Origin of the sequence: Sinimarinibacterium flocculans (assembly GCF_003201205.1) — a bacterium.
Classification (GTDB): domain Bacteria; phylum Pseudomonadota; class Gammaproteobacteria; order Nevskiales; family Nevskiaceae; genus Solimonas; species Solimonas flocculans.
In genome coordinates this window covers 170,129-227,799 of sequence record NZ_QICN01000006.1, presented here as the reverse complement: position 1 = coordinate 227,799, position 57,671 = coordinate 170,129, and the positions used below count along the sequence as shown (strand labels likewise).

46 protein-coding genes and 1 pseudogene (2 of these 47 running past the window's edge) are annotated in these 57,671 nt (G+C 69.5%); 26 read left to right on the top strand and 21 right to left on the bottom strand.

Translation table 11 applies throughout. From position 1 onward, the window contains the following. A protein-coding gene (locus C8D93_RS12505; RefSeq protein ID WP_110265535.1) for an acyl-CoA dehydrogenase C-terminal domain-containing protein crosses the window boundary here: on the bottom strand, window positions 1–438 show its 5' portion. It extends 1,380 nt beyond the left edge of the window; the window shows 438 of its 1,818 coding nt (coding positions 1–438); its start codon is at window positions 436–438; its stop codon lies beyond the left edge, outside the window. A 146-nt stretch (window positions 439–584) separates the two neighbouring features. On the opposite strand from C8D93_RS12505, the gene C8D93_RS12500 reads away from it, so the two are divergent. From C8D93_RS12500 to C8D93_RS12455, 10 genes are all read left to right on the top strand, one after another. After that, window positions 585–1,211, top strand: coding sequence for a 2-hydroxychromene-2-carboxylate isomerase (locus tag C8D93_RS12500; RefSeq protein ID WP_110265534.1), 627 nt, complete (start codon window positions 585–587; stop codon window positions 1,209–1,211). Further along, complete coding sequence (locus tag C8D93_RS12495) at window positions 1,211–1,678, top strand: gamma-glutamylcyclotransferase family protein (RefSeq protein WP_110265533.1); 468 nt, start codon at window positions 1,211–1,213, stop codon at window positions 1,676–1,678. Before C8D93_RS12500 ends, C8D93_RS12495 begins: the two co-directional genes overlap by 1 nt. Window positions 1,679–1,703: 25 nt before the next feature. Further along, window positions 1,704–2,708 carry an AraC family transcriptional regulator gene (locus C8D93_RS12490; protein WP_110265532.1) on the top strand — a complete coding sequence of 335 codons (1,005 nt, stop codon included), beginning with the start codon at window positions 1,704–1,706 and terminating at the stop codon, window positions 2,706–2,708. A 142-nt stretch (window positions 2,709–2,850) separates the two neighbouring features. Continuing rightward, on the top strand, window positions 2,851–3,069 hold the full coding sequence (locus tag C8D93_RS12485; protein WP_110265531.1) for a hypothetical protein: 219 nt from the start codon (window positions 2,851–2,853) through the stop codon (window positions 3,067–3,069). A 10-nt stretch (window positions 3,070–3,079) separates the two neighbouring features. Further along, window positions 3,080–4,132 carry a hypothetical protein gene (locus C8D93_RS12480; protein WP_110265530.1) on the top strand — a complete coding sequence of 351 codons (1,053 nt, stop codon included), beginning with the start codon at window positions 3,080–3,082 and terminating at the stop codon, window positions 4,130–4,132. Window positions 4,133–4,248: 116 nt separating this feature from the next. Next, window positions 4,249–6,453, top strand: a complete 2,205-nt coding sequence (locus C8D93_RS12475) for a DUF1302 domain-containing protein (RefSeq protein ID WP_170124017.1) — start codon at window positions 4,249–4,251, stop codon at window positions 6,451–6,453. An 88-nt stretch (window positions 6,454–6,541) separates the two neighbouring features. Next, window positions 6,542–8,068: a DUF1329 domain-containing protein gene (locus C8D93_RS12470; RefSeq protein ID WP_422635960.1), complete on the top strand. Its 1,527-nt coding sequence runs from the start codon at window positions 6,542–6,544 to the stop codon at window positions 8,066–8,068. Between the two features lie 20 nt (window positions 8,069–8,088). Then, window positions 8,089–9,159: a WD40/YVTN/BNR-like repeat-containing protein gene (locus tag C8D93_RS12465; protein ID WP_110265528.1), complete on the top strand. Its 1,071-nt coding sequence runs from the start codon at window positions 8,089–8,091 to the stop codon at window positions 9,157–9,159. A gap of 24 nt (window positions 9,160–9,183) precedes the next feature. Continuing rightward, a complete protein-coding gene (locus C8D93_RS12460; protein ID WP_110265527.1) occupies window positions 9,184–11,721 on the top strand; it encodes an efflux RND transporter permease subunit in 2,538 nt (845 codons plus the stop codon). Between the two features lie 14 nt (window positions 11,722–11,735). After that, complete coding sequence (locus C8D93_RS12455) at window positions 11,736–12,575, top strand: SDR family NAD(P)-dependent oxidoreductase (RefSeq protein WP_110265526.1); 840 nt, start codon at window positions 11,736–11,738, stop codon at window positions 12,573–12,575. Between the two features lie 181 nt (window positions 12,576–12,756). Here the strand turns inward: C8D93_RS12455 and C8D93_RS12450 are convergent, their stop codons facing one another. The 6 genes from C8D93_RS12450 to C8D93_RS12425 all read right to left on the bottom strand — a co-directional run bounded on the left by C8D93_RS12450 (window position 12,757) and on the right by C8D93_RS12425 (window position 19,130). Further along, window positions 12,757–13,587, bottom strand: coding sequence for a MerR family transcriptional regulator (locus C8D93_RS12450; protein ID WP_110265525.1), 831 nt, complete (start codon window positions 13,585–13,587; stop codon window positions 12,757–12,759). Window positions 13,588–13,641: 54 nt separating this feature from the next. Continuing rightward, a complete protein-coding gene (locus C8D93_RS12445) occupies window positions 13,642–14,868 on the bottom strand; it encodes an acyl-CoA dehydrogenase family protein (protein ID WP_110265524.1) in 1,227 nt (408 codons plus the stop codon). A 9-nt stretch (window positions 14,869–14,877) separates the two neighbouring features. Continuing rightward, window positions 14,878–16,173, bottom strand: a complete 1,296-nt coding sequence (locus C8D93_RS12440; protein WP_110265523.1) for an acyl-CoA dehydrogenase family protein — start codon at window positions 16,171–16,173, stop codon at window positions 14,878–14,880. A 55-nt stretch (window positions 16,174–16,228) separates the two neighbouring features. Beyond that, entirely contained in the window at window positions 16,229–16,693 is a 465-nt protein-coding gene (locus C8D93_RS12435; protein ID WP_110265522.1) for an SRPBCC family protein, read from the bottom strand. Between the two features lie 118 nt (window positions 16,694–16,811). Next, complete coding sequence (locus tag C8D93_RS12430) at window positions 16,812–18,632, bottom strand: long-chain-acyl-CoA synthetase (RefSeq protein ID WP_110265521.1); 1,821 nt, start codon at window positions 18,630–18,632, stop codon at window positions 16,812–16,814. Between the two features lie 87 nt (window positions 18,633–18,719). Beyond that, entirely contained in the window at window positions 18,720–19,130 is a 411-nt protein-coding gene (locus C8D93_RS12425; protein WP_110265520.1) for a hypothetical protein, read from the bottom strand. Between the two features lie 334 nt (window positions 19,131–19,464). Between C8D93_RS12425 and C8D93_RS12420 the strand changes: the two genes are divergently transcribed. From C8D93_RS12420 to modC, 4 genes and pseudogenes are all read left to right on the top strand, one after another. Beyond that, a complete protein-coding gene (locus C8D93_RS12420; RefSeq protein WP_110265519.1) occupies window positions 19,465–21,852 on the top strand; it encodes a neutral/alkaline non-lysosomal ceramidase N-terminal domain-containing protein in 2,388 nt (795 codons plus the stop codon). A gap of 89 nt (window positions 21,853–21,941) precedes the next feature. Continuing rightward, a pseudogene (modA, locus tag C8D93_RS21385) lies at window positions 21,942–22,676 on the top strand (molybdate ABC transporter substrate-binding protein); the annotation flags it as partial. Window positions 22,677–22,733: 57 nt separating this feature from the next. Next, window positions 22,734–23,408 carry a molybdate ABC transporter permease subunit gene (modB, locus tag C8D93_RS21380; RefSeq protein ID WP_170124018.1) on the top strand — a complete coding sequence of 225 codons (675 nt, stop codon included), beginning with the start codon at window positions 22,734–22,736 and terminating at the stop codon, window positions 23,406–23,408. Next, on the top strand, window positions 23,408–24,484 hold the full coding sequence (gene modC, locus C8D93_RS12410; protein ID WP_110265517.1) for a molybdenum ABC transporter ATP-binding protein: 1,077 nt from the start codon (window positions 23,408–23,410) through the stop codon (window positions 24,482–24,484). The genes modB and modC overlap by 1 nt, the downstream gene beginning before the upstream one ends. A gap of 26 nt (window positions 24,485–24,510) precedes the next feature. Here the strand turns inward: modC and msrA are convergent, their stop codons facing one another. Then, window positions 24,511–25,137 carry a peptide-methionine (S)-S-oxide reductase MsrA gene (gene msrA, locus C8D93_RS12405; protein ID WP_110265516.1) on the bottom strand — a complete coding sequence of 209 codons (627 nt, stop codon included), beginning with the start codon at window positions 25,135–25,137 and terminating at the stop codon, window positions 24,511–24,513. Between the two features lie 232 nt (window positions 25,138–25,369). Here msrA and C8D93_RS12400 point away from each other — a divergent pair, with 232 nt between their 5' ends. From C8D93_RS12400 to C8D93_RS12380, 5 genes are all read left to right on the top strand, one after another. Continuing rightward, window positions 25,370–27,850: a TonB-dependent receptor gene (locus C8D93_RS12400; RefSeq protein WP_110265515.1), complete on the top strand. Its 2,481-nt coding sequence runs from the start codon at window positions 25,370–25,372 to the stop codon at window positions 27,848–27,850. 182 nt (window positions 27,851–28,032) lie between these two features. Continuing rightward, the gene (locus tag C8D93_RS12395) at window positions 28,033–29,967 is read left to right on the top strand and encodes a TonB-dependent receptor plug domain-containing protein (protein WP_170124016.1); all 1,935 of its coding nucleotides are present in this window, start codon (window positions 28,033–28,035) and stop codon (window positions 29,965–29,967) included. Continuing rightward, window positions 29,952–31,313 (top strand): HmuY family protein, encoded by a 1,362-nt coding sequence (locus C8D93_RS12390; protein WP_110265513.1) that lies wholly within the window; start codon window positions 29,952–29,954, stop codon window positions 31,311–31,313. The genes C8D93_RS12395 and C8D93_RS12390 overlap by 16 nt, the downstream gene beginning before the upstream one ends. Window positions 31,314–31,320: 7 nt before the next feature. Next, window positions 31,321–32,043, top strand: coding sequence for a HugZ family pyridoxamine 5'-phosphate oxidase (locus C8D93_RS12385; RefSeq protein ID WP_110265512.1), 723 nt, complete (start codon window positions 31,321–31,323; stop codon window positions 32,041–32,043). Then, window positions 32,040–32,273, top strand: coding sequence for a hypothetical protein (locus tag C8D93_RS12380; protein ID WP_110265511.1), 234 nt, complete (start codon window positions 32,040–32,042; stop codon window positions 32,271–32,273). Before C8D93_RS12385 ends, C8D93_RS12380 begins: the two co-directional genes overlap by 4 nt. Here C8D93_RS12380 and C8D93_RS12375 read toward each other — a convergent pair. Both C8D93_RS12375 and C8D93_RS12370 read right to left on the bottom strand, forming a co-directional pair. Then, window positions 32,193–37,733 (bottom strand): alpha/beta fold hydrolase, encoded by a 5,541-nt coding sequence (locus tag C8D93_RS12375; protein WP_170124015.1) that lies wholly within the window; start codon window positions 37,731–37,733, stop codon window positions 32,193–32,195. The two genes, C8D93_RS12380 and C8D93_RS12375, sit on opposite strands and share 81 nt — an antisense overlap. A gap of 124 nt (window positions 37,734–37,857) precedes the next feature. After that, complete coding sequence (locus tag C8D93_RS12370) at window positions 37,858–39,642, bottom strand: ATP-binding response regulator (protein WP_110265509.1); 1,785 nt, start codon at window positions 39,640–39,642, stop codon at window positions 37,858–37,860. 169 nt (window positions 39,643–39,811) lie between these two features. Here C8D93_RS12370 and C8D93_RS12365 point away from each other — a divergent pair, with 169 nt between their 5' ends. Next, entirely contained in the window at window positions 39,812–40,456 is a 645-nt protein-coding gene (locus tag C8D93_RS12365; protein WP_110265508.1) for a cyclic nucleotide-binding domain-containing protein, read from the top strand. A 4-nt stretch (window positions 40,457–40,460) separates the two neighbouring features. Here the strand turns inward: C8D93_RS12365 and C8D93_RS12360 are convergent, their stop codons facing one another. Then, window positions 40,461–40,931, bottom strand: coding sequence for an SET domain-containing protein-lysine N-methyltransferase (locus C8D93_RS12360; protein ID WP_110265507.1), 471 nt, complete (start codon window positions 40,929–40,931; stop codon window positions 40,461–40,463). A 44-nt stretch (window positions 40,932–40,975) separates the two neighbouring features. Here C8D93_RS12360 and coq7 point away from each other — a divergent pair, with 44 nt between their 5' ends. Further along, window positions 40,976–41,602, top strand: coding sequence for a 2-polyprenyl-3-methyl-6-methoxy-1,4-benzoquinone monooxygenase (gene coq7, locus C8D93_RS12355; protein WP_110265506.1), 627 nt, complete (start codon window positions 40,976–40,978; stop codon window positions 41,600–41,602). 8 nt (window positions 41,603–41,610) lie between these two features. Here coq7 and C8D93_RS12350 read toward each other — a convergent pair whose 3' ends face one another. The 3 genes from C8D93_RS12350 to C8D93_RS12340 all read right to left on the bottom strand — a co-directional run bounded on the left by C8D93_RS12350 (window position 41,611) and on the right by C8D93_RS12340 (window position 44,215). Continuing rightward, complete coding sequence (locus C8D93_RS12350; RefSeq protein ID WP_211307316.1) at window positions 41,611–42,528, bottom strand: cation diffusion facilitator family transporter; 918 nt, start codon at window positions 42,526–42,528, stop codon at window positions 41,611–41,613. Between the two features lie 82 nt (window positions 42,529–42,610). Next, a complete protein-coding gene (gene speD, locus C8D93_RS12345; protein WP_110265505.1) occupies window positions 42,611–43,429 on the bottom strand; it encodes an adenosylmethionine decarboxylase in 819 nt (272 codons plus the stop codon). A gap of 366 nt (window positions 43,430–43,795) precedes the next feature. Then, window positions 43,796–44,215 carry an OsmC family protein gene (locus C8D93_RS12340; protein WP_110265504.1) on the bottom strand — a complete coding sequence of 140 codons (420 nt, stop codon included), beginning with the start codon at window positions 44,213–44,215 and terminating at the stop codon, window positions 43,796–43,798. 81 nt (window positions 44,216–44,296) lie between these two features. Here C8D93_RS12340 and C8D93_RS12335 point away from each other — a divergent pair, with 81 nt between their 5' ends. Then, complete coding sequence (locus tag C8D93_RS12335) at window positions 44,297–44,929, top strand: cyclic nucleotide-binding domain-containing protein (RefSeq protein WP_211307315.1); 633 nt, start codon at window positions 44,297–44,299, stop codon at window positions 44,927–44,929. Window positions 44,930–44,937: 8 nt separating this feature from the next. Here the strand turns inward: C8D93_RS12335 and trpC are convergent, their stop codons facing one another. From trpC to C8D93_RS12315, 4 genes are all read right to left on the bottom strand, one after another. Beyond that, on the bottom strand, window positions 44,938–45,735 hold the full coding sequence (gene trpC / locus C8D93_RS12330; RefSeq protein WP_110265502.1) for an indole-3-glycerol phosphate synthase TrpC: 798 nt from the start codon (window positions 45,733–45,735) through the stop codon (window positions 44,938–44,940). Then, a complete protein-coding gene (gene trpD / locus C8D93_RS12325; RefSeq protein WP_110265501.1) occupies window positions 45,735–46,772 on the bottom strand; it encodes an anthranilate phosphoribosyltransferase in 1,038 nt (345 codons plus the stop codon). The genes trpC and trpD overlap by 1 nt, the downstream gene beginning before the upstream one ends. A 2-nt stretch (window positions 46,773–46,774) precedes the next feature. Then, a complete protein-coding gene (locus C8D93_RS12320) occupies window positions 46,775–47,356 on the bottom strand; it encodes an anthranilate synthase component II (RefSeq protein WP_110265500.1) in 582 nt (193 codons plus the stop codon). A gap of 137 nt (window positions 47,357–47,493) precedes the next feature. Then, window positions 47,494–48,156, bottom strand: a complete 663-nt coding sequence (locus tag C8D93_RS12315; protein WP_110265499.1) for a TetR/AcrR family transcriptional regulator — start codon at window positions 48,154–48,156, stop codon at window positions 47,494–47,496. A gap of 175 nt (window positions 48,157–48,331) precedes the next feature. Here C8D93_RS12315 and C8D93_RS12310 point away from each other — a divergent pair, with 175 nt between their 5' ends. From C8D93_RS12310 to C8D93_RS12295, 4 genes are read left to right on the top strand one after another with little or no spacing between them, the layout of a single operon-like run. After that, entirely contained in the window at window positions 48,332–49,555 is a 1,224-nt protein-coding gene (locus C8D93_RS12310) for an efflux RND transporter periplasmic adaptor subunit (protein WP_110265498.1), read from the top strand. An 8-nt stretch (window positions 49,556–49,563) separates the two neighbouring features. Continuing rightward, window positions 49,564–52,752: an efflux RND transporter permease subunit gene (locus tag C8D93_RS12305; protein ID WP_110265497.1), complete on the top strand. Its 3,189-nt coding sequence runs from the start codon at window positions 49,564–49,566 to the stop codon at window positions 52,750–52,752. 13 nt (window positions 52,753–52,765) lie between these two features. Next, the gene (gene trxA / locus C8D93_RS12300; protein ID WP_110265496.1) at window positions 52,766–53,107 is read left to right on the top strand and encodes a thioredoxin; all 342 of its coding nucleotides are present in this window, start codon (window positions 52,766–52,768) and stop codon (window positions 53,105–53,107) included. Further along, window positions 53,104–54,543 carry an efflux transporter outer membrane subunit gene (locus C8D93_RS12295; RefSeq protein WP_110265495.1) on the top strand — a complete coding sequence of 480 codons (1,440 nt, stop codon included), beginning with the start codon at window positions 53,104–53,106 and terminating at the stop codon, window positions 54,541–54,543. Before trxA ends, C8D93_RS12295 begins: the two co-directional genes overlap by 4 nt. Before the next feature lie 172 nt (window positions 54,544–54,715). Here the strand turns inward: C8D93_RS12295 and trpE are convergent, their stop codons facing one another. From trpE to C8D93_RS12280, 3 genes are all read right to left on the bottom strand, one after another. Further along, on the bottom strand, window positions 54,716–56,149 hold the full coding sequence (gene trpE, locus C8D93_RS12290) for an anthranilate synthase component I (protein WP_110265494.1): 1,434 nt from the start codon (window positions 56,147–56,149) through the stop codon (window positions 54,716–54,718). Window positions 56,150–56,257: 108 nt separating this feature from the next. Beyond that, the gene (gene rpe, locus C8D93_RS12285) at window positions 56,258–56,950 is read right to left on the bottom strand and encodes a ribulose-phosphate 3-epimerase (RefSeq protein ID WP_110265493.1); all 693 of its coding nucleotides are present in this window, start codon (window positions 56,948–56,950) and stop codon (window positions 56,258–56,260) included. A 54-nt stretch (window positions 56,951–57,004) separates the two neighbouring features. Next, window positions 57,005–57,671, bottom strand: partial view of a sulfotransferase gene (locus C8D93_RS12280; protein ID WP_110265492.1) — the 3' portion only. The gene runs 536 nt beyond the window's last position; the window shows 667 of its 1,203 coding nt (coding positions 537–1,203); the start codon falls outside the window, past its right edge; the stop codon is at window positions 57,005–57,007.

Genomic DNA, 57,671 nt, shown 5'->3' with positions numbered 1-57,671 from the left:
CAGTTCCGGCGAGGCATGCTGCATGATCGTGTTCATCGCGCCGAGCGCGAGACCGGGATACATCGTGAACGACCAGTTCGCGGTGCCGGTCATCTCGGACTTGAGCAGCCCCAGTGACATCGGCATGCCCTGACCGCCGTACTCCTGCGGATGCGACAGCCCCTGCCAGCCACCGGAGGCGTATTGGTCGTAGGCGTCCTTGAAGCCCCTGGGCGTGGTGACGACGCCGTCGTCGATGCGGCAACCCTCGGCATCGCCGGACAGGTTCAGCGGCGCCAGCACCTCTTCGCAGAACTTCGCGCACTCCTCGAGGATGGCGTTGACCGTATCGGGGTCGGCGTCCTTGCCGTTGGACAGACCGGCGTAATGGGCCGGGAAATCGAGCACTTCGTTGAGCAGGAAGCGCATGTCGCGCAGCGGTGCCTTGTAGACGGGCATGGGATGACCTTGGGGATGGAGCGGAATCGGCCGGCAGTCTGCGTAGATGCCGCGGCGCCGGCATTGGCCGGACATCGCCGACGCCGCGTCCCCCGGGTGAATCGCGCCCTTGCCTACAATGGACGATCACGCCCCCGGAGCCCGCAATGCCCACCGCCGTCGAGTTCTGGTTCGAATTCGCCAGCAGCTACTCCTACCCCGCGGCCCTGCGCATCCAGGCCGCCGCCGACCGTGCGGGCGTCGCCATCGCGTACAGGCCGTTCCTGCTCGGCCCGATCTTCCGCGAGCAGGGATACGAAAGCTCGCCCTTCGTGCAGTATCCGGCGAAGGGTCGCTACATGTGGCGCGATCTCGAACGCATCTGCGCGATCCACGGCATCGCCTTTCGCAAGCCCTCGTCGTTTCCGCGCACCAGCGTGCTCGGCGCGCGCCTGGTCGCGGCGTACGCGGACGAGGAGTGGGTGCCGGGTTTCGTGCGCGCGCTGTACCGCGCGAACTTCGAGTCCGACCGCGACATCGACGATGCCGCCGTCGTCCGCGAATGTCTGGCCGCGTCGGTCGCGGACGCCGATGCGCGCATCGCCGCCGCACAGGCGGAGCCGCTGAAACAGCGCCTGCGCGACAACACGACGCGTGCCGCAGCCCTGGGCCTGTTCGGTGCCCCGAGCTTTCGCGTCGGCGACGCGCGGTCGGGCTACGAACTCTTCTGGGGCAACGACCGTCTCGACGAGGCACTGGCCTGGGCACTCGGCCGCCACGCCCTGCAGCGCTGATGTCCGGGGTGACGCTGTTCGTCTACGGCAGCCTGCTGGCGCCGTCGGTCCTGCACTCCCTGCTCGACCGCGCGCCGGCGCCGCTGCCGGCACAGTTGCCGGGCTATCGGTGCAGTGCGCTGCGCGGGCAGCGCTTTCCGGGCATCGTGCCGTCAGCCGGCGCGCAGACGCCCGGCGCGCTGATCGAGGTGAGCCGGCGCGAACTGCAGTGGCTCGACGCCTGGGAAGACGATTTCTTCGAACGCCGTCGCATGCGCGTGCTGGCGGATCGCGCAGGCGAACGTCCGGTCCAGGCCTACGTCCTCGCGCCATGCTACCGGCATCTGCTGGCCGCTCGCGGCTGGTGCGTCGACGACTTCGCGCGACGCCATGCCCCCGCCTGCGCGGAGGCGGTGCGGCGCTGGCGCCGTGACCGCGATCCGGGCTTGCGGCACACTACCGCCCAGTCGCCGCCTCCACCACGATAAGTCGTCTTAAGAAGACAACCAGGCCATGCGTGATTCGGGACAGTTCCTGCTGGTCGTCCACGAGGCCATGGTCAAGGCCGGCATCGACGTCGATGCGATCTATCGCAAGCTCGGATACGACGCCGCCAAGCTGCCGCTCAAGGAGCTGCGCACCCCGCACCAGCAGCAAGCGCTGTTCTGGCAGATCGTCGAGGGCGTGACGGGAGACGCCGACATCGGCCTGCACCTGTGCCCGCACCTGCCGCTGTTCCGCGGCGAGGTGATCGAGTACCTGATGTTCAGCAGCCCGACCTTCGGCGAAGGCATCGTGCGCGCGCTAAAGTACCTGCGCCTGATCAGCGACGCGCTGAGCGTGCGCCTGGTCCACAACGCCGACGGGGCACGCATCGGCGTGATCGGCAGCGCGCTCGAAGCGCCGCAGCTGCGCCATACCGAGATCTGCGTCGTCTACGAGCTGATCCAGTTCGCACGCTCGGTCACCGAGCGCCACTTCGATCCGCCGCTCAAGGTCAAGCTGCGTTGCAGTGCCCGCAGTCCTCAGGCCGACTACGAACAGGTGTTCGGCTGCCCGGTCGAGTTCGACGGCAGCGAAAGCGAGATCTGGTTCGACCCGGCGCTGCTCGAATACCGCTCGCCGCGCTGGGACCCGGACCTGCTGCGCCTTCACGAGGAACTGGCCCAGAAGCGGCTCTCCGACCTGCACCGGCGCGACCTCGTGGAGCAGATCCGCAAGGTGCTCTCGCAGCGTCTGGAGCTGGAGTCCTGCGATCTCGACGATGTGGCCCGCGAGGTCGGCCTCGCGCCAAGGCGCCTGCGCTTCGAACTGGCCCGTGCCGGCACGAGCTTCAGCCAGATCGTGACCGATTTCCGCTACGCACTGGCGCGGCGCCTGCTCGCACGCACGGAAGAGTCGATCGACAACATCGTCTATCTCACCGGGTTCTCCGAGCCGAGCACCTTCTACCGCGCGTTCAAGCGCTGGTCCGGCCTCACGCCGGTGCAATTCCGCGAGCGCCATCGCGCCGGTTGATCGGGCCGCGCCTGCCATCGTGACATTGTCGCTGGCGGACCGGTCAATGCCGCGGTGCGCCCACGGTTGCTAGCCTGCCGCATGATCGATGGCCGACGGGCGCAGACCCGGTCCCGGCCCGCGTGCACAGGAGACTGGCGGGATGGCTCAAGCAAGCGTGCGAACGCTGGGTGAAGAACTCGGCGGCGCGCCGATAGCGGGACTCGACGCGCTCGACGCCGCCGAACAGCAGGCGCTCGCCGCGGCCGTCCGCAAGGCCCGGCAGCGCCAGCAGGCCCTGCTGGCACAGGCGTTCGACGCGGCACTGGCGCATCTGCCGATGCTGCTGCGCGGGCCGGTGCGCAAGATCCTGCTGCCGTAGGTTCCGCACCATGTCCGGCCTCGCGCATCACGCGGAAATCCAGAAGCTGGCCCTCACGCTGGGCTGCGCCCCCGAAGCGCTGTCCTACCTGGACAAGGTCGACGTTCCGGCCATCCGCGCGCTGCGGGAGCGCGCGACGGCCGTCCTCTTCGACGCCGACGCCCACCTGTTCGGCCGCGTCGCCGCCGCGACCAAGCTGCTGCCGACGCCGCTCGCCGCCGTGATCGCCGAGAAGGCGCTCGGAGCATTGCTGTGCGCCCGCATCGCCGGACAGCTGCCGGTCGAGCGCGCGGTCGACATCGCCAAACGCCTCAAGAGCGGCTTTCTCGCCGACGTGTGCATCGAAATCGATCCGCGCCAGGTGCGCGAGCTGCTCGAACGCATACCGGTGGATCGGGTCGTCGATGTCGCGCGCGAACTGGCGCGACGCAAGGCCTACATCGTCATGGGCCGCTTCGTCGACTGCCTGCCCGAACCGGCGATGCGCGCCGTGCTGGATGCCCTGCGGGACGACGAGGCACTGCTGCGCATCGGCCTGTTCGTGGAGGACCCTGCGCAGCTCGATGCGGTGATCGCGATGCTGCCTGCGGACCGCTTGCGCAACATGATCGCCGTTGCCGTGCATCACGGCGCCGAGCTGTGGGGCGAGGCGCTCGCCCTGATCAACGCGATCGGTCCGCTTCCGCGCCGGCGCATGGCGGCGATCGCCGCCGCGCTGGACGACGCGTCGATCGCGCGCATGCTGGATCTGACGCAGACGCAGGAGCTCTGGCCGCAGCTGCTGCCGCTGATCGCCGAAATGCCCGACGCCGAACGCGTGCGGCTCGCGCGCGCGCCGGGCCTGCACGACGACACGGTGCTCGCGGCACTGATACGGGCGACGGACAGCAGCGACCGGTGGCCGCAGCTGCTGCCGCTCGTCGCGCAGATGGACGCGTCGCTGCAGCAGCGCGCCGCAGCCGTCGCCGCAGATCTGGGCGACGAGATCGTCGCGCGGCTCAACGACGCGCTGCGCGGGCTGGTCGCGAAGCGACGCGATGCCCGAGCCGGCGCCAACGGATGACATTATCATCGATTGCTGTCACAGTAACGTCCGCCTCGCGACACGGTCGCGGGGATGGCGGTGCCCATAAGTCGAAGCGAAAAAAGATGCGAGAGCGAGAGAACGGGGGAGCGACCATGCGCAACACGCGGACTGTCCGTGCCGATATCCGTCACTGGGCGCTGGCGGCGCTGGCCGGCTTGGGTATGGCGACGCCGGCGCAGGCGTTCAGATTCGAGTACGGCGAGATCTTCGGCGACCTGAAGACCCGCGCCTCGTTCGGCGCCTCCTGGCGCGTCGATGAGCGCAACCCCGCCCTGATCGACAAGAACAACCTCGATCCGACGCTGTGCGGCAGCGCGGTGAACGACGCCTGCCTGACATTCAACGAGAACGCCTCGCTGAACCAGAAGCTGGTCGATGCGCCGGGCGCGCACTTCGGCCTCAACAAGGACGACGGCAATCTCAACTACGACCAGGGCGACGTCGTGGCGGCGGTCTCCAAGGTCCGCAGCGAGCTGTCGCTGACCTGGGGCGAGTGGGTGTTCAAGGCCGGCGGCACACTGTTCTTCGATCCGGTCAACGACGACTTCGACGAGTTCCATCCGGATACGACCTTCCAGCCCGCGCGCACACCGCGGAACGACAGCGTGCGCGGCAGCGTCGGTCACGACTTCACGATCGGCAATCTGCTGGTCAGCACGGTGTTCGAGGCGCTTGATCGCGAGTTCGTCGCGACGCTCGGCTACCAGACCATCCGCTGGGGCGAGTCGACGCTGATCGCACTGAACAGCCTCAGCGAGATCAATGCACCGGACGCCCGCTATCTGTACCAGCCGGGCACCCAGATCGCCGCGGTGTTCCAGACCACCCCGGCCGCGGTGCTGTCGACGACGATCGGCGACAGCCTGGCGCTGGATCTGATCTACCTGCTCGCCTGGGATGGCGTCGAGGTGCCCAAGGGCGGCGCGTTCTTTGCGCCCTTTGATGTGATCGGCCGTGACTACGCGATGCTGTCGCTGGGCCAGTTCCACGAGGACCCGGACGGCCTGCAGCGCCTGCCCGGCATCGGCGCGTTGATCTCCGACACCTCGGTGACCGTGCCGGTCGGCCAGAGCGAAGGCGAACCCAGCGACGCCGGCCAGTTCGGCGTCAAGCTGACCTGGTACGCCGCCGACATCAGCACCGAGTTCGGCTTTTACGCGCTGAACTACCACAGCCGCCTTCCCTACCTGAGCATGTACGCCGCCGACGCCACGTGCGTGCAGGACACGACAACCGATGTGCTGCAGGCCATCGCAGACTGTGACGGCATGCGCCTGACCCCGAACGGACTCGAACCGGCGCCGATCGACAGCTCACGGATCTTCCTCGACTACCCCGAGGACATCCAGCTCTATGGCGTGAGCTTCAACACCACGGTCGGCAAGTGGTCGCTCGCCGGCGAGGTCGCCTATCGCCCCAACCTGCCCGTGCAGGTGCAGATCACTGACGTGGTGTTCACCGCACTGCAGCCGGCCCTGCCCGAGAACGAGATCGTGCTGGGCGCGGGCACCGTCAGCGACCTGACCCTCGGTGGCCTGCTGGCACTGGGCCTTGAACCGACGACGGCGCTTGCCCTACTGACCTCCCCGCGCACGATCAATCTGCTCACTCAGGTCGGCGCAAACTTGACGACCAACTTCGCGCTGCCGCCACGCGCCGTCGCCGTGCCGAGCTATCTGATGGCCTACCGCGGCTGGGATCGGGTCACCCCGAACCAGCTGATCCGCGGCTACGAGCGGCTCAATGTCGTGCAGATGGACTTCACCGGCATCCGCATCTTCGGCAGCAGCGAGAACCCGATCGGCGCCGAGCAGGTGCAGCTGATCGCCGAGGCCGGCTTCACCTGGGTCACCGACATGCCGGACCGCAACGTCCTGCAGTTCGAGGGCGGCGACTACGACAACACCCACTACAGTCCCGGCGCCGACGGCACCGGTGATGTCGGCGACCCCGGCGTCAAGCCGACCCAGCGCCTGAACCCGACCCAGCAGCGCGACGGCTTTGCCGACGACTTCGCCACGGGTTATCGCTTCATCGTGCGCATGGAATACAACAACGTGATCTTCGGCTGGACGTTCAAGCCGCAGCTGGTCTGGTCGCACGATGTCTACGGCGTTGCCATCAGTCCGAACCAGAACTTCATCGAAGGCACGATGCTGTGGCAGGTCGGCACCGACATCGAGATCACCCAGCGACTCGGTGCGCAGCTGTTCTACCAGGGCTGGGCCGACGGCGGCACCGTCAACGGCTACCGCGACAAGGATTTCGCCGGGTTCGCCGTTTCATACACATTCTGAGATCCGGATGGCGCGGGTGCCGGGATGGCATCGCGCGGCTTGAAGGCCTGCAACAAAGGAGTGCGACATGCGTAACGCAAGATGGTGGATGACGCTGCTGACGGCAGCCGGTCTGGGCATGACGTCGGGCGCGTTTGCCAAGGCGACGGCCGAGGAAGCGGCCAAGCTCGGCAAGGACCTGACCGCTGTCGGCGCCCAGCGCGCCGGCAACAGCGACGGCAGCATTCCCGAGTGGGTCGGTGGCAAGTACTTCGACGACACCATCCGCAAGCAGACGCCGGCAACCCTCGAAGCGCTGCGTCAGCAGTTCGAGGACGTGCGCAAGAAGAGCCCGGCCGACTTCGACGCCCTGCTCAAGTATCTCGACAGCTTCGAGATCAAGGACTACCCGGCGGTCGACAAGCAGGTCGACGCGATCATCGCCAAGCTGCCGGCAAGCGAGCAGGCGCTGGCGCACAAGCAGCGCGAGCAGATCGGCGGCGGCGGGCAGTACGAGGCACCGCAGTTCATCATCACCAAGGACAACCTCGCCGAGCATGCCGACAAGCTCACCGAGGGTCACAAGGCGATGTTTGCCAAGTACCCCTCGTACCGGATGATCGTTTACCCGACCCTGCGTACCGCCTATTTCCCGGCCGAGGTCGAGCAGGCCACGATCAAGAATGCCAGCAGCGCAGAGCTGATCGGCACCGACGAGATCAAGGACGCGGTGCTCGGCTTTCCGTTCCCGATTCCGAAGAGCGGCGCCGAGGTCCTGTGGAACCACAAGATGCGCTTCCGCGGCAGTGCGGTGCGCCGCTTCAACAACCAGGCGATCGTCAAGCTCGACGGCAGCTTCAAGATCTCCAAGCTGGTCGAGGACGTGAAGTTCAAGTACGCCAACCTCGAAGAGCCGGCGCCGGGCACCAAGATCCTGCTGTACTACCTCTCGGAAGTGCTGTCGCCGCCGCGCGTCGCCGGCCAGCTGACGCTGGTGCACGAAACCTCCGGCGCCGGTGGCAGCGGCCGTGATGCGTGGATCTACAACCCGGGCCTGGGTCGCGTGAACCGTGCGCCGGACGTGGGCTACGACAATCCGTATATCGGCACCGACGGCGAACAGTTCAACGACCAGGTCGACATGTTCAACGGCGCGCTCGACCGCTACGACTGGAAGCTGATCGGCAAGCAGGAGAAGTACATCGCCTACAACTCCTTCCTGATCAACGCGCCGCTGATCAAGTACGCCGACATCATCCGGCCCGGGCACATCAACCAGAACCTGTCGCGCTACGAACTGCACCGCGTCTGGATCGTCGAGGCGACGCTGCGCGACGGCCTGCGCCACCAGTTCAAGAAGCGCCGCTTCTACATCGACGAGGATTCGTGGGCCGTCGCCGTGGTCGACTGCTACGACAACCGCGACCAGCTGTGGAAGGTGCAGGAGGCGCAGTTGCTGACGGTGCCGTTCGTGCCGACGGTCACCGGCATCCCGGAAATCATCTACGACCTGCAGAGCGGCCGCTACTTCGTCACTGCGCTGCAGAACGAGGACCGCATCAGCGACTTCAAGATCGACTACGCGGACAAGGACTTCGCGCCCAACGGCCTGTCGCGCCGGGCGCAAAGCCGCTGAACCGCTGCGGAGAACTGCCGATGCGTCGATCCGCCCATTCCGTCGGCGCCGTCGCCGTCGCCTTCCTGCTGCTGCAACCGCCCGCGGTTGCCGCGCAGGGCGCGGCGGACGAGGACGCCCGCCAGCCACGCCCGGCGCTGATGGCGCCGCGCGCCGCGTCGGCCCTGCTGCTGGACGCGGTGAAGGCCGGCGAGCGCTGGGTCGTCGCCGGCCAGCGCGGCAACATCCTGCTCTCCGACGATGCGAGCGCGTGGCAGCAGGTGCCCGTGCCGGTCGACGCCACGCTCACGCGCCTGCACTTTCTCGACGGACAGCGCGGCTGGGCCGTCGGCTACGACGGCACCCTGCTGGGCACGGTCGACGGTGGCCGCGAGTGGACGCTGCTGCAGTTCGATCCGCAGTGGGCGCGGCCGTACTACGACCTGCACTTCTTCGATGCCGACAACGGCCTGCTGGCCGGCGCCAACGGCGCGCTGCTGGCGACGACCGACGGCGGCCGGACCTGGACCGCGAACGAATCGGAGACCTTCGAGGACCAGCAGAACCTGTACCGGCTCGTCGCGCTCGGCGACGGGTCGCTGCTGATCGCCGGCGAGCGCGGCTTTCTCGCGCGATCGAAGGATCGCGGCGCGAGCTGGCAGCGTCTGCGCTCGCCGTACACCGGCTCGTTCTTCGGCGCACTGCCGACCGGCGACAAGGGCGTGCTGATCTTCGGCCTGCGCGGCAATGCGTTTCACAGCGCCGACATCGATCTCGCCGAAGCGCTCGATGCCGAGGCCCTGCAGGCCCTGCGTGACGCGGAGCTGGACCCCGATGCCGCCAGCGGCGGCGCCAGCCCGGTCAGCGAGGTGGCCGGCTGGCGCGCACTGGACAGCGCACAGGTGGAGAGCCTGTTCGACGCCACGGTGACCGCGGACGGCCGCGTCGTGCTGGTGGGCATGAACGGTCACGTCATGCAGGCCGACCTCGACTCAGGACGCCTGACGCGCCTGCCCGTGGCGCCGGACAACAACATGAACGCGGTGGTCGCCGCCGGCGACGAACTGATCGTGGTCGGCACTGCCGGCGCCCAGCGCATCGCGCTGCCGTAACCGCACTCGAGGGGGTAAAGAGCCATGGCTGGAGCCGCCATCAGCGGTCCGATTACGGACCGCATCCTGCGGGTGGTCGAACCGATCGTCTACGGACGCCGCCACCTGACGCACACGATCCTGCTGATCCTCACGGCGCTGTTCCTCGTGCAGACCGCGCGCCTGCAGCCGGATGCCGGCTACCTCAAGGCAGTGCCGCTGAACCATCCGTACATGCAGAAGTTCCGCGAGTACTACCGCGACTTCGGCGGCGCCAACACGGTGCTGTTCTCGCTGATCCAGAAAGACGGCGACATCTACAACCCCGAGTTCATGAACACGCTGCAGCAGGCGACCGACGACGTGTTCTTCACGCCGGGAGTCGACCGCGCGCGGGTGATGTCGCTGTTCACGCCCAACGTCAACTACGTCGAGAACGTCGAGGGCGGCCTTGCCGGGGCCACCGTCATCCCGCCCGACTACCAGCCCACTCCCGAGGTGCTGGAGAAGGTGCGCTCCAACGTCGCCAAGGCGCAGGTGATCGGCCGTCTGGTCACCAACGACCAGCGCGGCGCGATGATCATGACCGAGCTGCTGGAGATCGACCCGACCACCGGCGAGAAGCTCGACTACCGCGCCGTCGGCAGCTATCTGGAGGAGCTGCGCGAGAAGTACGAGAAGGACGGCATCAGCGTCCAGATCATCGGCTTCGCCAAGATCGTCGACGACATGACCAAGGCCTCGCTCGAGGTCGCCGGCTTCTTCTTCCTCGCGCTGGTCATCACCGGCCTGCTGCTGTGGCTGTACTGCGGCTCGTTCAAGCTCGGCCTGATCCCGCTGGCATCGTCGATCGTCGCCGTGGTCTGGGAGATGGGCCTGCTGCGTACCATCGGTTTCGGCCTCGATCCCTTCGCGATCCTCGTGCCCTTCCTCGTTCTGGCGGTCTCGGTCAGCCACGGCGTGCAGTACGTCAACGCCTGGGTCGACGAAGTCCATTCCGGCAAGGACAGCTTTGATGCCTCGCTGATCACCTTCCGGCGCCTGGCCATCGCCGGTACGGTCGCGCTGCTGACCGACATCGCCGGCTTCGCGACGATCTACCTGATCGAGATCCAGATCATCCGCGAGATGTCGCTCAACGCCGTGCTCGGCGGAGTCGGCATCATCGTCGCGAACAAGCTGTTCGTGCCGATCTGGCTGACGATGATCAGGATCAAGGACGTCGACGCCTTCGTCGAGCGCCAGAACAAGCGCGACGCCGTGCTCGACAAGGGCTGGTGGTGGCTGTCGGGCGTGACCCGCCGGCCGGTGGCCATCAGCGTCATCCTGGTCGCGGCGACGATCACCGGCTGGTCGTTCTGGGCGGCGAAGGACCTGAAGATCGGCGACGCGATCAAGGGCGTGCCGGAGCTGCGCCCCGACTCGCGCTTCAACCAGGACTTCAACGCGATCACCGACAACTACGACATCGCCGTCGACATCTTCAAGGTGATCGCGGAGATGCCGCCCAACGGCTGTATCGACTACCAGCTCGTCGAGCAGATCGACCGCTTCGCCTGGCAGCTCGAGAACAACCCGGGCGTGCAGTCGACGCTGTCGCTGCTGACCTTCGCCAAGCTCGTCTACCAGGGCCTCTCAGAGGGCCGGCTCAATGCGCTGGTGCTGCCGCGCAACCGCTATGCGCTGGCGCAGGCGACCGCGCTGGTGCCCACGAGTACCGGCCTGCTCAACGACGACTGCGACGCGCTCGCGGTCTACATGTTCACCAAGGACCACAAGGCCGACACGATCAGCCACATCGTCGACGAGGTGAAGGCGTTCAACGAGGCCAACCGCGCCGACTTCTTCGCACGCAACCCCGAGGTCACGCCCGAATACTGCGACGACAAGTACGCGGCGTTCCGCGCATACAAGGCCGCCGGCGCCAGCGTGCTCGAGGCGGCCACCGGCGGCGATCCCGAGGCGCAGCGCACCGCGGCCCAGGAGCGCGACCGCCTGCTCGCCGAGTACGAAGCGATGGACCAGAACTGTCCGGTCAACTTCGCGCTGGCCACCGGCAACGTCGGCGTGATGGCGGCGACCAACGAGGTCGTCGAGGACAAGGAGACCGAGGTCGTGCTCTGGGTCTATGCGGTGATCCTCGTGCTGCTGTGGCTGTCCTTCCGCGACTGGCGCGCGATCCTGTGCATCGTGCTGCCGCTGGCGCTGGTCTCGCAGCTCGGCTACGGCGTGATGGCGACGCTGGACATCGGCATGAAGGTGGCCACGCTGCCGGTGCTGGCCCTCGCCGTCGGCATCGGTGTCGACTACGGCGTCTACGTCTACGGCGTGTTCGCCAGCGGTCTCAAGGAGGGCCAGCCGTTGCGCCAGGCCTACTTCGAGACGCTGCGCGGCACCGGCAAGGCGGTGATCTTCACCGGCGCGACGCTCGGTATCTCGGTGCTGACCTGGCTGTGGTCGGAGCTGCAGTTCCAGATCGACATGGGCCTGCTGCTGTTGTTCATGTTCACCGCCAACATGCTCGGCGCCATTCTCCTGCTGCCGGCACTGGCTTCGTTCGTCCACAAGCCGGCCAAATCCTGAACCTTTCCCACTCCATGAAGACATTCCAGAACAAGGTCGCCGCGATCACCGGTGCGGCGTCCGGCATCGGTCGCGCGCTGGCGATCGAGCTGGCCTCGCGCGGCTGCCACCTGTCGCTGTCCGACGTAAACACGGAAGCGCTCGCCGAAACGGCGCAGGCCGCCGGCGCGCACGGCGTGAAGGTGACGACCGCTGCCCTCGACGTGGCGGATCGCGACGCGATCTACGCCTGGGCGGACCGCACCGACGCCGATCACGGACCGGCGAACCTCGTGTTCAACAACGCCGGCGTCGCGCTCGGCGCCAGCATCGAGGGCGCCAGCGACGAAGACCTGCACTGGATCATGGACATCAACTACTGGGGCGTGGTCCACGGGACGCGCGCGTTCCTGCCGCAGTTGCGCGCCTCGGGCGAGGGCCACGTGATCAACATCTCCAGCGTCTTCGGCATCGCTGCGGTGCCCAGCCAGGGCGCCTACAACGCCACCAAGTTCGCGGTCCGCGGCTTCACCGAGTGCCTGCGCCAGGAACTGGAGATCGCCCGCGCGCCGGTCAGTGCCACCTGCGTGCATCCGGGCGGTATCAAGACCAACATCGCCCGGGCGGCACGCTTCGACACCGAGAGCATGCAGGCGCTGACCGGCCGCGGCAGCGACGACGCCAAGGCGCGCTTCGAGAAGCTGTTCCGGACCACGGCAGAGAGTGCGGCCCGCACCATCCTGCGCGGCGTCGAGCGCAACGCGCGGCGCGTGCTCATCGGTGCCGACGCCCACGCGATCGACCTCACCGTGCGGCTGATGCCGACGGCCTACCAGCGCATCGTCTCGGGCTTCACGAAGCTGTCGATGCGGTGAGGGATCGTGTCTCTGCGAGTGCCGGTGGCACTCGCAGAGATCCCGAACGCCCGGCCATGAATGGCCGGGCCGCCGATCCGGACGGCACTCCGCTGCGCCATGGAGGGCCTGGACAGGCAATGTAGGACAGCCATGGCCGCCACGCGGCCGACCCCTACGCGCTCGGCGCACGCGGACCGCCCTACGTTTTCGCTTTCTTCTTCGCCCGCGTCATGTGATCGAGGATCGTTGCCAGCCGGTCACCGAGGTGGCGCGTGGCCGCCGCCTCCATCGCCCGCGCGACCTCGGCATGCACGGCCATCTCCACGAGCGGGCGCAGTCGCCAGATGATCTCGCCCAGTCGCGGCACCTCGTCGGCCGGGGGCAGACCCTTGCCGAAGCGGTCGAACATGTGCTGCTCGACGAGCTGCACCATCTGGTCCGCGGCCTGCTCGACGTTGCCGCGCAGCCGGCCGACGACGTCGAGCATCTCGTCAAGCGGAATGCCGGCGGTCACCAGCTCGGCGCCGGCCTGGATCATGCGCGGACTCGGGGCACGGAAGCGTGCGCCTTCGGGGATCAGGATGCCCAGCTCGGCCGCCTTCACCAGCCACGGCAGCTTGAAGTTGCCGCCGAACAGTTTCACCAGATCGGTCAGCGAGTAGAGCTTCGGCGACTCGTCCGTCCACGGGCTCGACACCGCGGACTCCAGGCCGAACAGGCCGGCCAGATCGGAACCGCGTTCCCAGGCCTCCAGCAGTTCGCCGATGCTGGTCAGCGTGTAGCCGCGCTCCAGCATCTGGCCGATGATGCGAAGGCGCGAGAGATGGGCGTCATTGTAGACGCCGATGCGGCCGCGGCGCTCCGGCGGCGGAATCAGCCCGCGATCCTGGTAGGCGCGCACGTTGCGCACCGTCGTGCGTGCCGCACGGGCGAGTTCCTCGACGCTGTACTCGGCCGGGCGTCGCGACTCGTCCGGTCTCGACGCGGCGCGGCCGGCGCCGGCTCTCTTGCGTGTCTTTGCAGCTGCCATAGCGGACGATGATAGCCCGAAGGCCCGCCGCCGCGGCTCGTCCGGACGCGTCGGCTACTTGAGTTCCGCCGAGGTCTTGCCCAGCAGGCGCCGCGCGACGATCAGCTGCTGGATCTGCTGGGTGCCTTCGAAGATGTCGAGGATCTTCGCATCGCGCGCCCACTTCTCGAGCAGGCCGTGCCCACCTTCACCCTCCGCGTAGCCGAGCGGACCGGCGAGCTCCACGCACCGGAGCGCGATCTCGACGCAGCTGCGCCCGGCCTTGGCCTTGGCCATTGACGCCTGCAGGGAGTTGGGCTTGCGGTTGTCGGCCATCCACGCCGCCTGCAGGGTCAGCAGCCGGGCCGCTTCGTACTCCGACTCCAGCCGACGGCATTCGCTGGCCGCCGCGTGCTGCGCAAACGCCGGGGCGTCGTCGTCGAGTTCGATACCGGCCTGCTCCAGCAGCTTGCGCGTCTCCTCCAGGCAGGCACGCGCCAGCCCGACGGCCATCGCCGCGACCAGCGGGCGCGTGTTGTCGAAGGTCTGCATCACGCCGGCAAAGCCCTTGTCGACGTTGATCTCCGGATCGCCCAGCAGGTTCTCCCTGGGCACGCGCACATCGTTGAGCACGAACGCCGCCGTGTCGGACGCGCGGATGCCGAGCTTGTGCTCGAGGCGCACCAGATCGAAGCCGGGGGTGCCCTTCTCGACGACGAAGGACTTGATCGCGGCACGGCCGAGGTTCCGGTCCAGCGTCGCCCAGACCACGACGAGATCGGCGCGATCGCCCGCGGTCACGTAGATCTTCTCGCCGTTGAGCACGTAGTGATCGCCATCGAGGCGCGCCGTCGTGCGGATCGCCGCCGAATCCGACCCGCAGCCCGGCTCGGTGATCGCCATCGCCGCCCACTTGCCCTTGAAGCGCTCGAGCTGCTCGTCGGTGGCAACGCTGGCGATGGCCGAGTTGCCGAGTCCCTGGCGCGGCATCGTCAGCAGGAAGCCGACGTCGCCCCAGCACAGCTCCATCGTGCCGAGCACGGTCGACAGGTTGCTGCTGTTGCGGTTGCCCTCGTCGGATCGCGCGGCGCTGCGCCGCACGCCGGCGGCGCCGGCACCTTCGCCGCCACCGCCGCCTGCATTCATGCCGTCCAGCAGCGCCCCGAGCATGTCCAGTTCGCGCGGATACAGATGCTCGGCGCGATCGTAGCGACGCGAGTTGGGGCGGAAGATCTGCCGGGCGACCTGATGCGCCTGGTCGACCAGCATGCGGAACTTCTTCGGCGTTTCGAGATTGATCATGGCCGTCCTTCAGATCAGCACCACGCCTTCCATCACCGCAGCCGCGCGCAGGTCGCGGTACCAGCGTTCCACCGGGTGCTCCTTGACGAAGCCGTGGCCGCCCAGCAGCTGCACCGCCTCGGAGCCGATCTGCATGCCCTTGTCGGCGCACAAGCGGCGCGCGATCGCGGTCGCGCGCGCGAAGTCCAGGCCCTGCTCGGCGCGGCTGGCCGCGCGCCAGGTCGCCAGGCGCATGCCCTCGGTCTCGATGCCGATGTTGGCGACGGCGAAGGCCACCGACTGGCGGTGGCTGATCGGCTCGCCGAAGGCCTGCCGTTCGTTGACGTAGGGGATCAGGTAGTCGAGCGCCGCCTGCGCCGTGCCGACGGCGAGTGCGCACCAGCCCAGCCGCGCCAGCCGGATGCACTCGCGGTAGACGATCGGATCGCCGGCCCCGAGCAGCGCCGATGCCGGCAGCTTCACGCCGTCGAACTCGACGCGCATGGTCGATGCGGCGCGCAGGCCCATGGCCGGCTCGGCGGCATAGCGCAGATCCGCACCGGCCGCCTCGACCAGGAACAGCGACGGTCCGGCGTCCTCGAGCGCGGCGGCCACGATCAGCAGCTCGGCGCGGTCGGCGCGCGGCACCAGCGATTTCACGCCGTCGAGCACGAAGCCGTCGGCGGTGCGCCGGACGCGCGTGCGCAGCGTCAGCGAGTCGAACAACGGCTGCGGCTCGCAGATCGCCAGCGCCGCCACCGGTCCCTGCCCCGCGGCGAACGCCGGCAGGTACTGCGACTGCTGCGCCTCGTCGCCCCACAGCACCAGCGCGGTCGACACCGCCGACGGCGCCAGCCCGGCGACCGCCAGTCCCATGTCGCCGTGGGCGAGCGCCTCGGCGATCAATGCGTGGGTGACCGCCGAGCGCTCGGCGCCGACGCCGCCCAGCGCCTCGGGAATCGACATCGCGGCGATGCCGAGATCGTCGATGCCGGCCAGTACCTCGGTCGGCGCAGCAGCCGTCGCGTCCGCGGCCTGCGCCGCGGGGCGCAGCTGCTCGGCCGCATAGGCTGCCGCCGCGTCCCGCAGCATCTGCTGTTCGTCGGTCGGCGTCAGGTCGAACAGGCCCTGCGCGGCCTGATGCGGCAGGCGCGCGGGCTTGAGCAGCTTCTGCGTCGCCTTGAGGCCGCGGGCGAGCGTGTCCGCGCCGCGGAAGCCGAGCCGGCTACCGTGATACAGCGCCTTCTCGGCCGGCTTGCGCAGGCCGAGCCGGTCGACCAGCGCGGAACCGCCGATGCGGTTGACCGCACGCAGACCCAGACCCATCGCCGTGCTTCTGAATGCCATGACCTCGCCTCCTCGGGCCGGGGAACGGCCGCGATCAGTTCAGGGCGTCGCGTGTCTGCTCGAGGAACACGTCGACCAGGCGCGTGAACGTGCCCTGGATGAACGGCGGCGCCACCAGCCGGTACATCAGCGGCACCGGCACGTCGCGCAGCTCGCCCTTCACGTCGAACGACAACCGCGTGCCGTTGCCGCGCGGCTGCAGATGCATGCGCCCCTCGATCGTGGCGTTGCCATGCGTGGGCAGCGGCTTCCATTCGAGCAACCCCTGCTCCGGCTTCACCGAGTAGCGCGCCGCGTAGCGGACTTCGTGCGCGATGCCCGCGGTGCGCGAGCCGATCGGCGCCATCTCCCACAGGTAGGCATGGGGTTCGAGCGCCGTCAGCCGGCGCAGCTTGGGAAACCGTCGGATGGTGCTCTCGTAGTCTTCGAGCAGCGTCCGCACGCGCGCCACCGGCGCGGACACGTCGACGCTGCGGGACACCTGGATGTTGACCTTCATGACCGCGCTTCTCGCACTCTTGCCTCGGATGTCCCGGAGCTTGGCACCCGACGCCGGCCGCGGCCTTGGCCGTGCCGTAGCGTCGTCGGGTCGGCCCGGTCAATCGGGCCGCGCCGGCTCAGAAGCGCACGGCGCCGTCGCGGATCTGCGCGTGCAGTGCCGCAGTCAGCGGTTCGTAGCCGAGGTCGCGATCGCGCAGCACGTACAGGGGATCGTCGACCCGCGCCGGGTCGAAGCCTTCCTGCTTGAGACTGCCCTTGCGGAACTTGAAGGTGCTGGTGGTCTCCTGCTCCGCGCGCAGCCGCAGGAACAACGGCACCGCGTAAGCCGGCAGCTCCGCGCACAGATGCTGCGCCAGACGGCGCAGGGTCGCGACGTCCGGCGTTTGCGAGAAGCTCAGCGCCGCCATGCCGGCCCTGCCGTCCGCGTCCGGCACCTGCACGCCGTAGACCACCGCCTGCTCGATGCCATCGAAACGGTTGCAGGCGGCCTCCACTTCCGTCGTCGCGACGTTCTCGCCCTTCCAGCGAAAGGTATCGCCGATGCGGTCGACGAACTGGATGTGACGGAAGCCCTGGTCGCGCACCAGGTCGCCGGTGTTGAACCAGCAGTCGCCGGCCTTGAAGACGTCACGCAACAGCTTGGCCTGGCTCGCCTGCTCGTCGGTATAGCCGTCGAACGGCGCCTTGTCGGTGACCTCGCAGATCAGCAGGCCCGACTCGCCGCGGCTCACCTTGCGCAGGAATCCGTCGGCGCCGCGGACCGGCGTCTCCGCATCGACGTCGAAGGCCACCACGGCGAACGGCAGCGGGCAGAAACCCGCCGTGCGCGATACGTCGAAGCCGTTGGCGAAGGCGAGATTGCTCTCGCTGGCGCCGTAGAACTCGCTGATGCGGGCGATGCCGAAACGTTGCTGGAAGGCGTCCCAGATTTCCGGGCGCAGGCCGTTGCCGACGATCACGCGCACCCGGTGATCGCGGTCGCGCGCATCGGCGGGCCGGTTGAGCAGATAGCGGCACAACTCGCCGATGTAGCAGAAGCTGGTTGCGCCGCTGCGCCGGATCTCGTCCCAGAAACGCGACGCCGAGAACTTGCGCCCCAGCGCCAGCGTGCTGCCGGTGCCGAGCACGGCGCCCCAGGACACGGTCAGGGCGTTGTTGTGGTACAGCGGCAGACAGCAGTAGAGCACGTCGTCGCGACGCAGCCGTAACGTCATCTGCCCGAGGCCGGCCATGCCCCGCAGCCAGCGGTAGTGGGTCATCACCGAGGCTTTCGGCAGTCCGGTGGTTCCGGAGGTGAAGATGTAGAAGCACGGATCGCGCAGACGCACGCGCGCGGTTTCCGGCGGATTGGAGGCCGCGCCGCCGGATACGCCGTCGGCCAGTCGCTGCCAGCCGGACGGCGCGCTGCCCTCACCGTCCCAGATCCAGCGCATGCCCGGCACCTCGTCCGGCGCGTAGCCGGCCGACGCCAGCGCGTCGACGCACTCCTCGCCGCAGATGACGACGCCGGCGCGCGTCAGCTTGAGGCTGTGCGCCAGCGCCTCGCCACGCTGCTGGTGGTTGAGCATGCCGGCCACCGCGCCGAGCTTGACCGTGGCGGCGACGCAGGCCAGCACTTCCGGCCGGTTCTCCATCAGGATCGCGACGCCGTCTCCGGCCCGCACGCCCTGCCGGCGCAGCAGGCTGGCGATGCGGTTGGCCCAGGCGTTGAACTCGGCGTAGGTCCAGACGCGATCCTCGAAGCGCAATGCCGGCTGTTGCGGCTGCGACACCGCCAGCTTTTCGAGGACCCGGCCGATCGAGTGCTTCTGGTCCGGCTTGAGCCAGACGAGATTCAGCAGCCCGCGATTGACGGTAAACGAGTCCGGCAGCGTACCCAGCGCCCCGCGCAGCAGGTCGCGGAAGCGGACGGTGTCACTCGAAGGGGGCAAGCTCATCGGGCGGAACTGGCGGCTGGAAAACCGCTACTGTCCCGTAGGCTCGCGCGAACGGCAACCGCGCCCGCGCCACGCCGCTGTGTCGCGTCAGGCTTCCGCCGCGACGCTGCGCAGCATGCTCACGCCGCGCATGCGGCGATGCAGCCAGGTGATGAAGTCCTCGCGCAGGGCATCGTCGCGGCGGCCGCGCTGCGACTCGCTTTCGGCGACGGTGAGCACCTGGCGCAGCACGTCGTCGACGAGCGCATCCGGACACGATGTCCCGGCATGGATCAGCTCGGATCGCAGCATCAGGCGGACCGGACCGAGCAGCAGGCGCAGGGGATGTCCCTCGCCGGCGATGGCTGTCCACGTCACCGCCTCGCCGCGCGCCGCCTCCAGCGCCTCGTACCAGAAGGCCTCGATCGCGAGGTCGAGACGCTGCGCCCCCGGCGGCATGCCGCTGGTGACACGCAGCAGACGCCGTCGCAGGCCTTCGAGGAAGTCACGCGGGTCCATGTTCGGCTGATGCCATGAGGGAGACGTTCGTCGTTGCGCCAGTTGCATCGAAACCACGCTCAGGAAAAGGGCTCTCGGTGCGACCGCCAGGAGGTGCGTCCTGCACCTCCCCAGCCGGACCGGTTGTACGGGTGGCGCGTCCCTGCGGCCGGCGAGGCCGGACCCCGCAGCCGATGAGATACGTGGATGCGCAGGCCAGCGCCAGCATGGCAGGACGAGTGGTCCTGCCCCCGGGACGAACGGAGTCCTTACGGCAGCGTGCTCGTTTCCGGAAGCCGGCGGCGGTTACGATCCGCGTAACCTCAGATTCACAACCTTGCCAGCAGGATCCGCCATGCCCCATCCAAGCCGCATCGTCACTGGCACCCTGCTCGCGAGCGCGATCGTGACGCTCTGCGCCTGCGGCGACAGCACCGCACCCGCTGCCGGACTCGGCGGTGCGCGCGGGGTCGCCGATACTGCCCGTGCGCAGTGCACGCTGAACAGCCCCTACCTGCAGGTGGGCGCGGAGGTCGATGCGCCGGGGCGGCGTCTGGCCGTGGAACCGGCCGCCGTCGGTGAAGCCTCCGGCGACTGCGCGGGCAATACCGCGTACCGCTTCGGCTCCGGGCTCCACGACATCACCGGTCCGGTCGCCAACACCAGCGGCATGGGCTGGGAGGACCCGACCCAGGTGTTCCACGGCCTGTACACGCGCCAGTACGCACGCGCCTTCGCGCTGGCCTCGCCGTGCAACGGCAAGCGCGTGGTCTTCGTCTCCACCGACACCGGGCAGATGTTCGGCGCCGTGCGCCTGGGCGTGCTCGAGCAGCTTGCCGCCGACCCGGCGCTCGCGCCGCACTACGGCCCGGACAACCTCATGCTGTCGGCCACGCACACGCACCAGGGGCCCGCCGGGTATTCGCACTACGAAGCCTTCAACTTCCTGCACCTGGGCTTCGATCAGCTCGTGCTCGACACCATCGTCGACGGCATCGTCGAGGCGATCCGCCTCGCACATGCCAACCTGGAGGCGCACCCGCAGACCGCACCGGTCGAACTGGCGATCGGCGAGCTGCTGAACACGAACATCAACCGCTCGCGGATCGCGTTCGAGCAGAACCCGGAAAGCGAACGCCTGGAGTTCACCAACGCCCGCGGCGAGATCGTCGACACCAACAAGCGCTTCGTGCAGCTCAACCTCGCTCGCGCGGACGGAAACGGGGTCGGCGTGATCAACTGGTTCGGCGTGCATCCGACGATCCTCGGCCCGGAACTGGACCTGGTCGGCTCGGACCACAAGGGCGAGGCCTCGCTCGGCTTCGAGCGGATCATGCACACTGACTACGCAGCGCAGCCCGGCACCGACAACTTCGTCGCCGCGTTCGCGCAGACCGACGAGGGCGACTCCTCGCCGAACCTCTTCATTGTCGAACGTCCGCACCCCGACCCGACCCGTGGCGGCGGCGCCGACCCGTACGAATCCACCAGCATCGCCGCCGCCAAGCAGCTCGCCAAGTCGCTGGAGCTGTACACCGGCGGCGGACGCGCCCTGCGCGGCCCGGTCGACTATCGACTGATGCACGTGCAGATGGATGCCGTCGAAGTCACCGACCCGGTGGTGCTCGCGAGCCTGCAGCATCCGGCGACGCTCGACACCGAGATCAAGCGCACCTGCCTGGGCGTGCTCGGCCCCTCGTTCGCCGCCGGCGCCGAGGATGGGCCCGGCTTCACCGTCGAGGGCATCGACTGCGGCGACGATCCGGCGCTGCTCGACGCCGTGCGCAACGACCTCGTCAACCTGCTCGGCGCGCATCTGCCGGCGGAGACGCTGTCGAAGGCCGTGTTCTGCAACATCGACGAGCTGCCGCTGCTCGACCTGTCCTGCCAGGCCGAGAAGCCGGTGCTGATTCCGGTCGGCCCGCCGCTGTCGTTCGAACCGAACATCGTGCCGTTCCAGCTGTTCCGCGTCGGCAACTTCGCGATCCTCGGCGTGCCGTGGGAAGTCACGACGATGTCGGCACGGCGGCTGCAGAAGACCCTGTTCGAGGTGCTGGCACCGGTGGGCATCGACACGATCGTCATCGCCGGTCTGGTCAACGAGTTCGCGCACTACCTGACCACGCGCGAGGAGTACGCCACCCAGCAGTACGAAGGCGGCTCGAACCTCTACGGACCGTGGACGCTGGCCGCCGTGCAGCAGGAGTCCCGACGGCTGGCGTTGAGCCTCGCCGCCGGCGCACCCGCGCCGGTCGGCCCCGACTATGTCGACAGCATCCCGCTGCAGCGCCGTACGCCGTACGTGCCGTCCGACCTGCCGGGCCTCACTGCGGGCTTCGGCGACGTCATCAGCGACGTGCCACAGACGGCGGCACCCGGCGATGTCGTGCGCTTCGAGATCCAGGGTGGCCATCCGCGCAACGACCTGAAGACGCAGTCGAGCTATGTCTACGCCGAGCGGTTCGCCGGCGACGGGCGCTGGGAGGTCGTCGCGCAGGATCGTGACCCCGAGCTGCGCTTCGTCTGGAAGCCGCTGATCCCGTCGCCGCTGCCGATCGACACGGCGCAGATCGGCCCGTCGACGGTCGAGGCGGTGTGGACGATTCCGCGCAACCTGGCACCGGGCACCTACCGGTTGCGCATCGAGGGCGTGGCACAGACGCTGGTGCTGCCGGCGCAGGCCTACGACAGTGCGTCGAGCCCGTTCCTGGTCACCGGCCCGGCCGAGGCCTGCCACATCTGATCGCACCGCTGATCGCGCCGGGAAGCTGGCGCGCGTTATACCTTCGCGGATATAACGCTGCGCAGTCCGGTTTTCATGGAGCGTTCGTCATGCCCGCCAGCGGGCGCCTGCTTGCTGCCGTCCTGATGGTGCTGGCCGCCGCGCCCGCCGCGGCCGGCGAGCGGCTGCTCGTCGCCACCGCCAGCAACTTCAAGCCGGCGATGGAGGAGCTGCTCGCGCTGTTCAGCGCACACCACGCGGACGCGGACGTCGGCGCCGTGTACGCGTCGACCGGCAAACTCGCGGCACAGATCCGTGCCGGCGCGCCGTACGACCTGTTCTGCGCCGCCGACATGGACAGTCCGAGAGCGCTGATCGCCGAGGGTTTCGCGGTCGCGCCGGTGCGCGAGTACGCGCGCGGACGTCTCGCGCTGTGGAGCACCATGACCGATGCCGGCCTGCTGACGCTCGAAGACCTGGCTGACCCGCGCTTCTCGCGCATTGCCATCGCGCAGCCGCGCCACGCGCCCTACGGCATGCGCGCCCGCGAAGCCCTGCGCGCCAGTGGTATCTGGCCGCAGGTCGAATCGCGCCTCGTCTATGGCGAGAACATCGGCCAGACCGCGCAGTTCGTGCGCAGCGGCAACGCGCAGATCGGGCTGATCGCCCTGTCGCAGGTGCTCGACCCGGACTTCGCCGGCGACGGCCGCTACACGCTGGTGCCGGACATCCTGCACGCGCCGCTGGCGCAAGGTCAGGTACTGACGCGCCACGGCGCCGGCAAGCCGCTCGCACAGTCCTTCGCCCGCTGGCTGCACGGCGAACAGGCGCAGGCCGTCATCGCGCGTCACGGCTATGGCGCCGCGCCGCTGGCGACGACCGTTACCGAACCGACGCGGACGCTGCTGTCCCGGGCCGACTGGATCGCGCTCGGCCTGACGCTCAGGCTCGCCGGCGTCGTCACGCTGCTGCTGCTCGGCCTGGCGACACCGCTGGCGTGGTGGCTGGCGCGTACGCGCTCGCGGTGGGCCTGGCCGGTCAGTGCGCTGGTCGCGCTGCCGCTGGTGCTGCCACCGACGGTGCTCGGCTTCTACCTGCTGGTCGCACTCGGCGCCGACGGCCCGCTCGGCCGACTGACCGAGTCGCTGGGCCTGGGCCTGCTGCCGTTCACCTTCCCGGGCCTGGTCGTCGCCTCGCTGGTCTACTCGCTGCCCTTCGTCGTGCAGCCGCTGCGCGCGGCCTTCGAGTCCGTCGGCGATGACGTACTCGAGGAGGCCGCCGCGCTGGGCGCCGGCGCGGTCGACCGCTTCTTCACGATCGCGCTGCCGCTGGCGCGACGCGGTATCGCCGCCGGCGGCATCCTCGGCTTCGTCCACACCATCGGCGAGTTCGGTGTCGTGCTGATGATCGGCGGCAGCATCCCGGGCTCGACCCGCGTGGTCTCGGTGCAGATCTACGACCACGTCGAGGCCTTCGACTACGCGCAGGCACACGGGCTGGCCGCGATCCTGCTGGCCTTGTCGTTCTGCGCGCTGCTGCTGCTGTACGCCCTCAACCCGCGGCTGCGCAGCGTCTGATGGACGGCATCCATGCCCGCCTGCGCCAGCGCCACCCGGGCTTCGTGCTCGATGTGGAACTGGACCTCCCCGCCCGCGGCATCAGCGCCCTGTTCGGTGCGTCCGGGTCCGGCAAGACCACCTGCCTGCGCGCGCTGGCGGGGCTCGAACGGCTCGCCGACGCCACGCTGCACGTGCACGGGGCCTGCTGGCAGGACAGCGCCGCCGGCATCTTCGTGCCGACGCCCGCCCGGCGCATCGGCTACGTCGGGCAACAGGCCGCGCTGTTCACCCATCTGCGCGTGCGCGGCAACCTCGAATACGGCTGGCGCCGTCGCGGTCGTCCGCAGAACCTGCGTTTCGACGACATCGTCGATCTGCTCGGCATCGGCCACCTGCTGCAACGCCAGGCCGATGCGCTGTCCGGCGGCGAGCGTCAGCGCGTGGCGATCGCGCGCGCGCTGCTCGCCGACCCGGCCCTGCTGCTGATGGACGAGCCGCTGTCGGCGCTCGATGCCGCGCGCAAGGCCGAAGTGCTGCCCTACCTCGAGCGCCTGCACCGGACGCTGGCGATCCCGACGGTCTACGTCAGCCATGCCTTCGACGAGATCGCCCGGCTCGCCGACCACCTGGTCGTGCTCGACCACGGGCAGGTGCGCGCCGCCGGGCCGCTGGGCGAAACCGTCGCCCGGCTCGACATCGCCGGCGATTTCGGCGATGCCGCCGCCGTCGTCTTCGACGCACGCGTCGATGCGCACGACCCGGGCGACCGTCTGACGCGGCTGCGCTTCCCCGGCGGCACGATCGAGGTGCCGCTGCGTGCGGAGGCGCCTGGCGAAACCCTGCGCTGTCGCGTGCACGCCCGCGACGTCAGCCTGACGACGCAGCCGCCGCAGGCGACCAGCATCCTCAACGTGATCGCCGCCCTCGTCGTCGATCGACGGGACCTGCCGGGCGGCGCACAATGTCTCGTGCGACTGGACGCCGGCGGCACACCGCTGCTGGCCCGCATCACCGCCCGCTCCTGGCGCCAGCTCGGGCTCGAACCGGGACGCGTCGTCTGGGCGCAGGTCAAGGCGGCGGCGCTGCTGGCCTGAGGCCCTGCGCGCCGCAGCAGACGCCGTCACTTCAGGCGATCGGCGTAATAGCGCTTGAGCTTCTCCACCTTGGGTGCCGCCACTGCGGCGATGTACGGCTGCGCCGGATTGCGTGCCGCGTAGTCCTGGTGGTAGGTCTCCGCAGGATGGAAGGCTTCGAGCGGTTCCAGCGTCGTCACGATCTTCTCGGGATAGGCGCCGGCCGCGTCGAGCTTGCGGACGTAGCGTTCGGCGACCTCGCGCTGTGCGTCGTCGGCGTAGAACACCGCCGAGCGGTACTGGCGACCGACGTCATTGCCCTGGCGGTTCAGGTGCGTGGGATCGTGCGCCACCGAGAAGAACACCTTGAGCAGCGTGCCGAAGCTGATCTTCGTGGCATCGAAGTCGATGCGCACGACCTCGGCGTGATCGGTGGTGCCGCTGCAGACGGTCTTGTAGTCGGCGGTCGCCGCACTGTCGCCGGCATATCCGGACACCACATCGAGCACGCCGTCGAGCTGGCGGTAGACCGCCTCGACGCACCAGAAGCAACCGCCGGCGAGGACCGCCGACTGACGCGCGCCGGCATCGCTGCCGATGTCGAGGTCCGCATCCGGGAACTCGGCCGGCGTCAGGGGATGCGCGCTGCCGCGCGAGTTCGAGACCAGGGACATGGGGAACTCCGTGCGAGGAAGTGAGGCGGTGGCCGCATTCTGAACCGCACCGCCACCGCTGTCGTCCACAGTGCGGTCGCCTGCGGGCGAATCAAGGTGTCTGCCGCGATCGGTGCAATTGAGTCTGCAAATGAGAACGACTATCATCACCGCTCGCAACACAGGACGCTGCGGCAGCCGGTCGCGCGCGACATGACGGGGAAAGCGGTTGGAGATTCTGGCAACGACGAGCATGCTCACGGCCGCGGGCTGCTGGCTGCTCCCCCTGCTGCGGGGCTGGCGCGCCGATCGCGCACTCGAGTGGCGACTGGTGGGCACGCTGCTGGCCTCGGCGGCGCTGCTGGTGTGGCTCCAGCGCTTCGGCGCGGACGGTCTGCTGCGCTGGAGCGCGCATCTGGCCGCCATCGGCCTGATCGACCTCGGCGCACGCGCGGCGGCTGCGCCGGTCTGGACACGCCCGCCCGGCTGGACCGTCACCTCCGCCACCGTGCTGGCCGCCGGCCTGCTGTGGCACGACGCCGGCGCACAGCCGCCGACGCTGGACACCATCGCCGTCGACGCGGCGGCGCTGCCGGCCGACGAGATCGACGACACCCCGGATGACGGCGCAGAGGGCGGCGCTCGCACGCCGCCCCCGACGCTGGAGACCATCGTCGTCACCGGCGAGAAGCTCGGCCGCAGCCTCAACGAGACCGCCAGCAGCGTCGGCATCGTCACCCGCGAAGATCTGGCCGCCTCGAGCGACGCGGCCATGAAGGACGTGGTCACGCAGTTCGCCAATGTGTTGTCGGCCGCCGGCGACCGTGAGATCGCGATCCGCGGCGTGCCGCAGGGCGGTATCGGCGGCGAGGGCGAAACCATCAGCGTCTATCTGGACGGCGTCGCGCTGCCCGCGCGCGCGGCCAGCTTCGCCGGCCCGGTCTCGGCCTGGGATCTCGAGCAGGTCGAAGTGCTGCGCGGTTCGCAATCGACCAACCAGGGGCGCAGCAGCCTGGCCGGCTCGGTCGTCCTGCGCTCGCGCGAGCCGACCCCGTACTGGGATGCGCGTGCCCGCGCCGGCATCATCAGCCGCGGCGGCCACGACTACGCCGTGGCCGGAGGAGGCCCGATCGGCGAGACGCTGCGCTTTCGCGTCGCCGCCCAGGACCGCTTCGATCCGGGCGACATCCGCAACCTCACGCGCAACGAGGACGATGCCGGCCGCGAGCGCACGCGCAACGCACGCGCCAAGCTGGCATGGACGCCGGCGCTGCTCCCCGGCTACCGCGCGCAATACGGCTACACCGAGGCCGACAACGAATTCGGCGACCCGCTGCACGACTCGTCCGAAGGCGCGCGCACCGAAACCGCGAACGTGCGCGGCAACGAGGACGACCAGACGCATCTGCACAGCCTCGAGCAGAGCGTCGCCTTCGGCGACGGCTGGCGCGTCGACGTGATCAGTGGCTGGGCCGACTTCGCCAATCTCTACGTCATCGACTACGACCGTTCGGCGTCCGATGGCGGCTATTCCGACAACACCGTCGACGAGCAGGTCTTCAGCCAGGAGCTGCGGCTCCATTACGCCGGCGCGCGCCTGAACGCCGTGCTCGGCGCCTATGTCGCCGACGGCGACAAGGCCACGGAAACCGTGGGGCACGACGTCGCCGCGGCCGGCGGGCTCGTGCTGCTCAACGGCTACATCCGGTCCGACAGCACGCTGCGCACGCAGGCGCTGTTCGCCGAGGCCGACTGGGACTTCGCCGATGCCTGGCGCCTGACCGCCGGCCTGCGCCTCAACGACGAGCGCGCCCGGCGGCACGACGAGTCGGATCTGTCGCTGACGCTGACGACGGCCGTGCCCGGGCTGCCGCTGGACCTGCCGCTCGGCGTGCCGCTGCCCGACGCCGCCGGTGACCTGCTGGCGACGCTGCTGCCCGGCGTGGTTCCCCCGGACTACGAGGAATCGGGACGCACGAGCCACACCGACCTGCTGCCCAAACTCGGCCTCACCTGGTTCACGGACACCGGCGCCGCGCTGTCGCTGACCTACCAGGAAGGCTACCGCTCCGGCGGCACCAGCATCTCCTTCTTCGGCGGCGCCGTCAGCCCCTTCGAACCCGAGTACACGCGGACCATCGAGTTCGCCGCACGCTCGCGCTGGCTGGACGAGCGCCTGACGCTCAACGCCAACCTGTTCTACACCGACTGGCGCGACCAGCAGGTGACGATCGGCGAGACCTCCGGCTTCGAGACCACGACCGCGAACGCCGGCCGTTCGCACTACTACGGCCTCGAGGCCGAGGCGCTGTGGCGCTTCGATGCGCCGTTCGAGGTCTTCGTCAGCGCCGGCCTGCTGCACAGCGAGTTCGACGAGTTCGTCAACGACGGCGAGGACTACGCCGACAACGAATTCCCCTACGCCCCGGACTACAGCGCCGGCCTCGGCCTGCGCCTGCGTGAGTGGCGCCGGCTGAGCGGCCAGATCAACGTCAACCACATCGCCGCGTTCTACTCGGACCCGGACAACGATCCGCTGTCGCGCGCCGACGCGCGCACCCTGGTCAACGCCAAGCTCGGCTACCGCCTGCCGGCCGGCTTCACGCTCGCCGTCTACGGGCGCAATCTCACCGACGACGTCAACCGGCAGGGCGCGCTGGTCTCCGGCTCGCGCATCGCCAGCCGCTACGGCGAGGCGCGCAGCTTCGGCGCGACGCTGGAGTGGACGCTGTGAGTCCTATCGAATCGACGCCGCACGATCCCTCTCCCGCTTGCGAGAGAGGGTGCCCCCAAGTTTTCCTTGGGGGTGGGAGAGGGCGACGCGCAGCGCCGTTTCTCGAACGCGCATGCCGCAGCAACCCGCTTCGCGGGCCCTCTCCTCCTCCCCTCTCCCGCAAGCGGGAGAGGGGAGACAGCGTGGCGCGCTGCGCGTCTATCGCCTTCGGCGCGCTCGCGTTCCCGGCGCTGGCACAACCACCCAGCATCCCCGTCGACCCGTTGCGCGACGAGGTCACGGCGGCCGAGACCGTCGTGCTCGACCCCGTGGTCGTCACCGGCACGCGCACCGAACACCGGCTCTCGGATGCGCCGGTGGAGGTCCAGCTCATCACCGCGCGCGACATCCGCAACAGCGGCGCGCGCGATCTCGCCGAACTGCTCGAGCGCGAGGGCGGCGTCACGGTGACGCGCCAGGCGGCGCGCGGCACGCGCATCGAGATCCAGGGCCTGTCGTCCGAGCATGTGCTGATTCTCGTCGACGGCCGCCGCATGATCGGCCTGGTCAACGGCGCGATCGACCTGACACGGCTGCGCATCGCCGATGTCGAACGCGTGGAGATCGTCAAGGGACCGGTATCGGCGCTCTACGGCGCCGATGCGCTCGGCGGCGTGGTCAACGTGATCACGCGCAAGGGCGGGAGCGGCCTCGGCGGTGTCGTTACCGTGCGCGGCGACACCGACGCCAACGGCGAAGCGTGGGCGCGCGGCGGATTCACGCTGGGCACGCTCGACGGCCAGGCCAGCGCCGGCTACCAGCACGGCGAAGCCTACGATCTGGACGACACCACCCTCAGCGAGGACGGACCCGACGGCGAAGGCGGCTACGCCTCGGCGCAGGCCGACTGGGCGCTCGGCGACGGCGTCGGCATCGGGCTGCATGGCGCGTACTCGCTCGACGATCTGCGCCGGCTCGACCCGGGCATCGGCAGCGCGACCACCGACACGCACAAGCGCATCGAGGAGGTCCGCGCCGGCATCGCACCGTACACGCGACTGGGCAACCGCACGGAGCTGCGCTTCGATCTGTACTACCACCGCTACTTCGACCAGCTGCTGCAGACCCATGCCGCCAGCGGCGAGGTCGGCCTCGACGAGGAAACCCTCGACGAGCTGTTCGTCGCCGCTGCCCAGCTCGATCATCGTCTCGACCGCCATCTGCTGAGCGTCGGCATCGAGACCCAGCTCGAACGACTGCGGGCGGATCGCCTGGCCGATGATGCCGAACGCGACCGCCAGGCGGTGTTCGTGCAGGACCAGTTCGATCTGCTCGACACGCGCCTGCAGATCGTGCCGGGTGTGCGCTACGACCGCGACTCGCAGTTCGGCGACCAAGTCTCGCCCAAGCTCGCGCTGCGCTACGACCTGCGCCAGGACCTCGTGCTGCGCGCCGGCGTCGGTCGCGGTTATCGCGCGCCCGATTTCAAGCAGTTGCTGTTGCGCTTCGAGAACAGCGGCGTGGGTTATCGCGTCGACGGCAATCCCGATCTCACGCCCGAGCGCAGCGTCGGCTACAACCTCGGCGCGACCTGGTTCGCCAATGCCAGCAGCAGCATCGCACTGTCCGCCTACCACCATCGCGTGCGCGACCTGATCGAGATCGTGCAGACCGATGCCGGCCCGCCCGTGGTGTTCGGCTACCGCAACCTCGCGTCCGCGAGGCTCACCGGCGTCGACCTGCAGGCGCAATGGCGCCCGCTGCCGTCATGGGAGCTGCGCGCCGGCTACGGCTGGCTCGATGCCGAGGACCGCGACAGCGGCGAGCCGCTCAGCGGTCGCGCCGAGCATCGCGGCCATGCCGCGCTCCGCTTCGAGCCCGGCACCTGTGCACTGCAACTGCGCGGCGTGTGGATCGGCGCGCGGCGCTTCGGCACCGAGATCAGCACCGAGGGGCCGCCCGGCGCCTCGGGCACGGCGAGCCCCTACGCTCTGTTCGACCTGCGCGGCGAATGGCGGGCCCATCGCCGACTGCAGGTCGCGCTGGGTGTCGACAACCTGTTCGACGAAGGCGATCCGGATTTCCTGCCCATCGCACCGCGCAGCGCCTATCTGGAGTTGCAATGGACGATGTACTGAAGCCGTGCAGGAGCGCCTTCTGGCGCGATGCTGTTCCCCGGCGTACACGCTGGTCGCGCCTGAAGGCGCTCCTGCACCTCCCCGCCGCGCTGCTGCTCGCCGCCTGCGCCGGCGACATCTCGCCGGACGGCGATCCCGGCGAGCCGGGCGGCAGCGATCTGCCCGGCCCCGGCGGTCCGCAGGCCGTGTTCACGCGCCATGCCGACGGCTACTACCAGGCCGTCATCGATGCCAGCGGCAGCGACTGGGTCTACCTCGATCTCGACACGCAGACCCAGGTCTTTCCGTCCGACCCGGCCGCGAGCGCGGACTGGGACCTTGCGCATCGCGGGGTGGACATCAAGCTCAATGGCGGCGTCTCGGGTACGCCGCCGACGATCACCGAGGCCGCGGTGTACGCGGACAAGGCGCCACCCGGCACCCCCTATGCGTTCGACGAGATCCGCGCCGCGCCCCCGGACAACGCGGTGCCCTACCGCACCGACGCCGCGGGCGGCCTGCTCGGACTCGGCGATCCGGCCTACGCGATGAGCACCTACCCCGACGCCGACGAGGCGCCGAACGTGCTCACCGGCGCCGGCGATCACGGCTGGTATCGTCTCGGCGCGCGCACCTCGGGATCGCCGGTCAGCGTGCGCGCGAACGTCGGCTACGTGTTGCGCACGGTCGATTGCCGCTACTACAAGCTGCGCATGACCGCGTACCACGACGGCGACGGCGCGCCCGGGCATCCGCAGTACGACTTTGCCGCGATCGACGGACCGGCCTGCAGCGGCGGCGGCGACATCGCGCCACTGGGCCGCGCGCGCTTCACCGCCGGCAGCTCCAGCACCGAAGTCACCGTCGATGCCAGCGACGAGGACGCCTGGGTCTATCTCGACCTCGTCCAGGCCACGCAGGTGGTCCCGGCCAGTCCGGCGAACGATCCACCGGGCTGGGACCTGGCGTGGCGGCGCACCGACATCCGGCTCAACGGCGGCAGTTCGGGCGCCGGCAGCGTCGGCGTGCACGACATCCTGCGCGACGACTGGGACACCCGCACCGCCGTGCCGGGCGACGCCGAGTGGCATACCGATGCCGACGGCGCCCTGGCGATGCTGACGGTGCCGCCACGCGAGGTCGGCGGCGAATGCACCTTCGGCGCCGACGGCGACTACGGCTGGCACTACTATTCCGGCTTCTGCGACAAGGGCAACGGCAACCATCACGTCTCGCCGCGCGACGTCGTCTACCTGCTGCGCGCACACGACGGCAGCACCTGGAAGCTGCGCATCCTGAGCTACTACGACGCCGACACCGGCGCAGCCGCATTCCCCGTCTTCGAATACGCCCCCGTCACACCCTGAGCCTTCGATGAGCAACCGCACCGCAGACGCCGCACACGCGCTCTATGCCGCCAGCCACCAGGGCATCCTGTCGACGCTGTCGCTGGAGCTCGCCGGTTATCCGTTCGGATCGGTGGTCAGCTTCGCACCCGATCGCGCCGGGCTGCCGGTGCTGCTGATCAGCAGCATCGCCGAGCACACGCGCAACCTGCAGGCCGATCCGCGCTGCTCGCTGATCGTCACCGAGCCCGGCGACGACGGTCAGGCGCTCGGCCGCCTGACCCTGGTCGGCGATGCCGAGCCGGTCACGACCGACGGCGAGAACGTCGCGGCACGCTACTACGCGCGGTTTCCGCAAGCCGCGGACTACCACCGCACACACGATTTCGCGTTCTGGCGCCTGCGGCCGCGCAAGCTGCGCTACATCGGCGGCTTCGGCCGCATCCACTGGCTCGACACCACGACCGTGTGCCGCGCCAACCCCTTCGATCCCGCGCAGGAGGCGCGCATGGTCGCGCACATGAATGCCGATCACGCCGACGCGATGCGCGACTACTGCCGGCTGTACGGTATCGATCCCGGCAGCGCCCGGCCGCGCATGAGCGCCATCGATGCCGACGGCTGCGACCTGATGCTCGACAAGCACCTGCTGCGCATCGGCTTCGAAGCACCGGCAACGACACCGGACGCGGTGCGCAAGGCGCTCGTCGACCTCGCCCGCCGCGCACGGGCCGCCCGCAGCCCCGCGTGAACCCGCGCCTGCGCGCGCTGCTGCAGCACCCGCGCTGGCGGCGACTGGCCCAGTTCGGCTTCTGGTTCTTCTTCATCAAGGGCCTGCTGTGGCTGCTGTTGCCGGCCCTGCTGCTGTGGTGGGGTCTGGCGGAAGCCCGCTGTGCCGGGTCAGAGCACGGCGTCGAAGCGGCGCACGGCGCCGTCCTCGGACTCGAAGCGGCAGTCCAGATGCCAGTGCCCGTCGCGTGAGTACAGCTCGACATCGGTGAATCCGGCCCCTTCGAAGCGCTGGGTGCGGACCGTGCAATGCCCCTGCTGCGCGCCGTCGCTGAAGGCGAAGCGCTCGTCGGCAACGAAGTCCGCCGCCGCGGCATTGGCGAAGCGGTAGGGTGTGTTCAGGCCAGCGGCGTGCACGGAATGAATCTTCGTGCGGGCGCCGCCGAGTTCGATCTCGGCCTCGACGAACAGCCCGAGGTGCTCGTCGCCCGAGAGGAACACGACCTGTCCGATGCGCTCGCGCGCGATCATGCCCAGCAGTTCGTAGAGGCTGGCCGGATAGCCGTCCCAGCCGTCGGCGTTGAGCGCGGCATGCGTCCCGCCGTCGCGCCGGCCATAGGCCAGCTCGGCGCGCAGCGCGCTGCGATGACGCGGCAGCAGCGCCGAAGGCGTGACCACGAGCTTGGGTAGCGCCGGCGGCGCCGCGCGCAGCCAGTCGCAGAGCTGCTGCCAGGCCGCGGCATCGGCGCACAGCGGAACATCCGTGCGCGCCGATGCACGGTGGTTGCGCTGCACGCGCGTATCGAACAGGCAGACCGGTACGCTGCCGCTGCGCAGTGTCATCGACAGCGGGCCACCGCCTGCCGACGGTGGCCGCTGGAAGCGCAGGAAGCCGTCCACCCCCGCATCGCGCTGCCGCAGGTGCCGATCGAAGTCCGAATCGCCGGGTGCACCGGCCACCGGCTGCCAGTTGTCGACGAGTTCGTGATCGTCCGGCAGGGCCGCCAGCGGCACGCGCCGCAGGGCATCACGCACCTGCGTGTCGTGCAGCCAGGTCTCATAGGGCTTGCGGTAGCGGTCGTGCAGGTCCGCCGGATCGAACAGGCCCGCGGTCGCATCGACGTAGACCTGGTCGCCGGTCAGCAGCAGCAGGTCGATGCGCTCGCCGCGATCGAGCCGTGCGTTGAGACGGCGCCAGGACGACTGTGCCGGAAAGGTGTTGAAGATGCCCGGCGGGTACTGGCAGCTCCCGAGCGCGATGCGCACGCGTCCGGCATCGGCCGGTTCTGCCGTTTCGACGAGCCCGAGCCGCAGCATCGGCTGTGCTGACATTGCACTGGCGACGGCTTCCTCGGGGCTGGCGCCGGTGCCCGCAGTGGCGGCGTCCGCGTCGGACACGCCGATGCCCGGCAGCTGCTCGTAGACCAGCAGTGCGAGCACTGCGGTTGTCGGGGACGCCGGCAGCGGCAGCTTGAACCAGTCGCTGTCCTCGGGCACCGGATGCCAGTCGGGCGCCTGTCCCGACACCGCGCGCCAGCAACCGTCGGCGTCACGCACGACGGGATGCAGGCAGACCTGCTGCGGCCGACCGAGCCGCGGACTCGCGCCCAGCCCGATGTACGCATCCTCCGTGTCGCCGGCATAGCGCACCGGGCCGAGCCAGGGCACGCGAGCGACGAAGACCGCCGCCGGCGCGGCCGCCGGCAGCGCCGGCCCGTCGAGGAAGTCGCGGATCAGGTCGAAGGTCTTGTGCGCGTGGCGGCCGATCAGGCTGTCCTGGTGCCCCTGTCCTTCGAGGATTTCCGCGCGTACCGCGCAGCCGGCCTCGGCCAGCAGGCGACGGTTGCGATGCAGCGTGGCGATGTCGGCCAGTCCGTTGTCGGCGCCATGCAGCAACAGCGTGTCGAAGCGCCAGTGCGCACGCAGCCTGGCCGGATCGACGAAGCGGTTGTGCCCGCCGCGATCGGTGATCGTCTGGTGGCGGGCAAAGTGGATCACCTGGGCGACGGTGGCGAGATTCAGCGGACCGAAGAAGTCGTCGATGCGGTCGAGCACGCGGGCGTCCAGGTTCGCCAGCGAGAACGTGCGGCCGTACAGCGCATCCATGCGGTGCCGGGTACCGACGAATCGCGTCGACTGCCAGGGCCAGGGCGAGTTCTCGCGCAGCAGCTCGTCGTCGGGATACGGCAGCGTCGCCAGCAGGCGATCGAGCATCGCGCCGCCGACGAAGCCGTCCTCGTCCGTCCGGAAGTGGTACTCCAGCGGGCCGAGCGCGGCCTCGAAGTACGACAGCACATAGCCGCGGAACACGTTCTGCGGCGTCATCACCATGCCCGGGCCGTTCTGCGACAGCACCACGCGACGCAGGCGCCCGGGCAGCGCCCGGCGGGCGGCGGCATGCGCGTCGGCCGGCGTGTCGTCCACACCGGTGCGGTCGCGCAGCAGCTCGGCGATCTGTTGCGGCGTGAGATCGGCGGCGAGCACGGCCATGCTCAGCATCACGGCGCCCATGCAGTGCGCGACGACGTCGATCTGCGCCGCCCCGGTCTTGTCGACGACATACTCGACCGCCGCCGGGATGTCGGCCAGTGCGACCTGCTCGAAGGTCCACGGCAGAATTGCCGTCTCCATTCCGGCGCTGCTGCGCAGGTCGACGATCCAGACGTCGCGCCCCCGTTGCGCCAGTGCGCGCACGAGATCGGACTTCAGTGCCGGATGCGCGAAGGTCGTTCCGCTGGCGCTGTAGCCGTGAATCAGCAGCACCGGCGCGCCGGACGTGGAGCGGGTCTTGCGGTAACGCGTCATCCGGATACGGACCGGCCCGCGGCAGTCGTCGACGATCAGTTCCTCGACGTCCGGATCGGGCAGTCCCGGCAACGGCCCGGGGACGCGCACCGCCGGCGGCTGGGACGGCGCGTCCGGCTTGCGCGTGTTGAGCTGGTGCAGCGAGAGCAGCATGCGCAGCATCAGCGCGCCGAGCGACCCCAGGTCCGCGAGTGCCTCGACATGGCAGCGCTGCGCCTCGATGCGCAGCAGGGGCTGGCTGCGCTCGGCGAAGTACTGCGGATCGAGCACCAGCCGCCGGTTGCCGCCGGCGCCGAGCAGCCCGGCCATCGCGGTGATCTCCAGTTCCTGGAGCTGACGCCACGGGTTGCCCGGTCGCGTGTAGCCGATGTGCTTGTGCCCGCGCAGTCCGCGATCCTGCGACGCGAGGTCGAGCGCGAAGCCGGCATCCCCTCCCGGCAGGCGCGCACCGATTTCCAGCGCGTAGGCGAAGCGCCGCACCTCGCCGGCGTGACTGAGCAGCGCCCACATGCCGGTCACGTATTCGGTGAAGGAAAGCCCGCGCTCGTCCTTGGCGCCGCGGCGGCGGAGGTATTCGCGCGCCGATTGCCACAGGTCACGCGCGCCCCGGTTCAGGAACCACGCGCCCGCCGCCCGCAGTGTGCGCGCACGTGCGCCGGTCGCCACCCGCTCGAACACCGTCAGCGAGCCACGCAGGGCGTAGCGACAGCCGAGGCGTGCCTGCTCGCGCGCCAGCTCCTCGGCGGTGAGCCCACGCCGCAGCAGGGCCTCGCGCGCGGCTGCCGGTACGACGAGCATCTCGCTCGCGGCCGCCCCCTCGGTGACGAGATCGAGCACCGCGCCGCTGAGCCGGCCCGCTGCATCGGGCACGAACAGGTTCTCGATCGGGAAGCGCCGGTAACTCAGCGTCAGCTCGACATGGCAGCGCTCGATGCGGCCGTCGGCGCAGCGCAGCGGCAACTCGCCGCTCAGGCGTTCGGTGACGCCGATGTCGGTGCCCGATCCGGCAGGCACATCTACCGCCTCGCGTAGCGGCAGCCTTGGCCGCGGACCCGTGACCGGCGCCGGTGACGGACCATCCTTGAACTCCCACGCTGTGTTCAGCGCCGCCACCGCGCGCAGCGCCAGTGCGGCGATCGTCAGCGCCGGGTTGGTCCCAAGCGCGCACGGCACGACGGCACCGTCGAGCACGACGAGGCCGTCGTGGACCGCCTCCGCACCCACCGCCGGATCGAACACCCGACCGCAATCGTCGACGACACCTCGCGTCGCATCGTCGGCCATCGCGCAGCCGCCGAGCGGGTGCACCGTGACCACCGGCCCGCGCGGCAGTCTGAGCGTCCGCTCCATGCGATCCGGCAGCGGCCGCCACACCGGATTCGGCAGCGTGACACCCTCGAAGCCGGCTACCTGCGCGCGCGTGCGCAGCAGGCCGATCTGCGCCTCGAACAGCGAATGGTCGCGCGCCTCGGGCCAGACGACATCGACCTGCGCATCGCTGGCTCCGGAGTCTTCGTCAGACAACAAGATAGTTCCGCCCGCACCGTCGTCGCCGATCGCGGCGAACACCGACATGTTGCGGATGCGATCGCGGTGCACGGCCAGACCGTCGTCCTGCGGATGGCCGTCGGTGTGCGCATGATCGTCGGCCGCGTCGAGCCGGTAGAGCGCGGACACCGTGGTGATGACCTCCTCGGCCGGACGCCGCAGGGCAGCGGGCACCGCCATCTCCTCGACGACGATCCGGTGCTGCCGCGTGTCGCCGGGCGCGCGGGCCTGCGCATGGAAGGCGGCGCTGATCGTCGGCCCGATCCGACGCCGATCCGGCGGCACATCCTCGTGCGCGACGGCATTAGCCTGGCCCTGTTCGCCGTAGCCATAGCCGAAGGCGATCATGTCGCCGTTGCCCGAGAAGCCCTGCCCCAGCCGCGGCGACAAGGCCAGCCCGGCACGCTGCGATCGCAGCAGGATCTCGGTCGACCCCAGCGCGCCCGCGGCGAGCACCAGGTGTCGCGCGAGAATCCAGCGCGGGCCGGTTTCGCAGCGGCGCAGCGCCTCGTCGGTGTGGGTGACCAGCACTGCCCAGACGTCGCTGCGCCCCGGCGGCCGTTGCACCCGCAGCACCGTGGCCCCGCAGTAGATTTCTGCGCCGCGGTGCACCGCCGTGGCCAGCAGGTTGGTGTCCAGCGACTCCTTGGCGGCGTGATTGCAGCCGGTGGCACAGTCGCCGCAGTGCAGGCAGGGCGACAGGTCGACGCCGCCGCTGGTCGTGCGGGGTGCGAACGCGACCGTCACCGGCACCGTCTGCGTCGCGGCATCGAGCCGCGACAGCACGCGGGCCTTGTCCGGCCGCGGCTCCGGCACGACGTTCGGCTTGCCGTCGACGACGGCGCCGAGCAGCGTCTCGGCCTGCCCGTAGTGCGCGGCGAGCGCGTCGCCGCCGCGCAGTGCCTGCGGCCAGCGATCGTCGAACACCGCGGCCTCGGCCCGCAGCATGACGCCGGCGTTGATCAGCGAACCGCCGCCGAGGCCGTTGGCGAGCACGACGCCGGCGTCCGTGCCCGTGCGGATGTCGAACAGCGCCTCCCCCGCACGCGACTTGCCGGCGAAGCGGCCGCGCAGATGCGTCGGCAGTTCCGACAGCCGCGACGGAAACGCGCCGGGCAGATACTCGCGCCCGCGTTCGAGCACGGCGATGCGCAGCACCCGGCCGTCCCGCTCGCGACCGGCGAACCCGGCTGCGGCGATCGCCCCGCCGTAGCCGCTGCCGACGATCAGCACGTCGAAGGCCGGCTCGGCGCCGCCCGGCGCCTCTAGGCACCGGCGCGGATCGGCGAACAGTTCGGCGAACTCGCGCGACAGCCAGCGCGTGCTGCCGGCCGCGGGTTCGGCGCCGGCGGCGGTCACGACGACACCCGGTGTCCGTTGCCGGACGCTTGCCGCTGCGCTGCGTTGCTGTAGCCCATCGTCTGCGCCCCCCGACGCCACGCCCCCGCTCATCGCGCCGTCATCGACGGCACGGCCCTCGCGGTCAGACGTGTACCGCCTTCAGAATCGAATCGCGCAAGGCCAGTGCGGGAACCGGCTTGTGCAGCAGCTCGACGCCGGCGCCTCGCGCCTCGCGCAGGCGGTCCGGCGCCGTGTCGCCGCTGATCAGCAGCGCCGGCAGTTCCGGCCACACCATGCGCAGGGCCTCGATCGCGCGAATGCCGCTGTCCTCGCCGCGCAGGCGGAAATCCGCGAGCACGATCGACGGCCGGAAGCGCCGCGACGCGTCGATCGCGGCGTCGGTCGACGCGGCAACCTGCACCTCGAAGCCCATCTCTTCCAGCAAGGTCTTCATGCCGACGCGGATCGCCTCCTCGTCGTCCACCACCAGCACCTGTATGCGCGGTGCCACTCCGTCTTCTGCCATGGTTCCCTCCGGTACGGATGCATCCTCTGCTCGTGCGAGTGGCAGTTCGATGCGAAAACAGCTGCCGGCGCCGGGCGCGGATTCGAGCCGCAGCTCGACGCCCAGCAGATCGGTCAGGCGGCGCACGATCGCGAGCCCGAGCCCGAGGCCCTTGCTGCGATCGCGCTCCGGGTTCTGCAGCTGATAGAACTCCTCGAAGATGCGTGCATGTTCGGTGTCGGGGATGCCGCGACCCGTATCGCGCACGCTGACGCCGCAACGACGGCCGTCGCGCGCGCCGACCAGTTCGACGCTGCCGCGATCGGTGTACTTGATCGCGTTGGACAGCAGGTTGCGCAGGATGCGCTGCAGCAGCATCGGATCGGTGCGTACCATCAGCCCGCGCTCGCAGCGCAGGTCCAGGCGCAGCTTCTTGTCCTCGGCCTGCGGGCGGAACTCCTCGGTGAGCTGCGTCAGCAGCAGGTGCAGGTCGACGGTGGAGATCGCGCTTTCGATGACGCCGGCGTCGAGCCGCGAGATGTCGAGCAGGGCATCGAGCTGGGAGGCCAGCGACTGCACCGCCTGGTCGATCTGGCGGGCGATGGCGCCGGTGCGCTCGTCCATCGGCCGCAGCAGCAGCGAGCCGCTGAACAGCGACAGCGCGTGGATCGGCTGGCGCAGGTCGTGACTGGCCGATGCCAGAAAGCGGGTCTTCGCCTGGTTGGCGAGTTCGGCGCGACCCAGCGCCTCGCGCAGGCGCAGGTTCAGTTCGAGGCGCTGCAGGCGGATGCGGTAAGAGTCGGCGAAGACCTCGTGCAGCCCGCGCGCATGGCTCAGCAGGGTTGTGATGTAGATCAGCGTCAGCGCGCCGAAGACGACGCGTTCGAGGACGGTGACGTCGAGATTCGGTGCCAGTACCCAGGCGATCGCCACCGGCAGCATCATGATCAGCGTGTACGGCACGCAGACGGTGCGGAATCCGGCGGTCGCATGCAGCGTCGCCGAGCATACGCCCACGACGTAGATCGTGATGACCGCCGCGATCGCCACCGGCACGAACGCGAAGAAGCCGACGACCGCCGCCTGCACCACCCCGCTGAGCCAGAACAGCCAGGCAATGTGCCGCAGCTTGTCCTCGTCGCTGCGATCGCCGTCGTCGGCCAGTCGCAGCAGCCAGCGCGTGCGCAAGGCCAGCACGCCGAGCACGAGCGCCGCCCAGGCCAGCGGGGCGAACGGCGGCAGGTAGACGCAGAGCAGCGCCGCGAGCAGCACGCTGGTGAGATAGCGCTCGATCGGAATGCGTCGGGCCTGACCGGCGATCAGCAGCACGAGCTCGCCGTGCAGCGAGCGCGGTGCATCCTCCGCGACGGACGGTGCCGGCGTCAGATCGGGTGTTGCTGTGCGCGATCCACTGTTCGGCATCGGCCCTGTCGTCCGTTCGTGTGCCTTCACGATACCGGTCACCCCCGCATGGGGACATTAGCCGATTGGCTAATACGCGGGTAAGCCGGCATTAGCCGTCCGGCTAATTGTCCGGATCGTCGCGACCGCGCAGCCTATGGGCATTGGACGTCAGGACTGGAGACCGCCCATGCTCGACAGCAACGCCATCGCCGCTTTCATCGCCCGTGCCCACAAGCGCAGCCTGCCACCGAAGCACACGGTGCTGCATGCGGGCGACCGCCCGCAGTCGATCTACCTGATCCTCGAAGGCTCGGTCAGCGTGATGCTCGAGGATGGCGACGGCCGCGAGATGGTGCTCGACTATCTCAACCCGGGCGAGTTCTTCGGCGAGATCTGCCTGTTCCCGGAACAGGAGGTGCGCAGCGCCATGGTGCGCACCCGCGGACCGACGCTGGTCGCCGAGCTGGACTACGAAGCCTTCCGCCGCTTCGTCGCCGAACATCCGGACTGCATGTTCGAGATCGCCGGCCAGCTCGCCCGGCGCCTGCGCGAGACCGGTCAGCGCGTTGCCAACCTCGCGTTCCTGGACGTCGCCGGCCGCCTCGCCCGCACCTTGCACGATCTTGCCCGCAAGCCGGATGCGCAACCGCACCCCTTCGGCAAGCTCGTGCGCATCAGCCGCATGGAACTCGCCCGCCACATCGGCTGCTCGCGCGAGATGGCCGGGCGCGCGCTCAAGAAGCTGCACGACGACGGTCTGGTACGGCCGCAGGGCCGCAACATCCTGATCTTTCCGCTGGACGGGCCGGTCGAGCTGCGCAACGCCGCCTGACGGCTCAGGCCACCGGCGCCACCAGCTCCGCGAGACAGCGGGCGCTCTGCGAGACCGCCTGCGCCCAGGGCAGGCCGACGATCTCGCGGCCGGTCTGGGCGTCGGCGAACGGCATCCGCTCGCCGGCGCCGATGACGTAGCGGTAGTCCATCGTCACCTCCGCGCCGGGCACCAGATCGCCGAGCGCGAAGATGAACCCCAGGTGCCACAGGGCGCTGGGCGAGAACGAATGGTTGACGTAGCACTCGTCGCTCCACTCCGGCGTCAGCGAGAACCAGTCTTCGAACCAGCGCACGCTGGACTCCACCTCGCGCGAGTCCGGCGGGTAGCTGCGCAGCCGCGACTCCGGCCACACCGTGTGTACCTTGTCCGGCGCGATGATCACGGCACCGCGACGCACCGCCTCGTCGACGAACAGGCCCTTGCCGGCACCGCGGATGCGCGAGTCGGCGACGTGGTAACGGGGGATGATCATGGAAGCACAGCAGGCGTGGCCGCGGGGACGCATAGAATAGGCGCATGCAACGCCAGTTGAGTGCCGTCGACCGATTGCTCGCCGCCGCAGGGCGTGGGCTGTCGCGCCTGCCCGAGCGGGCGCCGCCCGCCGCGCCGTCGGCCGCGGACACGACACTCGCGCCGCCGGACCGGAGCCATGCGGCCGGCCTGATGCGGATCAATCACGCCGGCGAGATCGCCGCCCAGGCCCTGTATCGCGGTCAGGCGCTGGTCGCCCGCAATCCTCAGGTGCGCAGACACCTGCTCAAGGCGGCGGAAGAGGAGCGCGATCACCTGCAGTGGTGCGAACAGCGGCTGCGCGAGCTGGGCGACGGACCGAGCCGGCTGGCGCCGCTGTGGTATGCCGGCTCCTATGCGATCGGCGCGACCGCCGGGCTCGCCGGCGACCACTGGAGCCTCGGCTTCGTCGAGGAAACCGAGCGCCAGGTGGCGGCCCATCTCGACGAGCATCTCGCGCGCCTTCCAGAGGAGGACCGGCGCAGCCGCGACATCCTCTCACGCATGCGCAGCGACGAGGAACGCCACGGCCGCGAAGCCCACGAAGCCGGCGCCCGCCCGCTGCCGCGCCCGGTGCGGCGGCTGATGCAGGCCGTCGCCGGCGTGATGAAGTTCGGCGCCTACCGGATCTGACGCGGCCTTCAGTGCGCGTGATCGTCGGCGCAGCCGTCGCGCTCGGTCTGCACCGTCACATGCGCGACGCGGTAGTGCGAGCGCACCCAGGTCTTGATCTCGCGCACCGCGCGATCGTCGTCGACGGTTTCGGCGATCACCGCATGCAGCGTCATCACCGAGCGCTGCGGCGTCAGCATCCAGTGGTGCACGTGATGCACGCCGGCGACGCCCGGAACGTCGCTCACCAGACGCTGCGCGAACTGCGCGACGTCGAAACCTTCGGGCGTGCCCTCGAGCAGCACGTGCGCGGACTCGCGCACCAGCTGCCACGCCGTGCGCAGGATCAGCGCCGCGACCAGCAGCGACAGGATCGGATCGACCGGCATCCAGCCGGTCACCAGGATGACGATGGCGGCGACGATCGCGGCCGCCGAGCCCAGCAGATCGCCCAGCACGTGCAGCAGCGCGCCGCGCAGGTTGAGGTCGTGCGCATGGTCGTGGCCGTGTCCGCTGCCATGGCCGCCGCGCAGGATCAGGAAGGCGGCCGCGTTGACCAGCAGCCCGGCGACGGCGACGCCCAGCATCAGCCCGCCCATCACCGCGGGCGGCGCCAGCATGCGCTGCACCGCCTCGACCGCGATCCATACCACCAGCAGCAGCAGGCCGAGGCCGTTGACGAAGGCCGCCAGGACCGGCATGCGGTGGTAGCCGTAACTGCGCAGCGTGTCGGCCGGCCGCAAGGCCTGGCGCCGCGCCCACAAGGCCAAGGCCAGTGCCGCGGCGTCGGTGAGCATGTGCGCCGCGTCGGCGAGCAGTGCCAGCGAGCCGGACCAGATGCCGCCGGCCACTTCCACCAGCATGAAGCCGGCGGTCAGCGCCAGCGCCAGCCTCAGGCGGCCGTCGGCGCTGTGTTCCGCTGAATGTTCGTGGGCGCGATCGTGCACGTGGGAGCGGCAGTCTCGGGAACGGACGCCGTCACGTTACGCAGGACCGTGGCGGGCGTCCATCGGCGCCCGACGGGCCGGCTCAGGCGTGCTGCATGTTCTTGCCGTAGAAGATTTCCATGATCTCGCGGTTGACGCGGTCGCGGATCTTGCGCGCCTCGCGCGGCGGCAGCTCCAGCGCGCCCTCGCCGAACAGGTAGGTGTCGAGGTCGAGTTCCTTCAGGCGCATCTTCGTGTGGAAGATGAACTCCTGATAGACGTTGACGTCGATCATCTGATAGCGGTCCTTGATGTCCGCCGACAGGAAATCCTGGATCGATTCGACGTTGTGGTCGATGAAGTGCTTCATGCCGCGCACGTTGCGAGTGAAACCGCGCACGCGATAGTCCATCACCACGATGTCGGACTCGAACGACTTGATCAGGTAGTTCAGGGCGCGCAGCGGCGAGATCTTGCCGCAGGTGGACACGTCGATATCCGCACGGAACGTCGAGATGCCCGCATCCGGATGCGTCTCCGGATAGGTGTGGACGGTGATGTGCGACTTGTCCAGGTGCGCAACGACGGATTCCTTCTCGCCCTTCTTCTTGCCCGGCGTCGGCAGACCGTCGTGATGGCCTTCGGAGATCAGCATCGTCACCGACGCGCCCTGCGGGTGATAGTCCTCGCGGGCGATGTTGAGGATGTGCGCACCGATGATGCGCGCGACCTCGGTGAGGATCGCGGTCAGGCGTTCGGCGTTGTAGGCCTCGTCGATGTACTCGATGTACTCCTGCTGATGCTCGCGCGAACGGGCATAGCAGATGTCATAGATGTTGAACGACAGTGACTTGGTCAGGTTGTTGAAGCCAAGCAGCTTCAGACGCGGGTTGTTGGTCGGCTTGGGCTTTGCCTTGGCCAATGCAGTCTCCGGTGGCCGGGGGGTGTTCGCCTCATCGGGCGCCCCCTGATGTCGATAAGCCGCGAATTATGCGGCATTTCGGCGTCAGTCTGGTGACTAACCCGCATTTCTCACAGGGGGATCGAGTGATGGCCGTCGGTCGAGGAGGCCAGTGGCGCCGGGCTGGAGCGAAAGCCATGGTTGTTCCATGGCTTGAGTGAAGCCCAAGCCATTGGCCCCGCAGACAGGCCAGCGCCGATCAGCCTTCGATCCTTCCGACACTCTGTTCAGAGCACGCCGCATGAACGATCCAATGATCTTCAACTTGCGCACAGGGATCGAAGGCGACCCTGTGAGAAATGCGGGCTAAGGGCCTGCTGTCATGCCCTACGCCTCGCGCAGCTCGTAGTCGTGCGTGATCGCGACGCCGCCGCGCGCCAGCATGATCGACGCCGAGCAGTACTTCTCGGCCGACAGCTGTACCGCGCGCTTCACATGGGCCTCGACCAGGGCGGTGCCGACGACGACGAAATGCATGTGGATGGCCGTGAACACCTTGGGCTCGGTCGGCGCCCGCTGCGCCTCCAGTTCGACCCAGCAGTCGCTCACCTGCTGGCGCGATTTCTTCATGATCAGCGTGACGTCCACCGCGGAACAGGCGCCGACGCCCATCAGCAGCAGTTCCATCGGCCGCGGCCCCTGGTTGCGCCCGCCGATCTCCGGCGGCCCGTCGACGACCAGATCGTGGCCGCTGCCGCTGGTCGCGGTGAACCGGGCCTCGCCGTTCCATTTGATGCATGCTTTCAAGGTCTTGCTCCGGGGTCCGCGATCGCGGATGTGCTATTTTCCGGCAAATTCGCGGCCATGACACAGTGTGCTGAGGACATGATGCTGAGCAAACCCGTCGTGCAGTCCTTCATCGAGCTGGCGCACAAGCGCAGCTATCCGCCAAAGCACACGCTGATCCACGCCGGCGACGAACCGCAGTCCCTGTACCTGATTCTCGAAGGCTCGGTCAGCATCCTGCTCGAGGACGAGCATGGCCGCGAGATCGTGCTCGCCTACCTCGGTCCCGGCGAGTTCTTCGGCGAGATGTGCCTGTTCCCGGACCAGCAGGTGCGCACGGCCATCGTGCGCACGCGCACGCCGACGCTGGTCGCCGAAGTCGGCTACCAGAGCTTCCGCAACTTCGCGATCCAGCACACGGACATCATGTTCGAGCTCGCCGGCCAGCTGGCCGCACGGCTGCGCGACACGACGCGCCGGCTCGGCGACCTGGCCTTCCTCGACGTCGCCGGTCGCATGGCGCACATCCTGCTCGAACTGGTCAAGAAGCCCGGGGCTGTCGCGCATGCCCGCGGCACGGTCATCCGCACCTCCCGCCAGGAGCTGGCGCGGCTGGTCGGCTGTTCGCGCGAGATGGCCGGCCGCGTCCTCAAGAAGCTCGAGGAAGACGGCATGGTGCAGAGCCAGGGCCGCAGCATCCTGATCCTGGGCGTCTTCATCCCCCAGGACGCCTAAGGTCCGGCTCAAGCGATCAGGGCCTTCAGCGCGGCGCCGGGGCTGTCCTGGCGCATCAGCGATTCCCCGATCAGGAACCGGTGCACGCCGGCGGCGCGCATGTGCTGCACGTCGGCGGTCGCGGCGATCCCGCTCTCGGTCACCACGTCGAGCCCGGCCGGCAGGCGCGGCAGCAGGTCCAGTGTCGTCTCGAGGCGGGTATCGAAGGTCCGCAGATTGCGGTTGTTGACGCCCAGCAGCCAGCCGTCACCGAGTCCGGCCGACAGGACCTGATCCAGCTCGGCGCCGTCGTGGACCTCGACCAGCACGTCCAGCGTCCAGGCACGTGCCGCCTCGTACAGCGCCTTCAGCCGTGCCGGCTCCAGCGCCGCAGCGATCAGCAGCACGCAATCGGCACCGATCGCACGCGCCTCGACGATCTGCGCCTCGTCGACCAGGAAGTCCTTGCGGATGACCGGCAACGGACACGCCGCGCGGGCCTGGACGAGAAAGGCGTTGTGCCCCTGGAAGTACTGCTCGTCGGTCAGCACCGACAGGCAGGCGGCACCGCCCGCCGCATACTCGCGGGCGATCCAGGCCGGGTCGAAGTCGGCGCGGATCAGGCCCTTGCTCGGCGACGCGCGCTTGATCTCGGCGATGACGCCGGCCTGCCCGCCGGCCGCCTTGGTTGCCAGCGCCGCGATGAAGCCGCGCGGGGCATCGGCAGTCCGCGCCAGATCCTCCAGCGTGCTGCGCGAGTAGCGCCGGTTCAGCAGGGCGATCTCGTCGCGCTTGGTCGCCAGGATCCTGTCGAGGATGTCGGCCATCAGGAGGCCGCCTTGAGCTTCTGCGTCGCGGCGACGTAGGCCTCCAGCTTCGCGCGCGCCGCGCCGTCCGCCATCGCCGCACCGGCGCGCGCGATACCGGCTTCGATCGAGTCGGCGACGCCGGCGACGTACAGCGCCGCACCGGCGTTGAGCTGGACGATGTCGCGGGCGACACCGTCGCGGTTGTCGATCGCCTCGAGCACACGCGCCTTCGACTCCGCGGCATCGGCCACGCGCAGGTTCTGGCTGCCGGCCATGCGCAGGCCGAAATCCTCCGGGTGGATCTCGTACTCGCGCAGCGTGCCCTCGCGCAGCTCCCCGACCATCGTCGCACCGCCGAGCGTGATCTCGTCCATGCCGTCCTTGCCCCAGACGACCATCGCGTTGGCCACTCCGAGGCGTTCGAGCACACGGATCTGGATGCCGACGAGATCCGGATGGAACACGCCCATCAGGATGTTGGGCGCATTCGCCGGGTTGGTCAGCGGGCCGAGGATGTTGAAGATGGTGCGCACGCCCATCTCCTTGCGCACCGGCCCGACCGCCTTCATCGCCGGATGGTGATTGGGCGCGAACATGAAGCCAATGCCGCAGTCGGCGATGCAGGCCGCGACCTGCTCGGGCTGCAGATCGATCGCCGCGCCCAGGGCTTCGAGCACATCGGCGCTGCCGGACTTGCTCGACACGCTGCGGTTGCCGTGCTTGGCGATGCGCGCGCCGGCTGCGGCGGCGACGAACATCGACGCCGTCGAGATGTTGAAGCTGTGCGCGCCGTCGCCACCGGTGCCGACGATGTCGACGAAATGATCGTGGGGCGGCGTCTCGACCTTGCGCGCGAACTCGCGCATCACCGTGGCCGCCGCGGCGATCTCGCCGACCGTCTCCTTCTTCACGCGCAGGCCGGTCAGGATCGCGGCCGTCATCACCGACGACACCTCGCCGCGCATGATCTGGCGCATCAGCCCGATCATCTCGTCGTGGAAGATCTCGCGGTGCTCGATCGTGCGCTGCAACGCCTCCTGCGGGGAGATGCTCATACTCAGTAGGCCTCCAGGAAGTTCTTCAGGAGCTGGTGACCGTGCTCGGTCAGGATCGACTCCGGGTGGAACTGCACGCCCTCGATCGGCAACTCGCGATGACGCAGGCCCATGATCTCGTCGATCCTGCCGTCGGCATGCTGCGTCCACGCCGTGACCTCGAAACAGTCGGGCAGGCCGGTCTTGTCGACGACCAGCGAGTGATAGCGCGTTGCCGTGTACGGCGACGGCAGCCCGCGAAAGACGCCGGCGTCGGCGTGGTGCACCGAACTGATCTTGCCGTGCATGACCTCGCGCGCCCGCGTCACCGTGCCGCCGAAGGCCTGGCCGATGGACTGGTGGCCGAGACAGACGCCGAGGATCGGGAAGCGTCCCTTGAGCCGGTCGATCAGCTCCAGGCAGATGCCCGCTTCGTTGGGCGTGCAGGGCCCCGGGGACAGCACGATGTGACGGGGCTTCCTGGCGACGACCTCGTCGACCGTGATGCAATCGTTGCGGTGAACCTCGACCTCGGCGCCGAGTTCGCCGAAGTACTGGACGAGGTTGTAGGTGAAGGAGTCGTAGTTATCGATCATCAAGAGCATGACGCAGCACCATGAAAGCGGAAGGACGGAGGAACGGTCGAATCAAGCGTTCCAACGCCACCATCGCCAGCTGTGCGCGCTCGTGCTCATGATCGGAATGCGGTTGCCGAGCGGCGGATTCTACACGGCCCAGGAGCCTAGGCGCCGGCCCGGCGCCCCGATGACTTGCCGGGGGACTTGCGCGGTGCCTTGACCGGCGGCAGGCAGGCATCGAGCAGCGCACGCGCCGCCACCAGCGCGTTGCCGACCGGCCCGTTGCGACCGTCGAAGACCAGGCGGGTGGCCGTGCTGCCTTCGAGCAGCAGCAGCAGCGCGTCGCCGAGCGCATCGGCATCGGCGGCGCCCGCCTGCTTCGCCAGCGTGCGCAGGCGGTTGCGCATCTCGGTCTTGTGTTCGCGGATCACTTCGCGCGCGGGATGCGATTCCTCGCGCAGCTCGACCGCGGCATTGCTCAACGGACAGCCGCAGGCGTTCTCGCTGCAGGCCTTGGCCAGAAACATCTCGAAAACCGCCTCGATCTGGCGGCGGGCGTCACCCTCGTGCGGCGCCAGCGCGGCATCCCAGCGCGTCCAGGACTCCGCCACCTGCGCACGCAGGCATTCGGCCACCAGGTCGTCCTTCGACGCGAACGAGCGGTAGAAGCTCATCTTGTTGGTGCCGGCTTCGCTGGCGATGGCGTCGACGCCGACGGCGCGGATGCCCTGGCGATAGAACAGCTCGCGTGCGGTGTTGAAGATGCGATCGCGCACGCGCAGGCCGCCCTGCTGGTTGCAGTCTGCCGATACCTTGTCCTGCTTCATCTGTTCACCTCCAGACACGGCCCCCTTGACATGGGTGTTACCGGTCAGTAACGTACGCCTCACGTTACTGACCGGTAACACCCATAGCTTCCGCGGAATCGGCCCGTCCGTCAACCGACCGAATCCACGCCAGCCGCCCGTTTCGACGCTTTCGCAAGGCATTTTGGAGACACCGATGATCGTGCCACCCCCCAAGACCACTGCCCGCTCGGCGGGCGATTTTACGCTCGGACTGCTCGCGCCCGCACTGTTGCTGCTGGCTGCCGCCGCGCTGAGCGGCTGCGAGACGGCGGCGCAGGAAGCCAGCGCGCCGCCGCCGGTCGAGGTCACCGTGCGCGCCGCCGTGGCGCAGGAGATCGTCGACTGGGATCACTACACCGGCCGTTTCGAGGCCGTCGAGCGTGTCGAACTGCGCCCGCGCGTGTCCGGGACCATCGACCGCGTCGCCTTCGACGAGGGCGCGCTGGTCGAGCAGGGTGCCCTGCTGTTCCAGATCGACCCGCGTCCCTATCAGGCGCGGCTCGACCAGGCCCGTGCCGAACTGGCGCGTGCGGTCGCGCAGAAGGAGCTGGCGCAGTCCGAGTCGGTGCGCGCCGAGAACCTGCTGCAGGCGCGCGCGATCTCGCGCGAGGAATACGACGAGCGCATCAGCCGCCGCGGACAGACCGAGGCGGCACTGCGTGCGGCCGAGGCCGCAGTCGAGGCCGCGCGCCTGGACCTTGAGTTCACGCGCGTCACCGCACCGATCGCCGGTCGCGTGTCGCGCGCCGAGATCACAGCGGGCAACTTCGTCGCCGCCGGCCAGACGGTCCTGACCTCGGTGGTGTCGGTCGATCCGATCCACGTCTACTTCGACGGCGATGAGCGCAGCTACCTGCGTTACACGGAGCTGGCCAGCCGCGGCGAGCGCCCGAGCGAGCGCGAGGCGCGTCTGCCGGTTTATGTCGGTCTGGCCAACGAGGATGGCTATCCGCATGGCGGCGAGATGGATTTCATCGACAACGCGCTGGATCCGCGCACCGGCACGATCCGCGCACGCGCGGTGCTGCCGAACCCGGACGCCCGCTTCACGCCGGGCCTGTTCGCACGCGTCCAGCTCGTCGGCAGCGGCCGCTACACGGCCACGCTGGTCGACGAGCGCGCGATCGGCACCGACCAGAGCCGTCGCTTCGTCTACGTCGTCGACGACCAGGGTGCGGTCCAGCACCGCGAGGTGCAGCTCGGCGGCACGCACGAGGGCCTGCGCGTGGTGCGCAGCGGCCTCGAGCCGGGTGAGCGTGTCATCGTCGGCGGCCTGCAGCGGGTGCGGCCCGGCGCCATCGTCGCCGCGCAGGAGCAGGCGGCGCCGACGCTGACCGCCGACACGCTGGACCCGACGGCCTTCGCCGCCTTCAACTGAGACCGGCCGTGAAACTCGCCCACTTCTTCATCGAACGGCCGATCTTCGCCGGCGTGCTGTCGGTGCTGATCTTCATCGGCGGCGCGATCGCGGCGTTCACGCTGCCGGTCGCCGAGTACCCCGAGGTCTCGCCGCCGACGATCGTGGTGTCGACGCAGTATCCGGGCGCCAATCCGCAGGTCGTCGCCGAGACCGTGGCGGCGCCGCTGGAGCAGGAGATCGTCGGCGTCGAGGACATGATCTACATGAACTCGCAGGCGCAGCAGGACGGCACGCTGCAGCTCTCGGTGGTCTTCGAGCTGGGCGCGGACATCGACCGCGCCCAGGTGCTGGTGCAGAACCGCGTCTCCCAGGCCCTGCCGCGGCTGCCCGCCGAGGTGCGCGCGATCGGCGTGACCACGCGCAAGTCCTCGCCGGACCTGACGATGGTCGTGCACCTGTATTCGCCGGACGGCCGCTACGATGGCCTGTACCTGCGCAACTACGCCGTGCTGCAGGTGCGCGACGCGCTCGCGCGCCTGCACGGCGCCGGCGACGTGCGCATCTTCGGTGCCGGCGACTACGCGATGCGCGTCTGGCTGGACCCGCAGAAGCTGGCGTCGCGGCAGCTCACCGCGAGCGACGTCATCGCCGCCATCCGCGAACAGAACGTGCAGGTCGCCGCCGGCAGCGTCGGCGGCGCACCGGTCAGCGATGCGGTGGACTTCCAGCTCGCGGTGAACACCCAGGGGCGCCTGCGCGACGAGCAGGAGTTCGGCGACATCGTCGTCAAGACCAGCGGCAACGGCGAGGTGACACGGCTGCATGACGTCGCCCGCATCGAGCTGGGCGCCGGCGAGTACGCGCTGCGCAGCCTGCTCGACAACCGCTCGGCGGTCGCGATTCCGGTTTTCCTGCAGCCCGGCGCCAATGCGCTGGATCTGGCGGCCGACGTGCGCAGCACGATGGCCGAGCTCAAGACCCGCTTCCCCGAGGGCGTCGACTACCAGATCATCTACGACCCCACGGTGTTCATCTCCGACTCGATCGACGCCGTGGTCAAGACGCTGTTCGAGGCGACGCTGCTGGTCGTCATCGTCGTGCTGCTGTTCCTGCAGACCTGGCGCGCGGCACTGATCCCGATCATCGCCGTGCCGGTGTCGATCATCGGCACGCTGGGCGCGCTGCAGGCCTTCGGCTTCTCGCTGAACACGCTGACGCTGTTCGGCCTGGTGCTGTCGGTCGGCATCGTCGTCGATGACGCCATCGTCGTCGTCGAGAACGTCGAGCGCGGCATCCGTGACGGCCTGACCCCGCGCAAGGCCGCGCATCGCTCGATGGACGAGGTCTCCGGACCGATCATCGCGATGACGCTGGTGCTGTGCGCGGTGTTCGTGCCCGCCGCGTTCTCCGGCGGCTTCGAGGGCCAGTTCTACCAGCAGTTCGCGCTGACGATCGCCTTCGCGGCCCTGATCTCGGCAGTCAACTCGCTGACCCTGTCGCCGGCGTTGTCGGCACTGCTGCTGCGCCCGCACGACGCCGCGCCGGACCGCGTGCAGCGCGGCATCGATGCCGCCTTCGGCTGGCTGTTCCGCCCGTTCAATCGCCTCTTCGATCGCTCGGCCAGCGGCTACCAGCGCGGCGTGCGCAAGGTGCTGCGGGCCGGCGGCATCGGCCTCGCGGTCTACGCCGGCCTGCTCGGCCTGACCGCGCTCGGCTTCGTGCAGGCGCCCAAGGGCTTCGTACCGACGCAGGACAAGGGGTATCTGATCACCATCGTGCAACTGCCGCCGTCGGCGTCGATCGAGCGCACCGAGGCGGTCGTGCGCCGCATCGGCGAGATCGCGCTCGAACAGCCGGGCGTCGCCAACGCCGTGCAGTTCCCCGGCCTGTCGATCAACGGCTTCACGCGCACGACGAACTCCGCGATTGTATTCACGCCGCTGACGCCGTTCGAGGAACGCGGCACGGCGCTGAGCGGCGACGCGATCGCACAGGCACTCGGCGCCAAGTTCGCCGAGATCGACGATGCCTTCGTGCTGACGATCGCGCCGCCCCCGGTGCGCGGCTTCGGTCCCGCCGGCGGCTTCAAGCTGCAGATCGAGGACCGTACCGACCAGGGTGCGGATGCGCTGTTCCGCGCGACCCAGGAGCTGGCGGCCAAGGCGCGGCAGACCCCGGGCCTGGTCGGCGTGTTCACGAACTACGAGATCAACGCGCCGCAGCTCTACGCCGACGTCGACCGCGTCAAGGCCAAGCAGCTCGGCATCGATCTCAACGAGCTGTTTACGACCTTGCAGGCCTACCTCGGCTCCTACTACGTCAACGACTTCAACCGCTTCGGCCGTACCTTCCGCGTGCTGGTGCAAGCGGACGAGCCGTTCCGCGACCGCGCCGACGACGTGCTGCTGCTGCAGACACGCAACGCGGCCGGCCAGATGGTGCCGCTGGGCAGCGTGCTGTCGTTGCGCGACAGCTACGGGCCGACGACGGTGCAGCGCTACAACGGCTTTCCGTCCGCCGATCTCAACGGCATGCCGGCGCCCGGCTACAGCTCCGGCGAGGCGATCGCGATCATCGACCGCCTGGCGGCCGAGACGCTGCCGCCGGGCATGACCTACGACTGGACCGAGATCACCTACCAGCAGGTCGTCGCCAGCGGCGCGCTCGGCATCGTGCTCGTGCTCGGTGTGCTGTTCGTGTTCCTGGTGCTCGCGGCGCAGTACGAAAGCCTGTCGCTGCCGCTGGCGATCATCCTGATCGTGCCGATGTCGCTGCTGTCGGCGCTCGCCGGCATCTACCTCACCGGCTCGGACATCAACATCTTCACGCAGATCGGCCTGTTCGTGCTGATGGGACTTGCCGCGAAGAACGCGATTCTCATCGTCGAGTTCGCCCGCGAGCTGCAGCACCAGGGCATGGGCTACGTCGAGGCCGCGCTCGAGGCCTGCCGCCTGCGCCTGCGGCCGATCCTGATGACCTCGTTCGCCTTCATCCTCGGCGTGCTGCCGCTGGCGATCGCCACCGGCGCCGGCGCCGAGATCCAGCGCGCGATGGGCATCGCCGTGTTCTTCGGCATGCTCGGCGTGACCTTCTTCGGCCTGTTCCTCACACCGCTGTTCTACGTCGTCATCCGCCACCTCGTCGAAGGACGTGGCGCGGCGGCGACGCCCGCCGCCGACGCGGCATCCCCCGCCCCGGCCCTGCCGGGTCACTGACCAGGAGTACGCCATGAACCCGCAGATCTCTGCCGCCACCGACGCCAGCTTCGAGCAGGACGTGAAACTCGCGAGCTGGGTGCAGCCGGTCCTCGTCGACTTCTGGGCCGAGTGGTGCGGCCCGTGCCGCATGGTCGCGCCGATCCTCGACCAGATCGCCGACGAGCACCCGGGCCGGCTCAAGGTCGTCAAGCTCGACGTCGACGCCAACCCGCAGACCGCGGCGGCGCTCGGCATCCGCAGCATTCCGACGATGATCCTGTTCCGCAACGGCGTGCCGGCGGCCACGCAGACCGGCGCTGTTCCCAAGAGCCGGCTCGACGCCTTCGTCGCGCCCCACCTGGCGGCCGCATGAACGCGCTCACCACCGGCGTGCGCGCCACCCTGGGCGGCTTCGCGCTGAGTGCGCTCGCCGCCTGCGCGGTGGGCCCGGACTACCGCGCGCCGCAGCCTCCCGCCGTGGAGGCCGCGGCGCCGTCCGGGGATGCCGACTACAGCACCGCGGAACCGGTTGCCCGGTTCTGGACCGTGTTCGGCGATCCCACGCTCGACGCGCTGCAGGCCGACGCCCAGCAGGCCAACCCCGAGCTGCGCATCGCGCTGGCGAATCTCAATGCCGCGCGCGCGCTGCGCCGCGAGGTGCGGCTCGACGCGGTGCCGACCGTCAGCGCCGGCGCCGGCTATGTCCGCGGCCAGCAGAGCGCGGCGCAGGCCCCGGGGCTGGATCGCGACGCGCGCACGGGCGAACTCTACGAGGCGAGCTTCGATGCCTTCTGGGAGCTCGACTTCTTCGGACGGGTACGCCGTGCCAACGAGTCCGCCCGCGCCGGTGAAGCCGCGGTCGCGGCCGAGCTGCAGCACGCGCAGGTCAGCGTCGCCGCCGAGCTGGCACGCACCTACTTCGAACTGCGCGGTGCCCAGACCCGGCTGTCGGTGGCGCAGCGCAATGCCGAGAACCAGGCGGGCACGGCAGCCTACACGCAGGCGCGGCTCGAGCACGGCAGCGGCACCGAACTCGATCATGCGCGCGCGATCGCCCAGCTCAAGGCGACACAGGCGCGCCTGCCCGAGCTGCGCATCGCCGTGAGCAACGCCATCCACCGCCTTGCGGTGCTGACCGGGCGCACGCCCGAGGCACTCGACGCCGTGCTGCGGCCCACCGCCGCGCTGCCGGCGCTGCCGCGCCTCGTGCAGATCGGCGCGCCCGGAGACCTGCTGCGCCGGCGCGCGGACGTGGCGGCGGCCGAGCGGCGACTCGCCGCGGCCACCGCCAACATCGGCGTCGCCACCGCCGCGCTGTTCCCGCAGGTGCGCTTCGTCGGCGAAGTCGGCATCTCCGTCGCCGACACCGGCGATATCGGCGATGCCGGCAGCGAGTTCTACGCCTTCGGGCCGCGCATCTCGTGGGCCGCCTTCGATCTCGGCCGCGTGCGTGCGCGCATCGACCAGGCCGAAGCGCGGGCCGACGGCGCGCTCGCGCGCTACGAACAGACCGTGCTGCGTGCGCTCGAGGAACATGCGAACGCCCTGCACGCCTACGGCCAGCTGCGACGCCGGCTCGACCTGCTCGACACCGGCGCCCAGGCCAGCAGCCGTGCGGCCGAACTCGCGCGCATTCGCTTCGACGGCGGCGCTTCGGACTTTCTCGATGTGCTCGATGCCGAACGCAGCCTGCTCGAGGCCGAGGACCGTCTCGCACTCGCACGCACCGAGACGGCAACCGCGCTGGTCGCGGTCTACAAGTCGCTGGGCGGCGGCTGGGACGTGCCGCAGGATGTTGCGGCGCGCTAGCGCAAGCATTTGAGTTTCCCTCTCCCGCACACGGGAGAGGGTGTCCCGAAGGGACGGGAGAGGGCCGCGCGTAGCGCGGAGACGCCGGCTCCGCCGGCGCCCCCCTCACCCTGCCCTCTCCCCCCGCAAGCGGGTGGAGAGGGGAACAAGGTTCAGCCGCCTGCAGGAGACGCTACGCCCGCTCCACCGAGGCCGCTGCGCGCAGCATTGCCGCGGCCTTGTTCATGGTCTCGTCCCATTCGGACTGCGGGTCGGAGTCGGCGACGATGCCGGCGCCGGCCTGGACGTGCAGCCGGCCGTCCTTGATCACCGCGGTGCGGATGGCGATCGCGGTGTCCATCGTGCCGTCCCAGCCGAGATAGCCGACCGCGCCGCCATAGATGCCGCGCTTGACCGGCTCCAGCTCGTCGATGATCTCCATCGCCCGCACCTTGGGCGCGCCGGACAGCGTGCCGGCGGGAAACGTCGCGGCCAGCGCGTGCAGGGCGTCGAGGCCCGGCTTCAATCGGCCGGTGACATTCGAGACGATGTGCATGACGTGGCTGTAGCGCTCGATGATCATCTTCTCGGTGAGGCGCACGCTGCCGGTCTCGCTGACGCGGCCGACGTCGTTGCGGCCGAGATCGATCAGCATCAGGTGCTCGGCGATCTCCTTGGGATCGGCGAGCAGCTCCGCCTCCAGCGCGCGGTCCTCGTCCTCGCTGGCTCCGCGCTTGCGCGTGCCCGCGATCGGCCGCACGGTGACCTCGCCATCCTCCACACGCACCAGGATCTCCGGCGAGGAGCCGACGACGTGGTGATCGCCGAGGTCCATGCAGTAGAGATACGGCGACGGATTGAGACGACGGATCGCGCGATACAGCTGCACCGGATCGGCGTCGAACGGTGCGGTCAGACGCTGCGACGGCACCACCTGCATGCAGTCGCCGGCGGCGATGTAGTCCTTGATCCGGTCGACGGCCTGCTTGAACGGCGCTTCGCCGAAGCAGGAGGTGAACGGCAGCGCCGGGCCGGCGTGCATCGGCGCACGCGGCAGTTCGGCCGGTGCCGCGAGCTGCGCCTCGATCTCGTCGAGCCGGCGGTAGCCGCGCTCCAGGTCGGCCGCGTCGTCCGGATCGGCGTGCACGACCAGTGTCAGGCTGGCGCGCAGGGCGTCGAACACCACCAGCTCGTCGGCGAGCATCAGCAGGATGTCCGGTGTGCCGAGCGGATCGGCCTTCTGCGTGGCCGCGAGCTTCGGTTCGAAATAGCGTACGCAGTCGTAGCCGAAGTAGCCGACCAGACCGCCGGAGAAGCGCGGCAGCGAGGGCTCGGGGCGCACGCGATAGCGTGCCGCGTACGCACGGACCCAGGCGATCGGGTCGTCGGTTTCGAGCTGCTCGACCACGGCATCGTCGCGGCGCAGCTCCACGGCGTGACCGCGAATGCGCAGCACCTCGCGCGACGGCAGGCCGATGAAGGAATAGCGCCCCCACCGCTCCCCGCCCTGCACCGATTCGAGCAGGAAGCTGTAGGGCCCATGCGCCAGGCGCAGATAGGCGCCGACGGGCGTATCGAGGTCGCCCGGCAGTTCGCGGGTCAGGGCAATGCGGTTGTAGGCAGTCATCGGAAGAGGTCTCGGAAAAAGGCGTGCAGGAGGAATCGACGGTGCTTCAGCACCATCGCCACCACCGCCGTTCCGGACGCTTCCGATTCATCGATTCGTTCTGCCGGGCTAGGCCGCGCGGGCGATCTCGGCCCGCATCGCGGCGATTGTAGCCGCGTAGTCCGTCGCCCCGAAAATCGCGCTGCCGGCGACGAAGGTGTCTGCCCCGGCGGCCGCGATCTCGCGGATGTTGTCGACCTTCACGCCGCCGTCGATCTCCAGCCGGATCTCGCGACCGGCGTGGGACGCGGTGTAGGCGTCGATCAGCGCACGCGCCTCGCGCAGCTTGTCCAGCGAGGCCGGGATGAAGCTCTGGCCACCGAAGCCCGGGTTGACCGACATCAGCAGCACCATGTCGACCTTGTCCATGACGTACTTCAGGCAGTCCAGCGGCGTCGCCGGGTTGAACACCAGGCCCGCCTTGCAGCCGGCGTCGCGGATCGCCTGCAGGCTGCGGTCGATATGCCGCGTCGCTTCCGGGTGAAAGGTGATGTAGCTCGCCCCGGCCTTGGCGAACAGCGCGGCGAGTGCGTCGACCGGCTCGACCATCAGGTGCACGTCGATCGGCGCAGTGATGCCGTGCTTGCGCAAGGCCTCGCAGATCGCCGGACCGAAGGTCAGGTTCGGCACGTAGTGGTTGTCCATGACATCGAAGTGGACGATGTCGGCGCCGGCCGCGAGCACGCGCTCCACGTCATCGCCGAGACGGGCGAGGTTGGCGGAGAGGATGCTGGGGGCGATCAGCGGCGCGAGCCTGGCCATGGGCGGTCCCGGACGAAAAGGGCCGCCATTATTCCAGAACGAACCGGCCCCGGTTCAGCCCGTCAGGCGCCGCGAGAACGGGTCCTCGGAGCGGGCGGTGCGCAGCGGCGGCGTGGCGATGCCGGCGCCGCGGCCGTAGCCGTAACGCGCCGCCGTTTCCGCGGTGATCTGCTGAATGATCTGGCGATCCGACGCGTCGAGCCCCGGTCCGCCGACGGCGCCGCAGCGCAACTGGGCCACGCAACGCTCGAAGTAGGCCGGCCCGGCATCGAGCGCGCAGTGCGCGAACAGGCGGCGCAGGCTGCGCTCCGGCTCCATGCACAGATCCTCGTGGCGCACGATCAGCACGGCTTCGCGCAGCGCGGGCATGGCGTCGAGACGGTCGGCCACGAAGCGGTACAGGTCGTTCCATGCCCGAGCATAGCCCTCCGCCTCGCGACCGGCGGCCCAGGCTGCCGCGATGGCCGATGCCTCCGATCCATCGCCGATGTGAACAGGGCGACGATCGAGCCCGAACTCGAAGTGTCCGAGCCGGCTCATGTAGCGCAGCGCGCGCGGGTCCGCGGCGTGACGCTCGGCGAACCGCCGGTGCTGGCGCATCAGCGAGGCGACATGCGCCGCGGGCTCGCGCACCGGCAGGACGAAGCGCGCATCCGGAAACAGGTTCAGCAGGTACTCGATGCGCGTGGTGTTGTAGTTGCCCTTGGCCAGATAGCGCCGG

Excerpts from the sequence above, each read along its gene's own strand:
- rpe (WP_110265493.1), bottom strand. The coding sequence starts at position 56,950 with ATGGCCAGGCTCGCGCCGCTGATCGCCCCCAGCATCCTCTCCGCCAAC.
- trxA (WP_110265496.1), top strand. The coding sequence starts at position 52,766 with ATGAACCCGCAGATCTCTGCCGCCACCGACGCCAGCTTCGAGCAGGAC.
- C8D93_RS12475 (WP_170124017.1), top strand. The coding sequence starts at position 4,249 with ATGCGCAACACGCGGACTGTCCGTGCCGATATCCGTCACTGGGCGCTG.
- C8D93_RS12425 (WP_110265520.1), bottom strand. The coding sequence starts at position 19,130 with ATGGACCCGCGTGACTTCCTCGAAGGCCTGCGACGGCGTCTGCTGCGT.
- trpC (WP_110265502.1), bottom strand. The coding sequence starts at position 45,735 with ATGGCCGACATCCTCGACAGGATCCTGGCGACCAAGCGCGACGAGATC.
- C8D93_RS12370 (WP_110265509.1), bottom strand. The coding sequence starts at position 39,642 with ATGCCGAACAGTGGATCGCGCACAGCAACACCCGATCTGACGCCGGCA.
- C8D93_RS12495 (WP_110265533.1), top strand. The coding sequence starts at position 1,211 with ATGTCCGGGGTGACGCTGTTCGTCTACGGCAGCCTGCTGGCGCCGTCG.
- C8D93_RS12460 (WP_110265527.1), top strand. The coding sequence starts at position 9,184 with ATGGCTGGAGCCGCCATCAGCGGTCCGATTACGGACCGCATCCTGCGG.
- C8D93_RS12480 (WP_110265530.1), top strand. The coding sequence starts at position 3,080 with ATGTCCGGCCTCGCGCATCACGCGGAAATCCAGAAGCTGGCCCTCACG.
- C8D93_RS12400 (WP_110265515.1), top strand. The coding sequence starts at position 25,370 with ATGCTCACGGCCGCGGGCTGCTGGCTGCTCCCCCTGCTGCGGGGCTGG.
- C8D93_RS12465 (WP_110265528.1), top strand. The coding sequence starts at position 8,089 with ATGCGTCGATCCGCCCATTCCGTCGGCGCCGTCGCCGTCGCCTTCCTG.
- C8D93_RS12450 (WP_110265525.1), bottom strand. The coding sequence starts at position 13,587 with ATGGCAGCTGCAAAGACACGCAAGAGAGCCGGCGCCGGCCGCGCCGCG.
- C8D93_RS12335 (WP_211307315.1), top strand. The coding sequence starts at position 44,297 with ATGCTGAGCAAACCCGTCGTGCAGTCCTTCATCGAGCTGGCGCACAAG.
- C8D93_RS12420 (WP_110265519.1), top strand. The coding sequence starts at position 19,465 with ATGCCCCATCCAAGCCGCATCGTCACTGGCACCCTGCTCGCGAGCGCG.
- C8D93_RS12360 (WP_110265507.1), bottom strand. The coding sequence starts at position 40,931 with ATGATCATCCCCCGTTACCACGTCGCCGACTCGCGCATCCGCGGTGCC.
- C8D93_RS12490 (WP_110265532.1), top strand. The coding sequence starts at position 1,704 with ATGCGTGATTCGGGACAGTTCCTGCTGGTCGTCCACGAGGCCATGGTC.
- C8D93_RS12455 (WP_110265526.1), top strand. The coding sequence starts at position 11,736 with ATGAAGACATTCCAGAACAAGGTCGCCGCGATCACCGGTGCGGCGTCC.
- C8D93_RS12385 (WP_110265512.1), top strand. The coding sequence starts at position 31,321 with ATGAGCAACCGCACCGCAGACGCCGCACACGCGCTCTATGCCGCCAGC.
- C8D93_RS12365 (WP_110265508.1), top strand. The coding sequence starts at position 39,812 with ATGCTCGACAGCAACGCCATCGCCGCTTTCATCGCCCGTGCCCACAAG.
- C8D93_RS12470 (WP_422635960.1), top strand. The coding sequence starts at position 6,542 with ATGACGCTGCTGACGGCAGCCGGTCTGGGCATGACGTCGGGCGCGTTT.
- modC (WP_110265517.1), top strand. The coding sequence starts at position 23,408 with ATGGACGGCATCCATGCCCGCCTGCGCCAGCGCCACCCGGGCTTCGTG.
- C8D93_RS12435 (WP_110265522.1), bottom strand. The coding sequence starts at position 16,693 with ATGAAGGTCAACATCCAGGTGTCCCGCAGCGTCGACGTGTCCGCGCCG.
- C8D93_RS12315 (WP_110265499.1), bottom strand. The coding sequence starts at position 48,156 with ATGAAGCAGGACAAGGTATCGGCAGACTGCAACCAGCAGGGCGGCCTG.
- trpE (WP_110265494.1), bottom strand. The coding sequence starts at position 56,149 with ATGACTGCCTACAACCGCATTGCCCTGACCCGCGAACTGCCGGGCGAC.
- C8D93_RS12500 (WP_110265534.1), top strand. The coding sequence starts at position 585 with ATGCCCACCGCCGTCGAGTTCTGGTTCGAATTCGCCAGCAGCTACTCC.
- C8D93_RS12485 (WP_110265531.1), top strand. The coding sequence starts at position 2,851 with ATGGCTCAAGCAAGCGTGCGAACGCTGGGTGAAGAACTCGGCGGCGCG.
- C8D93_RS12390 (WP_110265513.1), top strand. The coding sequence starts at position 29,952 with ATGGACGATGTACTGAAGCCGTGCAGGAGCGCCTTCTGGCGCGATGCT.
- msrA (WP_110265516.1), bottom strand. The coding sequence starts at position 25,137 with ATGTCCCTGGTCTCGAACTCGCGCGGCAGCGCGCATCCCCTGACGCCG.
- coq7 (WP_110265506.1), top strand. The coding sequence starts at position 40,976 with ATGCAACGCCAGTTGAGTGCCGTCGACCGATTGCTCGCCGCCGCAGGG.
- C8D93_RS12440 (WP_110265523.1), bottom strand. The coding sequence starts at position 16,173 with ATGGGTCTGGGTCTGCGTGCGGTCAACCGCATCGGCGGTTCCGCGCTG.
- C8D93_RS12295 (WP_110265495.1), top strand. The coding sequence starts at position 53,104 with ATGAACGCGCTCACCACCGGCGTGCGCGCCACCCTGGGCGGCTTCGCG.
- C8D93_RS12445 (WP_110265524.1), bottom strand. The coding sequence starts at position 14,868 with ATGATCAATCTCGAAACGCCGAAGAAGTTCCGCATGCTGGTCGACCAG.
- trpD (WP_110265501.1), bottom strand. The coding sequence starts at position 46,772 with ATGAGCATCTCCCCGCAGGAGGCGTTGCAGCGCACGATCGAGCACCGC.
- C8D93_RS12430 (WP_110265521.1), bottom strand. The coding sequence starts at position 18,632 with ATGAGCTTGCCCCCTTCGAGTGACACCGTCCGCTTCCGCGACCTGCTG.
- C8D93_RS12320 (WP_110265500.1), bottom strand. The coding sequence starts at position 47,356 with ATGCTCTTGATGATCGATAACTACGACTCCTTCACCTACAACCTCGTC.
- C8D93_RS12310 (WP_110265498.1), top strand. The coding sequence starts at position 48,332 with ATGATCGTGCCACCCCCCAAGACCACTGCCCGCTCGGCGGGCGATTTT.